The 57671-nt window shown below is 46.5% G+C and carries 37 protein-coding genes (1 of these 37 running past the window's edge); 9 read left to right on the forward strand and 28 right to left on the reverse strand.

What is annotated here, in order from left to right:
• The 3 genes from ACYVE4_RS29970 to ACYVE4_RS29980 form a co-directional block, all read right to left on the reverse strand.
• Nucleotides 1-3209 (reverse strand): hypothetical protein (locus ACYVE4_RS29970; protein ID WP_461044103.1); only part of this gene is annotated, 3209 nt, incomplete at its 3' end.
• Nucleotides 3210-3218: 9 nt separating this feature from the next.
• The gene (locus ACYVE4_RS29975) at nt 3219-4223 is read right to left on the reverse strand and encodes a hypothetical protein (RefSeq protein WP_461044104.1); all 1005 of its coding nucleotides are present in this window, start codon (nt 4221-4223) and stop codon (nt 3219-3221) included.
• A complete protein-coding gene (locus ACYVE4_RS29980) occupies nt 4144-6783 on the reverse strand; it encodes a hypothetical protein (protein ID WP_461044105.1) in 2640 nt (879 codons plus the stop codon). Before ACYVE4_RS29980 ends, ACYVE4_RS29975 begins: the two co-directional genes overlap by 80 nt.
• Before the next feature lie 604 nt (nt 6784-7387).
• Between ACYVE4_RS29980 and ACYVE4_RS29985 the strand changes: the two genes are divergently transcribed.
• From ACYVE4_RS29985 to ACYVE4_RS30000, 4 genes are all read left to right on the forward strand, one after another.
• Nucleotides 7388-10795, forward strand: coding sequence for a PA14 domain-containing protein (locus ACYVE4_RS29985; RefSeq protein ID WP_461044106.1), 3408 nt, complete (start codon nt 7388-7390; stop codon nt 10793-10795).
• A gap of 844 nt (nt 10796-11639) precedes the next feature.
• Nucleotides 11640-12467 (forward strand): DUF6973 domain-containing protein, encoded by an 828-nt coding sequence (locus tag ACYVE4_RS29990; protein ID WP_461044107.1) that lies wholly within the window; start codon nt 11640-11642, stop codon nt 12465-12467.
• A gap of 29 nt (nt 12468-12496) precedes the next feature.
• The gene (locus ACYVE4_RS29995; protein ID WP_461044108.1) at nt 12497-12961 is read left to right on the forward strand and encodes a hypothetical protein; all 465 of its coding nucleotides are present in this window, start codon (nt 12497-12499) and stop codon (nt 12959-12961) included.
• A 262-nt stretch (nt 12962-13223) separates the two neighbouring features.
• The gene (locus ACYVE4_RS30000; protein WP_461044109.1) at nt 13224-13778 is read left to right on the forward strand and encodes a hypothetical protein; all 555 of its coding nucleotides are present in this window, start codon (nt 13224-13226) and stop codon (nt 13776-13778) included.
• Nucleotides 13779-13818: 40 nt separating this feature from the next.
• On the opposite strand, the gene ACYVE4_RS30005 is transcribed toward ACYVE4_RS30000, so the two are convergent.
• Entirely contained in the window at nt 13819-14223 is a 405-nt protein-coding gene (locus ACYVE4_RS30005; protein WP_461044110.1) for a hypothetical protein, read from the reverse strand.
• A 381-nt stretch (nt 14224-14604) separates the two neighbouring features.
• On the opposite strand from ACYVE4_RS30005, the gene ACYVE4_RS30010 reads away from it, so the two are divergent.
• Nucleotides 14605-15174, forward strand: coding sequence for a hypothetical protein (locus ACYVE4_RS30010; RefSeq protein WP_461044111.1), 570 nt, complete (start codon nt 14605-14607; stop codon nt 15172-15174).
• Between the two features lie 41 nt (nt 15175-15215).
• On the opposite strand, the gene ACYVE4_RS30015 is transcribed toward ACYVE4_RS30010, so the two are convergent.
• The 21 genes from ACYVE4_RS30015 to ACYVE4_RS30115 all read right to left on the reverse strand — a co-directional run bounded on the left by ACYVE4_RS30015 (nt 15216) and on the right by ACYVE4_RS30115 (nt 50262).
• Entirely contained in the window at nt 15216-17594 is a 2379-nt protein-coding gene (locus tag ACYVE4_RS30015) for a M43 family zinc metalloprotease (protein WP_461044112.1), read from the reverse strand.
• A gap of 4 nt (nt 17595-17598) precedes the next feature.
• Nucleotides 17599-18093: a hypothetical protein gene (locus ACYVE4_RS30020; RefSeq protein WP_461044113.1), complete on the reverse strand. Its 495-nt coding sequence runs from the start codon at nt 18091-18093 to the stop codon at nt 17599-17601.
• A 39-nt stretch (nt 18094-18132) separates the two neighbouring features.
• A complete protein-coding gene (locus ACYVE4_RS30025) occupies nt 18133-18960 on the reverse strand; it encodes a hypothetical protein (RefSeq protein ID WP_461044114.1) in 828 nt (275 codons plus the stop codon).
• 22 nt (nt 18961-18982) lie between these two features.
• Nucleotides 18983-20329, reverse strand: coding sequence for a RagB/SusD family nutrient uptake outer membrane protein (locus ACYVE4_RS30030; RefSeq protein WP_461044115.1), 1347 nt, complete (start codon nt 20327-20329; stop codon nt 18983-18985).
• Between the two features lie 44 nt (nt 20330-20373).
• Complete coding sequence (locus tag ACYVE4_RS30035; protein WP_461044116.1) at nt 20374-23409, reverse strand: SusC/RagA family TonB-linked outer membrane protein; 3036 nt, start codon at nt 23407-23409, stop codon at nt 20374-20376.
• Between the two features lie 322 nt (nt 23410-23731).
• The gene (locus ACYVE4_RS30040; RefSeq protein ID WP_461044117.1) at nt 23732-25375 is read right to left on the reverse strand and encodes a RagB/SusD family nutrient uptake outer membrane protein; all 1644 of its coding nucleotides are present in this window, start codon (nt 25373-25375) and stop codon (nt 23732-23734) included.
• Nucleotides 25376-25440: 65 nt separating this feature from the next.
• Nucleotides 25441-28743, reverse strand: coding sequence for a SusC/RagA family TonB-linked outer membrane protein (locus ACYVE4_RS30045; protein WP_461044118.1), 3303 nt, complete (start codon nt 28741-28743; stop codon nt 25441-25443).
• A 574-nt stretch (nt 28744-29317) separates the two neighbouring features.
• Nucleotides 29318-31000 carry a RagB/SusD family nutrient uptake outer membrane protein gene (locus ACYVE4_RS30050; protein WP_461044119.1) on the reverse strand — a complete coding sequence of 561 codons (1683 nt, stop codon included), beginning with the start codon at nt 30998-31000 and terminating at the stop codon, nt 29318-29320.
• Nucleotides 31001-31019: 19 nt separating this feature from the next.
• Nucleotides 31020-34295, reverse strand: coding sequence for a SusC/RagA family TonB-linked outer membrane protein (locus ACYVE4_RS30055; RefSeq protein ID WP_461044120.1), 3276 nt, complete (start codon nt 34293-34295; stop codon nt 31020-31022).
• Nucleotides 34296-34731: 436 nt separating this feature from the next.
• On the reverse strand, nt 34732-35298 hold the full coding sequence (locus tag ACYVE4_RS30060; protein ID WP_461044121.1) for a hypothetical protein: 567 nt from the start codon (nt 35296-35298) through the stop codon (nt 34732-34734).
• Nucleotides 35299-35353: 55 nt separating this feature from the next.
• A complete protein-coding gene (locus ACYVE4_RS30065; protein WP_461044122.1) occupies nt 35354-37000 on the reverse strand; it encodes a SusD/RagB family nutrient-binding outer membrane lipoprotein in 1647 nt (548 codons plus the stop codon).
• A 73-nt stretch (nt 37001-37073) separates the two neighbouring features.
• On the reverse strand, nt 37074-40280 hold the full coding sequence (locus ACYVE4_RS30070) for a SusC/RagA family TonB-linked outer membrane protein (protein WP_461044123.1): 3207 nt from the start codon (nt 40278-40280) through the stop codon (nt 37074-37076).
• Nucleotides 40281-40625: 345 nt separating this feature from the next.
• Entirely contained in the window at nt 40626-41405 is a 780-nt protein-coding gene (locus tag ACYVE4_RS30075) for a patatin-like phospholipase family protein (protein ID WP_461044124.1), read from the reverse strand.
• 71 nt (nt 41406-41476) lie between these two features.
• Nucleotides 41477-42313, reverse strand: coding sequence for an MBL fold metallo-hydrolase (locus ACYVE4_RS30080; protein ID WP_461044125.1), 837 nt, complete (start codon nt 42311-42313; stop codon nt 41477-41479).
• Between the two features lie 57 nt (nt 42314-42370).
• On the reverse strand, nt 42371-43285 hold the full coding sequence (locus ACYVE4_RS30085; protein WP_461044126.1) for a YihY/virulence factor BrkB family protein: 915 nt from the start codon (nt 43283-43285) through the stop codon (nt 42371-42373).
• Nucleotides 43286-43382: 97 nt separating this feature from the next.
• Nucleotides 43383-44078, reverse strand: coding sequence for an START domain-containing protein (locus tag ACYVE4_RS30090; RefSeq protein ID WP_461044127.1), 696 nt, complete (start codon nt 44076-44078; stop codon nt 43383-43385).
• A 139-nt stretch (nt 44079-44217) separates the two neighbouring features.
• Entirely contained in the window at nt 44218-46653 is a 2436-nt protein-coding gene (locus ACYVE4_RS30095; protein ID WP_461044128.1) for a carboxypeptidase-like regulatory domain-containing protein, read from the reverse strand.
• Between the two features lie 37 nt (nt 46654-46690).
• Nucleotides 46691-47455, reverse strand: coding sequence for a hypothetical protein (locus tag ACYVE4_RS30100; RefSeq protein WP_461044129.1), 765 nt, complete (start codon nt 47453-47455; stop codon nt 46691-46693).
• A 156-nt stretch (nt 47456-47611) separates the two neighbouring features.
• On the reverse strand, nt 47612-48136 hold the full coding sequence (locus ACYVE4_RS30105; RefSeq protein ID WP_461044130.1) for a hypothetical protein: 525 nt from the start codon (nt 48134-48136) through the stop codon (nt 47612-47614).
• Nucleotides 48133-48369: a hypothetical protein gene (locus ACYVE4_RS30110; RefSeq protein WP_461044131.1), complete on the reverse strand. Its 237-nt coding sequence runs from the start codon at nt 48367-48369 to the stop codon at nt 48133-48135. The genes ACYVE4_RS30105 and ACYVE4_RS30110 overlap by 4 nt, the downstream gene beginning before the upstream one ends.
• A gap of 261 nt (nt 48370-48630) precedes the next feature.
• The gene (locus tag ACYVE4_RS30115; RefSeq protein WP_461044132.1) at nt 48631-50262 is read right to left on the reverse strand and encodes a 7TM diverse intracellular signaling domain-containing protein; all 1632 of its coding nucleotides are present in this window, start codon (nt 50260-50262) and stop codon (nt 48631-48633) included.
• A gap of 141 nt (nt 50263-50403) precedes the next feature.
• Here ACYVE4_RS30115 and ACYVE4_RS30120 point away from each other — a divergent pair, with 141 nt between their 5' ends.
• The 3 genes from ACYVE4_RS30120 to ACYVE4_RS30130 are packed head-to-tail and all read left to right on the forward strand — an operon-like array spanning nt 50404 to nt 52775.
• Complete coding sequence (locus tag ACYVE4_RS30120) at nt 50404-51174, forward strand: cytochrome b/b6 domain-containing protein (RefSeq protein WP_461044133.1); 771 nt, start codon at nt 50404-50406, stop codon at nt 51172-51174.
• Complete coding sequence (locus ACYVE4_RS30125) at nt 51171-52010, forward strand: molybdopterin-dependent oxidoreductase (RefSeq protein ID WP_461044134.1); 840 nt, start codon at nt 51171-51173, stop codon at nt 52008-52010. Before ACYVE4_RS30120 ends, ACYVE4_RS30125 begins: the two co-directional genes overlap by 4 nt.
• Before the next feature lie 27 nt (nt 52011-52037).
• Nucleotides 52038-52775 carry a DUF1223 domain-containing protein gene (locus ACYVE4_RS30130; protein WP_461044135.1) on the forward strand — a complete coding sequence of 246 codons (738 nt, stop codon included), beginning with the start codon at nt 52038-52040 and terminating at the stop codon, nt 52773-52775.
• Nucleotides 52776-52795: 20 nt separating this feature from the next.
• Here the strand turns inward: ACYVE4_RS30130 and ACYVE4_RS30135 are convergent, their stop codons facing one another.
• The 3 genes from ACYVE4_RS30135 to ACYVE4_RS30145 form a co-directional block, all read right to left on the reverse strand.
• Nucleotides 52796-53152, reverse strand: coding sequence for a hypothetical protein (locus ACYVE4_RS30135; protein ID WP_461044136.1), 357 nt, complete (start codon nt 53150-53152; stop codon nt 52796-52798).
• 104 nt (nt 53153-53256) lie between these two features.
• Nucleotides 53257-55659 (reverse strand): alpha-L-rhamnosidase-related protein, encoded by a 2403-nt coding sequence (locus tag ACYVE4_RS30140; protein WP_461044137.1) that lies wholly within the window; start codon nt 55657-55659, stop codon nt 53257-53259.
• Between the two features lie 275 nt (nt 55660-55934).
• Complete coding sequence (locus ACYVE4_RS30145; protein ID WP_461044138.1) at nt 55935-56303, reverse strand: ORF6N domain-containing protein; 369 nt, start codon at nt 56301-56303, stop codon at nt 55935-55937.
• Nucleotides 56304-56509: 206 nt separating this feature from the next.
• Here ACYVE4_RS30145 and ACYVE4_RS30150 point away from each other — a divergent pair, with 206 nt between their 5' ends.
• Nucleotides 56510-57671: the 5' portion of a xylulokinase gene (locus tag ACYVE4_RS30150; protein ID WP_461044139.1), read on the forward strand. It continues 317 nt past the right edge of the window; only the first 1162 of its 1479 coding nucleotides appear in the window; it begins with the start codon at nt 56510-56512; the stop codon falls past the right edge of the window.

Here is a 57671-nt window from a genome sequence, read left to right on the forward strand (position 1 = left end):
GTGACCGAGTCGCCGGAACAGAGCGAGGTTCGATTGGTACGAATGATAGGGGCTGGTGGCGCATTGAACGGGACGTTGAGCGTGGTCAATGCGCCCGCACAACCAGTACCAGCCTGGCAGTAGGCAGAGTAATTGCTGGTCTGGGTGAACGACGAAATGATCCAACTACTACCCGTGGCAGAGGTGTTGGCAGGGCCACTCCATCGGACGGTACTGCCAGCCGGACAGCCAGTGGCCGTCAGGGTCAGACTTTGGGCTGTCGATGTCCCCGCCAGTTGGGCCGACAGGCTCAGTGAAGTGGGCAATGACAGGATCTGCACATTCACCGTCGATATCGTTGAGCAACCATAGGCATCGCGGCCCGTCACGCTATAGGGTCCACTCGCGGAAGCACTGATGGTGGGGGTAGTCGCGCCAGTCGACCAGCCATAAGTGCTGGCTCCACTGGCTGTTAAAGAGGTTGATTGGCAGGCCGTTAGATTCCCCGCAATACTCACTACAGGGAGATTGAGAATGATTATATCCGCAATCTGAGCCGGACCGGTACAGCCATTTTGCTGACAGGCCAGACTATAGCGGTAGGTGCCAGCTGGGTAATAGCCTGGATGGCCAATGATAGCATCGGTACTGATGGAGCCTGCTCCGGGCACCGGCCCATTGACATACGTCCAGACGGGAGTCCCGCTGGGGCACTGACCCGTTAGGACTATGCCAGTGCCTGCACAGAACGTACTACTGGTACCCCCATTGAGCCGAATGGGGGAAGGAGCCGGTGGGCTGAAGATGACCACATCCACCACTTGGGCTGGGCCGGTACAACCTGCCTGTTGACAGGCCAGGCTATAGCGATACATACCGACTGGATACTGACCAGGATGGCCAATGCTGGCATTAGTACTGGTGGAACCGGCTCCGGGTACTGGCCCATTGATGTACGTCCACAAGGGGGTACCGCTGGGGCACTGACCCGTCAAGAGAACCCCTGTACCTGCACAGAAGGTGTTGCTGGCACCCCCATTGAGCCGAATGGGCGTGGGGGCTGAGGGTGCAGGTTTAAGCGTTACCTGCACCTGTGTGGAATTGACACAGCCAGCCGGATCAGTAACCATGCACGTATACGTACCACCCTGATTTACAGCGAGTATATCCACATTTCGATTATCCGGCGTGATAGTCCCATCAGGTAATTTCCACCGTTGTATATACCCTGCCGGTACAGGCCAATGGTCCAGACCAAACGCCATCGAGCTCCCCTGACAAACAGTAAATTGAGTACCAATAGTGAAGGGATTTCCATTGGCGATCACATACGTTTGTGGAGGAGCACTGCCCAGACTGGAACTGGCCTGCCCCGTTGAGCTGTTGCCCAGCGGAGCGCCCTGCATGTCGGTAATGACAACTGTATGAAGGCCTGTTTTGAACTGAGCCGGTACTAGCCACTCGTAACCGTACTGATCAAAACCAGTGGTGCGACCCAATACATACTGCCGGATATCGGGTCGGCTTTGATTCGTGGTGATGGTATCAATCACCACCCCATCCATCAGAATACGTACTTTGCTGGGTCGTTCCTGACAGGTGGCATTACTGAGCCAGCCCCTAACCTTAGTGCAGCTTACTTCATCCACCCGACCATTATAGCTGGCTGGAGTGACATTAACCAACACCCTACTGGTACCCACACAGCCGTTATTGTCAGTGACCTTGTAGGTATAATAGCCTCCCTGGGCCGATTTGATGGCCTTGATTTCCCAGTTTTTGTCGGTTATGCCCAAGTTCCCAGCCGGATCGAACCACTCCTGTTTATAGCCAGGAAAGTTTTCCAAAGGCCAATAGTGGAGACCGAAGGCAATATTATCCGCTTCACACAAGGTCTGGGTAGATGCGCTGGTAAACGTCTCATTGAGGATACGGGAGTAGGGGGTCGCGTCGGGCTGGTAGAGCATGCGTCCCTGCATATTATTGAGGGATTTGCCCTGCATATCGGTCAGCATCAGAGCATGAGGTCCCTTTCGGTAAATCATTGGTACGGTCCAGTTGAAACCATACTGGTCATAGCCGGTCGTCCGACCCAACACGATCTGGCGAACATCGGGACGGGATTGGTTGGCCCAAATGGTATCGACCACCACCCCATCGAGCAGCACACGTACCCGGCTGGATTGGTCCTGGCAATTGTAGTTCACCAGCCAACCCGTCACGTTGGTACAGGTGGCTTCCCCAAAAGTACCGTTGTAACTGGCCGGGGTGACTGTGACAGTCACCTGAGCCGAGTTGATACAGCCAGTCGGATCAGTGACGATATAAGTGTAAACACCTGACTGCTTGATGGCTTTAATCTCCACATTTCGATTATCTGGGGTAATAGTCCCATCAGGCAGTTTCCAGCGCATGATATAGCCCGGCACTTGCCAGTGGTCCATACCAAAGGCCATCGGACTATCCTGGCAGACGGTGAAGGCGGTACCAACGGTAAACGGATTTCCATTGGCGATCACATACGTTTTGGGCGTTGCCCCGCCCAGGCTGGTTGTGGGCTGTCCTGTCGAACTGTTGCCCAGGGGATTTCCCCGCATGTCAGTAACCGCGACAGTGTGCGTACCCTGCCGGTACTGAGCCGGCACCAGCCATTCATAACCATACTGGTCATAGCCACTGGTCCGACCCAGCACATACTGCCGGATGTCGGGTCGGCTTTGATTCGCCCAGATGGTATCGACCACCACCCCATCGATGAGAATTCGTACTTTACTGGATCGGTCCTGGCAGGAGCCATTGGCCAGCCAGCCCCGAACCTTGGTACAGCTTACTTCATCGACCCGTCCGTTGTAACTGGTTGGGGTGACATTGACCAGCACTTGAGCCGTACCTACACAACCATTGTTATCGGTGACTTTGTACGTATAATTGCCCGCCTGAGCCGGTTTAATGTTTTGGATATCCCAGTTGGCGTCTTTCTGACCCAGTTTGCCAGTCGGATCGAACCATTCCTGAGTATAACCCGAAGGAAGCGGCCAGTAATAAAGACCGAAGGCCAAATTGCCACCTTCACACAAAGTTTGGGTTGAGGCATTCTCAAAGGGTTTGTCTAGAATGCGGGAGTACGCTTTGGTGTCAGGCTGGTAGAGTAGCTTACCCTGGGTGTTGTTGAGGGGTTTGCCCTGCATGTCGGTCAGCATCAGGGCATGCGGTCCCTTGCGGTAGATCATTGGAACGGTCTAGTTGAAACCATATTGGTCATAGCCGGTCGTCCGACCCAACACGATCTGGCGAACATCGGGACGGGATTGGTTGGCCCAAATGGTATCGACCACCACCCCATCGAGCAGCACACGTACCCGACTGGACTGGTCCTGGCAGTTGTAATTGACCAGCCAACCCTTCACAGCCGTACAGGTAGCCTCCTCAAAAGTACCGTTGTAGCTGGCGGGGATAACGGAGACCTGCACCTGTGCTGAGCTGGCACAACCTCTCGGATCGGTGACCAGATAGGTGTAGGTACCCGACTGCTTAATGGCCTTAATCTCTAAATTTTTATTTTCCGGTGTGAGGGTGCCATCAGGTAGTTTCCAGCGCATAGAGTACCCAGGTACCTGCCAGTGATCCAGGCCAAAAGCCATGGGACTATCCTGACAGACGGTGAATTGCGACCCAATAGTAAATGGGTTCCCATTAGCGATGACGTAGGTCGCTGGTGTCCCCCCGCCTATGCTGGTAGAGGGTTGCCCGGTCGAACTGTTCCCCAGGGGATTGCCCTGCATGTCGGTGATCGTCACCCAATGAAAACCCTGTTTAAATAGGTCTGGTACAGTCCATTCATAGCCATATTGATCAAACCCGCTGGTGCGACCCAGCACATACTGCCGAATGTCGGGTCGAGGCTGGTTCGCCCAGATGGTGGCCACGAGCTGTCCATCGATGAGAATTCGTACTTTACTGGATCGTTCCTGGCAAGTGGTGTTGACCAGCCAGCCCCGAACCTTGATGCAGGTTACCTCATCGACGCGTCCGTTGTAGCTGGCAGGGGTGACATTGACCTGTACCTGAGCGGTTCCTACACAACCATTGGCATCGGTGACTTTATAGGTATACTTTCCGGCTTGAGCGGGCGTGATGTTGTCGATGTCCCAATTGGCGTCTTTCTTACCTAGATTCCCAGCCGGATCGAACCATTCCTGGATATAACCCGAAGGAAGCGGCCAGTAATAAAGACCGAAGGCCAAAGGCGATGTTGCCTCCCTCACACAAGGTCTGGCTGTCTACATTCTCAAAGGGTTTTTCCAGAATGCGGGTGTAAGGACCGGCATCGGGTTTAGGCCGGCAATCACAGGTATTGACTTCGACATCCACCCATTGCTCTGTAGCCGAATTGCAGGAGTTCGTATTGATTTGTCGTCGCTGTCTGGTACCGACCGTCGTTGGTGAGCAACGGTAGTCATTCGTCCATGCCCAGACTACATTCGTTGACCGACAGGCACAAGAGTTATTTTCGACAATATCTCCCCAACGATCTCCCAGGTTAGAGCATTCGTTAAAGTCGTGCTGTTTCCACTGCCGATTGCCATTGTTGCACTGTATTTCCGTATTGCGCCAGTCGGGGACAGTAGAGCGACAGGCGCAGGTATTGTATTCGACAACATCCCCCCAGCGATCCCCTAAACCAGAGCATTCGTTGTAGTCGTGCTGACGCCACTGACGGTTTCCATTATTACATTGAATTTCCGTGTTACGCCAGTCGGGAGCGGTTGACCGACACGTACACGTATTATACTCGACTATATCACCCCATCGATCGCCTTGATTGGAGCATTCGTTAAAGTCGTGCTGCTTCCACTGGCGATTCCCATTGTTACACTCAATCACCGTATTGCGCCAGTCAGGGGCCGTAGAACGACAAGCGCAGGTATTGTATTCCACAATATTTCCCCAGCGATCCCCCTGGTTAGAGCATTCATTGTAATCATGCTGTTTCCATTGTCGGTTACCATTGTTACACTCAATCACCGCATTACGCCAGTCGGGGGCGGTGGAGCGACAGGCACAAGTGTTGTATTCGACCACATCCCCCCATCGATCTCCCTGATTGGAGCACTCGTTGAAGTCGTGCTGTTTCCACTGCCGATTCCCGTTGTTACACTGTATTTCCGTATTGCGCCAGTCAGGCTGATTAGAACGACAGGCGCAGGTATTATACTCGACCACATCCCCCCACCGATCTCCCTGATTAGTACAGTCATTGTAATCGTGTTGCTTCCACTGACGATTTCCGTTATTACATTGAATTTCAGAGTTTTGCCAGTTTGGGGTTTGTTTGCAGACACAGTTGTTCGCGCTGAATGTTCGCCATTCGGTCCTATTATACGAATATGAGCATGGATTGTCATCTCGAACCAGAATTTGCACGTCAGCGCCGTTACAACGCCATTGGCCGGTATCATTCCATTGGGGATCGCGATTCTGCCCAGCGCAGGGATCGGCGCAGCCAGTGAAGGTGGCGACATTACTATAGTTAGTGGAGTTGGGGCAAAAGCTGGTGCCACAGGTAACGTAGTACGAGCCGGGTTGGTAAATAGTTACCGAAGTCCCACCACTGCCTTCGACACCATTCCCATGCCAGGCAATGTTATTGGTACACCCAGTGACGGTTAGGGTGATGGCAGACGCTGAGGTCCGTGCCTGTGAACCACCCGGTGCAGCGGTGGCATACTGATTACAAATGACACCAGATCCAGGATTTACGCCGATGTAGCCAGAGGGGCCGTTACAGGATGGCTCACTGCCGCCAGGCTGGACGCCTATTGCATTGGTGCCTGCCTGCTGACCACCCGTTGTAGCGATCGTATAGGCTAATTTTCGATAGCACGCTGGCTGACTGGATTCCCGTACAAATAAAAAACCTGATGTTTTGGTGACGCGCAGGACGTTGTTCGAGCTAAACGTGATGCTGTCTGCACTATAGCCATACGTGGGCGATGCATTCTGGATGAGTACAGTTAGGGAGGTAGCCCCTTTCACCGTTGGGCCAGTCAGTACTCTTATAGGTTTGGTCAGTAGCTGACACCCCGTATCTGTAGCAGCAACCAGCCTTGCTCCAACCAGACTGACAGGTTCCTCACGCACGGTTTCCAGTCGGAGTTCCTGTTTCTTTTCAAATAAGCTGGTAACTGATGCATCTTTGGGGCCACGAAGTAAGGTAAATTTGGCATTGGCCGCTGGCTGAACAAATCGACCTCGTAGATGGTAGGCAATCGACGTTATTCCGTCCTGGCGGAGTTCGGCGCCAATGTATTCATAATAATCTCCGCCCGTTTGTTCGAAACCTTCAGGTATCAGCAGTTTTACGCTAAACGAACGCTGGCTTTCAAAAAAGAAAAGCTGACTGGGTGTAATGGGTAATAGCTCGGCTGTAATTAACAGATCCACCTCTTCGCCTACCTTCAGATATGTTTTGCTAGCATGCAGGGTAAATCGGATCGGATCCGGTCCAAGAGGTTTTCGCCACGCTAATGAGAGTGGCTTTGGAAGAGGCAGTGGCGCAATAATCGACAAACTACGCGGGTCATCTACCCAATTCGGCTGTAGATTTTCGGTCTTACCCGACAGAATTGGTTTGCCTGAATGCAGCCGGGTATGCTTGAGAATAGCAGGAGGAGACGTAGCGTTTCGGGCTAAACCAAGCTTTTCCTTCACGTTTCCGGAAGGGTCATACGAGCCATTCGCGGACTTAGCGAATAATGAACAACAAACAAATCCAACCAGAAAAGCTAGTAAAAAAAATTTCATACAATGACTCTATCGCCGATACATCCCGACTATTCATTGTCGTGAATCGGCAAGATATGTGCCATTATATTCTTTTATAATTCTCTATAAATAATATATATTTTAAAAATTTATTACTTATATTATTTCAAATGATGATTAAGTTACTATTAATAACATATAAGAATATTCTCTTCTTCCCGTTGAAAATTTGAAAAATTAGCTAGCCGATTAAGTTATTGATTTAACAAATTCAGTAATACCCTCTTCTCTTGACTGGACCGATAAATTCAGTCAATCTTAGTTTAATGAACTAGTAGAATTCGGACCGTCAGGTCGGACAATCTATGCTTGGTATAGGATTTGTGAACGCTGATTTTGTTTTCGCATCTCAGCGTTCACCTATTGCTATCTTGAATCTTCGTACCTACCCATTTTTCAGACTACTTCTCATAAAGCAGTATATAATAAGTTTCAGCATATATCAGTAATAATTTGCCCATTTGGGTGTATTGCCGTTTTTATTAATATATTTAAAAGGCAATTTGATGACATTTTAATAAACAACGAATATCAATAAGACAACTAACTCATTAGTATTGCAGCCGCATTAAAGCTACAATTAATGAGAAAACAATTACATACACATGCTCAGAAAAGCCAATCCCCAAGTTGGCGATCACTAATTTCATTACTCCTTTTAGGCATCAGCCTTGTTTCCTTTACAGACGGTACGCATAAACCAGGCGAAGAGTCTCGAAAATCATCGACACCCCGACCAGTAAAAGAGCAACCTGTTCATTCATTTGATGCAGATCCAATCAAATTCCTCGTCCGAGCGGATAAACCAATAGTTTTAGTGGGCGAAGAAGTTACCATCACCTTAACAGCCCACTATCTGAATATCCATTCAGCCTTGTTATTTACAACGGCTGGTTCAACTGGTTTTCGGCTAAAAGCCATTCTACCGGAAGGATTTGTGCAAACGGGTGGAGATTATACCGACTATATCGGCACAGAATTATCAGCGGTTCAACCAACTGTAACCTATACGATAAAAGGCTATTTCAGCAAAGCGGGTAGTAAAAACGAATTTCGACTACTCCGTGGCTCCTACTATGCCGATGCCACCAGTCTGTTTGTCGAAAAAGCAAGATTGGTCGTACAAGTCAATTCAGCAGAGGCAGGTGCCAAACAACAGAAGAGCGCTCGCTCCGCCGGTGCTTTAGCATTTCAGATTGTAGGGTATGACTGTAACTCTGGACAATTACAGTATCAGTTTACAGGTGGCAACGGATCACCTATTGATGTAACACTGCCGGGCATAGTTGGCGGCACGATGAGCGCTGATGTAGTGGCGAATTACACCTTTCCGGGCGACGGTCGAGTAGGTAGAACAGTTACGGGATACGCTGTTCAATCGGGTAATCGGATCGACATCAATTTTACCAATGGTTGCAACCTAACAACAAATCCGAATCCGCCTTCGAACCCAAACCCGCCAACACAACCCAACAATCCGTCGAATGGCAATCTGGCTTTCCAGATTGTAAGCTATGACTGTAACTCAGGCCTACTCCAATACCAGATAACCGGTGGCAATGGCTCCCCCATTGATCTGGTTTTGCCGGGAATCTTTGCAGGCACAGTGAGCGCGAACACCGTAGCCACGCACACATTTCCCGGCGATGCCCGTACAGGTCGGACCGTAACAGGATCTGCTAATCAGTCCGGTAATCAAATTGCTATTAGCTTCACCACAGGGTGTAATCTAACGAGTAGTTCAAACCCACCTTCTAATCCAAATCCGCCAACACAACCTACTAACCCAACGGGCGGCTCTCTGGCTTTCCAAATAGTAAGCTATGATTGTAATTCTGGCGTACTTCAATATCAGATAACAGGTGGTGACGGCTCACCTATAAATTTGAGCTTACCCGGAATTTTCGCGGGTTCGGTGAACGCAAATATGGTATTTAGCTATACGTTCCCCGGTGATGCCCGAACGGGTAGAGCCATGACAGGTTCAATAAGCCAATCGGGCAATCAGATCTCGATTAGTTTTACCACAGGCTGTAATCTGGTAACCAATACACCAACTACAAGCACAGGTTCAGGAAATGTAGGCGGTGGTGTCGATAATCCAACCGGAGGCTGTGGCACAGGTAGTGGATTAACGGGTTTCTATAACAATAGCACTGATTTATCGAAAAATCTAGTAGCGATTCGAAATGATGCTCAAATTAATTTCAACTGGACCAGTTCCCCTATACCTGGCTTAGTTACCACCAATGGATTCTCTATTAGTTGGTACGGCCAAATAGAAGCGCCTGTTAGCGGAAATTATACGTTCAAAACTAACAATGATGATGGTACTCGCTTATGGATAAACGGGCAAATACTAATTGACGACTGGACAGGTCATGGTCCTACCTGGCAACAGGGAAGCATTTATCTAACAGCTGGGCAGCGATATGATATAGTCATAGATTTTGTAAACCTTGGAGGAGGAGCCCAATCACAACTTTACTGGGAGTATCCAGGTCAGAGCCTACAACTTGTTCCAGGATGTCGATTATATCCTACAGATAGGTCTAACCAATTCGACGCAAATAGAGGAAATGTGTGGGACTATCAACTCGGCAGTTTGACAATCAGGACCGATTTGATGGGGCAAGTTTACGCTAGTAACCTTAGAAGTTGGCCCTGGCCCAAGAACCCAACAAAATGCCCCAATTTAAATCCTAAACGACCTAAAGTTCCTAAGCAGCAAAAGCCTAAAACGCAAGAAGTTGAGGAAGATGAAGAAGAATGCGAAGAAGAAGGGAGTCCAACACCGGTAATCGTAATCACAATCTGGCCAATACCAACTGAAAATGAACCTTCTACTCCATTGACCGACAACCCGAGAGGAGGTGGAGGCAATCCAGAAACCAATCCTATTAATGATACAGAAATAACTTACACAAATCAACCTATTCCAACAATAGCCAACTTAGAGGGCATTGATTGTGACAAAATTAGCGGTTGGGCTTTTGCTAAAAATGGTGGTTATGCGTATTTGGACATTTACATTGCAGATGTCTACGGGCGATTTACCAAAGTTACCACAATAAAAGCGAACAAAGCCTCACGGCCCGACGTCCGAGCCGCCTTTAACAACAATCCTAATATTCCTCTCGATTGTGGCTTTGTATGGGCTATTCCCGACGCTTACAAAGATGGGCATCGTTTAACCGTCAAGGTCGTACCGGCTAACAACATATCACCTACGGGTAATATTCAGAACTCACCTATCACCTCTCCAAGTGACTGCAATAAGCCAACGACGACAAATCCAATTAGTCGGCCACCTTCCTGGAAAGATTTCCCTAATTTGAAGGATTTGAGTGACCAATATTTTTTGAATAACTATGTAGTAGTTGGACCTGAACGGCCAATAAATATTGCCGACAAACTCAATTGTTTCGGTACGGTCCCCGCTGACTCAAAGTACAAATACAGTGTCACATTGTATATTGATCAGCCAGTTAATGGAACAAGAGAAATTGCAAACTTTAATCCCAGTGCATCTTATAGAAGACCAGGCCATACTTACCTTGGGTTTGAGCGTTATGATTCAACGACCAATCAAGTAATAAGATTAGTAGCAGGATTTTATGTAAAAAATGAGTTGATTGCAGCAACCAGTGTATCTACTGATAGCGATTGGGGTGATGACGGTGGAACTCCCTACGATGTTTCCTTAAAAGTGAACCTGTCTGCTTCTCAATTCAAGGATGTTATTTATCAAATAAAAAATCTGGGAAGCCCCAAATACAACTTAGTAGACAACAACTGCACAACATTTGCATGCAAGGTTATTTCTCCCTACATCACCCTTCCTGACGGACAAGGTTATATTGGTCCCCTTGGAAAAGGATACAATCCGGCTGATTTAGGACAAGATTTACGCGAGAACAAGTCTGCATATGGAAACAAAATCACCGTTACTGACAACTCAGTTTCTCCTAAAAGTGTAAATTGTAATTGAGATCTGCAATGAAAAAGCTATCAAATAACTGTACTGTCCACAATTACTTTAGGCTTATAAAAGCTCTTATTATAATCATTATTCTGCTCTTTACTTGCATCACCTATAATGATTCGAAATTTAACTGGCCTATTATTATTTGGTCTACAGCGGCTTTACTAGCTGGGCCAATTTTTACAAAGCTTGCTTACTTACCAGTTGTAATCAGTTGGCTTTACCTATGGGCAGTCATTTTCAAATGGGGTCTTTATCGGCGCGTTGCACTATTAATGAGTATCGGTGTATTATGCTCAATCATAATACTTCAGGGATACGAATTATTTGTCGCTGAAAGCCCAGAATCCATTATTAGAAATTACTGGTTTATAGGTTCTGGAACAATATTTTTGTTCGGTTCGGTTTTCCTACTTTTTCAAATCCTTGATACTAAGAAATCAAAACAGTAGTATTCCGTTTTCCTACGAGCTATACTGCCAACTTAATTCAGATGCCGTTTTATTTCTGCGCAAAGCCAGTTGTCCACAAGGCGATTCAGGGTGTCGCCATAACAGCCTTCGAATTGCTATTGGGTATAATCTTAACCAAGCTGAGCAAGAACGCTTTGCGGCAAGTTTTGGAAAGATTTGGTATAACGTAGACTAAAAGCGATTTATAAACCAGTCAGGGCTAAGTCTTCTTGGTCCTGACTGGTTTATGGCTTTACGAATCATTTCTTAAACACTTGATCGACTATCCCAAAGAAGGCTTTAATGAAGTAATTCATTAAAACGAACATTACCTTATTACTCGATGTTTGTACTGCCGTTGGCAAAAATCCTAACGTCCCACTCGACTGTGGTTTTGTGTGGGGGCTATACCCGACGCTTACAAAGATGGGCATAAATTAACCGTCAAGGTCGTACCGGCTAACAATATATCGCCTACGGGTAATATTCAGAATTCGCCTATTACTTCCTCGAACGACTGTAATAAGCCGAATACTACTGATCCCAATGACCCAAACAACCAACCAACTGATTCTCCAAATCTGAATACGCCCGAGATTCGAGCTTTAATAAATTTTTATGCTGAAATACAGAACAAAGGCATTAGCTTCACCGATGACGAAAAAGCCGTTATTGCTAAATATCCCGATTTAATGAATAGAATCCGGGATTATGTGAATCAGACTGGGAATAAGCCGGACTTTGTTGTTTTACTTGACAAATATTTAGAAGATACTTATGCTTTCGTTACAAGTCCAGCAGAAAGGGCTATTCTAGCCGATAGGTCTTGGCAAGACCAAATCACCTTTCGTCTTAATGCAATCAACGCTTCTTTAGAGGCCGTAGTAAGATTCAACGTGACCAACTGTCAGGACAATGCTTGTAATGCCTATCGTCATGCCTTTTTCAATGCCTTAAATGCACAAAGTTTTACGGTCGCTGTTGCCAGGCAGTTGGGGCAAGCCAGAGAAGGCAATAGGATGATTGATCCCAATTCACTTCTCCCTACAAATTTTGTTTGTGATCCTGACAATGCTGAAATAGCTGCGGCTTATATGGATCTGTTTAATAATGAATGGGGATATCGGGCGTTTAATCAATTCCAATCGCAGGGAGGAAATCTCTCGGCCATTGTCTGGACAATGGCGAACAATGGTTCATTGAGAAACGCTCGCGGCTGTCCCTAATCTCTTTATTAATCCAAGCTTATACTCAGATGCCAAAATACGTAATGCTTATCCTGCTTAGCGGTATACTCTCTGGCTGCTTTTTAGATCACAAGCAGGTCGCCATCCAGGACGTTTCAAAGCCAACCTCGTGGACCTACCGGCTGATTCCAGGCGTACTGGTTGAACGCCAGTTCAGTGTCTTAATTGATGGCGAACTTGATACTATGGCGGCATTAGAGATGCAGACTAAGCTTGTAGGATTCCCCAATAAGGAGGGAACTATAGCTTCTACCTACATGAAATTACCAAAAGGTAAATTCAAATTATACTTAGACGCTGATGAATCTGGCGAGGAGCGGTTTATTTACCACCCATTCTTCGCCAAGAATGGGTGGATAAAAGTGCAGATGACTGCGGTCGTTTGGGATACCAAGGACTCCTCACGAACCTACATCTCTACAGTGCCCGGCCATGGTGGTATTAAGATTTTGCCTAAGTCCGAATTGTGGTAACATAGAAAATAAAAGGTTCCTGAAAGCCCCCTTTAGGAACCTTTTCAGACAAGTGCTGGATAATTAAGCTCAACTGAGATGATCAAATACTTCATCCTCATCCTGCTTTGCTGGAATTGCAATAGTACACTGGAGGATTTTTTTACCAGCACTATGGCTCAATGGCTGCTTGAAAAAATCCTCCAGTGTATTATTGCAATTCCACTAAGGGATTGATGCATTATAAAGGAGGCTTGAAACTCTAATCGCTTAATCCCAACCAATGAAAATTCAACTGCTAATCACCGCTTTACTTTTGCTAGTATGGGGCTGTAAACCCAGCCCTGTTACTACGGAATTAATGGGCTATTCCCTTCATTTTCCTATCAATCTTGCTGAGTTACAAAAGCAATACCCGAACGGACATACTGTCTACAGTAACCGATTTGTAGATTCCACTCAGGCGATTAAAGTGGAATGGTGGTTTAACGTTTGGGGTGATACAGGCAATAGTGACCCAAAAAATGAACCACATGGCGTGGTTATGTTCCTAAAGAATAAAGAAGCTTCATTCGATTCGGTTAAAACAGCCCTAGAGAAGCGCTACAAACAGACTTTGGAACCGCTTGTTTTTACCAAATCGAATGGAAACTTCTCCAAAGTGAAGCCCATTTATGTCTGTCATATCAGCGAAGATGCCTTATTGGTATTGACAAAAGCGGATAGTTACAGTCCTGAACGGAACAGTTTAGAGATCGCTATTGGCTATAACTTGACAAAAAAGCAGCTGGAAGCTTTTGCTTTACTAAGCGGTCCTATTTACGATGATAAACTATAAAGTAAACAGCGCCGGGTTGAAAGACTCGGCGCTGTTTACTTTATTTCTGCTCAACCAAAAGCATCTGATCGTCTTTTCGTTTAAGTAGGTAACCGCCCGACGTTTTTACAATAAAAAACTTCATTATCTCACGATCAATTAATTGTGTCTTTCCTCCTGCTTCAAATGAAATTGATCTAGGCTGTAACCACAGTGAATCTCCTGTAAATCGCCAACTAAGCGGACTGTCTTTAATGATAGTAGTTCCTCTTTTCGTTCGGAACGTAGCCCTAGCGTCTTTGTGAAAGAGCAATAAAAGCTGTAAATCATTTCCAGCCTTAGTGGTATCCCCTTCCAGCTCCATAATGAACGTCTTATTGGTCAAATCGATTACTTTTTGTCCCGAAGCCAGAAAGGGAGTAGAAAGTAGCAGAGTTAGAAGGCAAATAATTTGACAGACAACCATGGAACTGACTTGTTAGAAAAAATAACCCTACTCTAGGTCTGTAATTTGTAATTGATATCGACCGTAATATTAACTAAATATACCATTGTTGCATCAGAGAAATCGAACTCGTTATGATGATAAAGCATAACTCAGCTCTGTTTGATTTTACTACTTTATAACTTGCTTCCTAAACAACTCATCACTCATCTTGACCTTGCCAAAATATATACTGACATAGTGACCTATTCCCCTTTTTTACCTTCACAATCAGTCGTTTACATCTTTTTTTGGGCTATTTTTCTAATAAAAAAATTGACAATTCGGTGACTCCGTCAGGAATTGGTTATCTAAGGGATTTGCGCAACATCACAAACGTTTGCGTTTAATCCCTACTAACCCATGAAAAGAAGTATCGTACTATCTGTGCTGTGGATAGTATTCTGGAGTTGCAAACCCAAACCTGTCCAAACAGAACTAGCTGGGTATAAAATAAAATTTCCCATTACAATGGCCGAGTTGGGACAGAACCACCCATGTGGCTCTTTAGTTGGTCATCACAACTTTATCGATTCCAGCCAGTCTGCCAGGATAGAATGGCAGTTTGACGAATGGGCCGATGCCGGGAATCAAGAGCGAAGGAGTCAGCCTTATGGCGTCGTGATTTTTCTAAAAAATAAAGCGAATCAATTGGATTCACTAAAAACAATTTTAGAAAAACAATACAGGAAAAGCCTAAAGCCAATGACAATCTATAGCCCAAAAGGAGAATTCATGCATTTTGACCCGCAAATCTATAGGTGTGAGATTACAGAGGGGACGAGTCTGATACTCACTAAAGCGGCTCGCTATCGTGGAGATTCCTGGAGCCAGTATAATAGCCTACGAATTTCGATTGGCTACAACCTTAATAGACAAGAAGAGGAACTGTTTGCGGTAACAGGTAGAGGTATTCACGAAGAAATAGATTAAACCAAACGGAGCCGAGTTTTGCAACTCGGCTCTGTTTGGTTTTACTGCTTCACAATGCGTTTCCTAAATACCTCGTCGCCTATCCTGATCTCGACAAAGTAAACACCACCAGATACGGCTTTTAAATCAAGAGGTTGCTGGAAGGTGTCGGTCGTTTTTTGAAAGGTTTGTCGGGAAAGTTCAGCTCCGCTAATGGTACGAACACCCAGCGTTAAGACTCCTCGTAAGGGACTAGTAAACGATACAGTCATTGGTCCGTCACTAGGGTTGGGCGTTACCTGAAGGGCCTGCTCGGCTAAAGGCGGAGTAGCCGTAACCGTTCCTGTTCGGACGTTAATTGTTACAACGGCTGTGGTACTGCATAAATCAAGTCCTGAACCTGTGACTGTATAGGATGTCGTTTGATTAGGCGAAGCAACTACCTGCGCGCCCAACGTTGTATTTAGTCCTGAGCCTGTCCAGGTAAAAATGCTGGCTCCACGAGCGTTTAGGGTTACAGTCTGGCCGGGGTCGATGAATATAGCCGATGCCGCAATCTGTACAGATGGTTTCTGTCCGACTCGTGCAGCAATATTATGCGCGACGTTTAAACCCAGACTATCGGCATACCGAAGCCAGTTCCCCTGCTGATTCTGCCGCCAGGAAGTAGCTCCCAATGATTCGCCATTTTTAGTCGTTACTAAGGCGATTGTATCCCCTGCTGCATAAGGCACTAAGATACCAATATGAAAGGGCAATCCGCTCAATGGCAAGCTTCTGTCAAACGTAACCGATGTTGCGCGGTTATTTGCGACATCATCCAGAATAACACGCAAAGGCACATCTTTCTGTCCCAGAATAGCTCCAGGACCGCCCTGGAATCCTCGTCCGTTCCAGACCGTTACCGTTACGACTGACTCGGTTGCAGCCCCTTTAGCCGCTTTGGCTACACCGAATTTGAGCGATGCACCGGCCAGATTATTATACGCAAGTCGGTTCGCAAAAAATTCGGAAACCGCCTGGCTCTTATGGCTGTTCTGACCCGCTACGTAACCCGTTCCTCCCGTTTCGCGCAATACTGTTGTGGTACCGTTGAAGTTGGTTATATCCGAACAAAGACCAGCATTTAGTACTTCCACATATTCCGTTCGAACCAGTGGGTCCGACTGGCCAACGGCGTTCGAAGTCACCAGCGTTACCTTAAATTTACCGGGTTGGTTATACGTCACCGTCGGATTTTGTTCGGTTGAAGTAGAAGGTGTTCCTCCCTCAAACGTCCACAACCATTGGGTTGGGAAACCATCTGACAAGTCGGTAAATTTCACCTGCCCCCCCAGTAAAACCTGCTGATTATCAATCCGGAAGTTCGACGTTGGGCGTGTAGCGACCTGCGTACCGCATACGTTAGACGACAGCAAAGTAAGCCGGCGGGGGCTGATTGCCATTACTGCTCGAATCCGGTCTTTCTGATTGATGGTGAATATATTGGAGCAGGCATCATTCGAATAGTCCATGTAATTCTGCACCATGTTGGTTCCTCCGCAGCTAATCCGTCCCACCTGACAGCCACTGCTAGCTGAAGCCTGCGGAGGTGTATCTGCACAGAAGTCATCGCCACAAGTTGCATCACCCCAGATGTGCCGTAACCCCAGCCAGTGGCCCGTTTCATGGGTTAGTGTCCGGCCCAGATTGTAGGGCGACTGAAGTACTGGAAACGAACCTTTATCGGAGCTTCCGAAAGCCCTATAATAGACCACAACGCCATCTGTACTCGCAGGCGAATCAGTAGGGATACCGGGTAAATTAGACTGGCTTGGGAATTGAGCATACCCCAACAGTTGACCACTGACCGATGGCTCGTTCAAATCAACAACCCAGATATTATAATATTTATCCGGGTTCCAATAGGTACTTGGCTTCAAAACGCCTTCAATATTGTCTTTATTCCAGGTTGTTCTATTGCCGTTGTAGCGATCAATTCCTGGTTCGGCTAACGGCTGCCCCTGCGGATTAACAACTGCCGGACAAAATTCAATCTCAATGTCTGCTCCTAGTGGATTATCGTTAAATCCTCGTGTACCTGTTTTCCGTCGGTAATCTTCATTCAGAACGGCTAATTGCGACTGCACCTGTGCCTGACTGATGTTTCGCCCTACGCCAACGGCTTCTCCATTATGAACAACGTGAACAATAACCGGAATCGTAATCACGGTAGCCGCTGGAACCCGACCATTCGCTAGTTTGGCCTTCAGCTCAATCATTTTCTTCTGAAGCTCACGCTCAAAATCATCGAGCGACCCCAGTCCTGGATTCCTGGCCCGACGCGCGCTGTCCATAAACATCGTTAAGCATTTCTCGGCGGGTGCTTTTGTGGGTGCCTGAGCGTATGCCCCTAGCGTCAATAATACCAGTAAGGTTAGGTTGAGTACGAATCGAAACATATACCTATTTGGTCGTAACTGAATTGAATGTAAACTGGTAACTGGCATCGATATCCGGGAAGTAATACTGAACTGTAAGGGACGTAGCCGTCAGGTTTTTAATGACCCAGGGATATACACCGTTCAATACGGGTATGTAGAATTCAAGGGTTGCGTTCGCGTTAACGAGCGTCCAGGTATCAGTAACATAAATATCAGGATCTGACGGGCTACACTTGGTCGCTCCTTCGCTAGCTTCAAATTTTCGCTCCGAATTGGCGTAAAAGGTCAGTAAGTCGTCGTAAATACAGGGAGCAAGATTACTCTGTGCTACGGGTATTACACCCGACGCGTTCCCCTGATCGATGATCTGAAAAGATACCATCTTCCAGGTTTTTTTATCAGTACCGGTTAGCAGTTGTGAATAGGTAGGTGGTTTGGGTTCTATTTTCTCAGAACATCCTCCCAAGAGCCAGCCAACTACTCCCGGTATGATTAGGAAACGTATAATTTGTCGCATGGTCGAATCTCGTCAAATAATGATACAATAGCTGTTTCTTTACTGAGGTGTATAGGTTTGAACAAACGTTACGGTAGTATCTTTCCCCGTTGTGAGCCTAAGTGTCAGCATCAGGTTTAGCGTAATTACCTTGTTTCGGGGATTCCAGGCACCTGTACCTTTGATCGAATCATTAGCGCCTAACTCGGCATTGTTCTGTGTCGGAATCGTAATGGAATTGTCGCCATTATCAACAAACGTCAGCGTTGGGTGAATAGCATCAAAATTCAACAAGCCGATATTCCAGTTATCAAGTATGTAGTTCTTGCAATCCGTACTGGTTATAGAGGCATTGTTTGTATACGTCTGCGTTCCAATTTTCCCGGACCCACTATAAGAACCTCCAAACAGGCAGTCGTCCTGAATAAATAACGTAAACTGTTTTCCCATAACAATCTCATTGCCTGAACCAACACCAATCTGAAGTGTGCTTGGCTGAACGCTGGTTAGGGTGAACTTAAGCGAAGTTGTTTCCAGAATGTTGTTGGCATTGTTGATCAGTTGTACTGTAATGGCTCCACTACTCGACTTGGCCGGAATGGTAATCGTACCCTTAGTACCAATAATGTTGTACTCTTTCCCTTCACGAGCCGTACCACTCACCGTATAATTGATGGTAATCGGTTGATCTAATTGCGGACCAACATTATGGACTTTTATCGTAATCGGTTTCGAATAACTTTCCTTATAGGTCAGCGTTGTATCGTTGAAACGGACATAGTACGGCCCTTCAAAGATTCGGTCGATATCGCTTGTTTCGCAGGCAAATACGCTCATCGCGAGTACGATAACCATTCCGATTAATCCACGTAATTTATTGTCTTTCATGACACTTACGACTCTTTTCTAATTAATACCCTGGATTTTGAGCGCCCTGCAAGCCAGGGTTTCGTAAAATTTCACTCTGCGGAATTGGCCATAACTCATATCGGCTGTTCCAGTTCGGCGAGAAAGCAGACATGACAGCCTGCGCCCGACCAGTTCGTACTAAATCGTACCAGCGATGTCCTTCGAAAGCGAGTTCATACTGGCGCTCCCGCTCAACGGCCAGCAATATATCGGCCTGCGATGTCGCTGTTACGGCAATTCCTTTTGCGCGTGTTCGAAGCACACTCAAATCGGCCACAGCTCCGGTTGTACCCGTTAGTTTCCCCTGTTGCGCTCTGGCTTCTGCCCGAATCAAATACATTTCAGCCAGTCGGAACACAACAATGTTCGCATTATTTTCGATAGCGATGCCATATTTACGAACCGTCCAGCCATTGTCATTTCCTTGTTGCTGTGTAGCGTTGAAGGAAATCGTTGCGGACCGAGTACCAGACTCTGTTGAGTTGAGATTAATGACAACCTGATCGGATGGAATTACCTCGCGACGAGTGACAAATAAGGTATTCAGCGTAGCCGGATCATCATTTTGCGTATAGCCTACTTCAAAAATCGACTCCGCCGTAAAATTCTGAATAACAATGGTGTTGTAATCAGGCACGATCGTAAACTTACCCGACTCTATAACCTGCGACGCATAGGTTTCGGCCTGCGCCCAGTTTTTCTGATACAGGTAATAGCGAGCAAGTGCAGCCTGCACAACTCGTTTCGATAAATAGGCAGCCCCTGTCGATGAGTCATCAGGCAAATCAGCTAAAGCAACTTGATAATCAGCCAAAACAGCAGCCAGTACTGTTGCTTTGGCCGTTCGGCTAATGTTCCGATTCGTAGCTTGATCGGTGGTTGTTACTAGTGGAATGTCGCCAAAGGTATAGACACCATAAAAATTTGCCAGACCCCGAAAAAACTTAGCCTCCGCAGTTAGTTGTTTGCGAGCGTCGTCCGTTATACCTGTCACACTGGGCAATCGCTCCAGAATAAAATTGGCTACATAAATGCAACCATATATGCCGCCCCAGAATCCAGTGACATCGGAATTAGTAGCCGTAATCTGTTTCGTGCCAAATTCCTGATATGAAGCGAACGTACCGTTATGTTTAATATGGTCGGCGGTGAAATCACCGGCAATGACAATGGACGAGGTCATTGCCCGAAACGAACTATACAGGCCGATTCGAACCAGCGGCACATCAGCGGCCCGTTTTAAGGTCAATTCATCAATTTGCAAATCATACGGTGTGGGTTCCAGCACATCCTGGCAGGAACTCAATAGGACAATTGTCAGTATGAAACAAGTTATGTAAGACTTCATTGAGAACGTGTGCTACCTAAAATAATAAATGAGCCGTGAGCTACTTAAAATGTCACTGTTACGCCACCGGATAAGTTTTTCACCTGCGGAAGCGTGTTTAAGTCGATTCCCTGAGCAGTTGTCGATCCATCCAGTGTACTCAGTTCCGGATCCGACCCAGAGTACTTTGTATAGGTCCAGATGTTGGTAGCCGAAGCAAATACGCGTACGTTTGATAGTTTCACCTTACTAACCAGCGTTTTAGGAATATTATAGCCAATGGTTACGTTTTTCAGGCGCAGATAAGAACCATCTTCCAGGAATCGGCTACTGAGGTAATTATTGTAAGTATTCTCATATACATATCGTGGAACACTGGTAATATCACCTTCTTTCTGCCATCGTTTTAAGGCGTCGACACTTTGGTTAAACGCAATTGAATTGCCTGTATTAACAGACGTTTGTTTGGTCATATTCAACACCTGATTCCCATAGGAAAACTGGAAGAAAATATTCAGATCGAATCCTTTGTACGAGACCCGGTTGGTAAGACCGCCAAAAAACTTGGGTTGCGCATTACCAATTACCTGTCCATCGTCGGGTGTAATCCGGCCATCACCGTTTTTATCCTGATACAGTGCATCGCCCGTCCCTGGATCTACACCCAGAAATTTCAATCCCCAGAATGTTCCCAACGGTTGGCCGGGTAAAACAACGTTAGTAGCTGCTACGCCATTTCCCTGATAGCCAGCGAATAATGGTTCATCCGTTGCCAGTTCAACCACTTTATTTTGGTTGGTTGATATGTTCAGATCGGTGTTCCAACGCAAACCTTTCTTATCAATATTCACGGTACCAATGGTCAATTCCAGCCCTTTGTTACTGATTTTACCAATGTTTCCCTGTACGGCTCCAAAGCCTGAAGTCAGCGGAATCGGTTGGCTAAAGAGGAGCTTATCGGTCAGGTTACTGTAGGCATCAAACGTAACATTCAATCGACCGTTGAAGAACGAAGCATCCAGGCCTATATTTGCCTCGCGCGTACGCTCCCATTGCAGATCAGGATTGGCGAGTCCGGCAGGGCCCAAACCCGATGAACCACTATAAGTGGTTGCAGCCCAGGTTCCCAGATATAGAAAATTACCGATCTGCTCGTTCCCTGTGTAGCCAAAACTACCTCTTACTTTCAAATCACTCAGGAAATCAAATTTCTCCATGAATGACTCTTCGGAGATACGCCAGGCCAATGATCCAGATGGGAAGAAGCCAAATCGTCGGTTAGGACCGAATCGCGACGAACCATCATATCGGCCCGTTACGCTGGCTAAATATCTCTCTTTATAATCGTATTTGACTTCACCTAATCCTGAAAATAAACCACCATATACCAACGAAGAACTACCTTGGTCGGTGACCCCTGCAGAGGTGATATACGTAAAATCGTCGCTTGGGAAATATTTACCATTTACTGAACCGGCGCGGTTGGTTCGTTTGATAATTTCCAATCCACCCAGTGCGCTAATACGGTGTTTTTCATTAATCAACGTATTATAAGACAGGGTATTAGAGTTCGTAAACGTAGCCGCTAAAATTGTATTGTATTCGGCATAGCCCTGCTGTCCCAGGCTCTCGGTATACCCGCCTGTTGCCGTTGATCGGGGAAAGTATAGATTCTCGATAATGCTATTGTAATCGATACTAGCCTTGGATCGAAAGCGTAGATTTTGGAGAAATTGATACTCCACATACACACCACCCAGCATTTTAGTCGTCAGCACTTGCTGTCGGGGTAAAAGTGCTTCGCCAACTGGATTGAAGTTTGGAAAGCCTGGATAATTTGAATCGCCTGGGCCATACAGCTGCCCCTGCTCATTGTACGGAGAATAATAGGGTAAGCTCCGGGTTGCACCCGAATAAACGCCATCCAGAAAGTTGTCGCCAGCCACTCGATTGTTTACCGCTCTGGATACGGTCATATTACTCCCAAAGGATAGTTTATCGGTCGCATTATGATCAATGGTCATGGTACCACTCATTCGCGAGAATTTGTTGTTGATCAATACACCTTCTTCATCCCGGTAATTACCGCTCAAGTAAAAACGTGTACGCTCGTTGCCTCCCTGGGCCGACACCTGATATTGCTGATAGACACCTTTCCGCAACACCATATCCAACCAGTTCGTATTAATACCATCGGTCACTCCTTTAATTAAGCCCAGCTTATCGGGATCTTGCCCAGCATTAATGACAGCTTCGCGCTGTAAATCCAGCAGTTGCGACGAATTCATCAGATTAGGCCGCTTAATGATTTCGGTTAAACCTCGCTGTACATCGGCCGTGATCGTTGTTTTCTGATTTGCCTTCCCGCGTTTCGTCGTGATCAATACAACGCCATTTGCAGCCCGGGAGCCGTAAATTGCTTTGGCCGACGCATCTTTCAAAATTTGAAAGGATTCAATATCGTTGGGATTGAGCAGCGCCAGTGCATTGTCATTTTGCCCACCGTAGCCCGTCGTTAAGGCACCAGCCTGAATCTGCACACCATCGACAATAAACAACGGACGGTTCGATGCGGAGATGGAGGTGTTGCCCCGAACCCGAACAGAAAGCCCGCCACCAGGTGTACCAGACGACTGGGTTACCAACACACCCGCTGCCTGACCCTGTAGCGCCTGATCCAGACTATTGACGGGGATATCTTTAAACTTATCGGCGGTGATGGAAGCAATAGAACCTGTAATATCCTTCCGTTGAGTCGTATTATAACCAGTAACAACTACCTGAGTAAGCTCATTAATAGCCTCCTGCATGACAATGTTAACCACCGTACGATTGCCCACAGTTACTTCCTGTGAGTTCAGGCCAATCGAGGTAAGCAGCAGCACCGCATTCGGATTTGGAACCGTAATACTATAGTTACCATTCGCATCAGTCGTAGCCCCCGTCGTCGTTCCTTTCACAACGACATTCACGCCCGGCAAGGTCTGTCCATCCTGGGCTGATGTAACTCTACCTGTTATACGCTGAGACTGAGCCAGAAGATAGCCCGGCAACATGGCCAGTAAGACTGACCAGCCAATAACACTATAAAATTTTCTCATGTATAGGTTATACTCCAAGTAAATGCTTTTAGGGTTACAACTCGCTTAATCGGGAAAACAATATACTAAATGCCTGAGAAAGCTACCACACTTAAACGAAAATATCACTGTCATCGTATAAATATTTCGTTAGATAAGCCTGTGTTCTCCTATCTGTTTTCCAGTAGTTCAGCTGTCCAGAATTATACGTTCCCATCTCCTTATTTTTCGTCCTATACGCTGATTAAACCTGACCTGATGCACGTCCTTTGATTTATCTCTAAAAAATAGAGGCTCCCTATTCGTAAATAGAGAGCCTCAAGCGCAACTGGACCAAGACTGATTACTGCTTAGGATTTGAAGTTGGCGCACTATTCGCGGCCGGTGCATTGTATTTTAGCTCGTTATCGGGTACATCCCAATAATCGAGGAATCGATATTCAATTGTACCGTTCGTGCTGACTTTACCAGTTCTATCCAGAAGAACGGCTCCTTTCCGCCCACCACCGCTGGCAATTGGGTCGATAACGCCCCAGCGACGCGCATCGTAAAACGACAATCCACGGAAAGCCAGCCCCACCCGACGTTCACGGCGGAGTTCTTCTTTTGCCTGATCGGCGGTTAGGCTGGTGCCCGCTACGGCAGCTAATCCGGCACCCTGCGCTTTCCGAACCGCATCGATCGATTGCAGACCTTCTTCGATTTTACCCGTATTGATCAGAGCTTCGGCTTTCATGAGTTCGTTTTCTTCATAACTACCAGCCAGGTAAAGCTCTGTACCACCCGGCGTCCGATCGCTTATGGTAATGACGCCAGCCATTTTCTTGCCACCATCAACCAGCATCCAGCGTGTATTGAAGGAATTTCCCCGGCTATTTTCGCCAATCCAGGGAGAAGCGCGCTGGGTGAAGTTATTCGCCAACCGTTGATCGCCCGTTTTATAGTCCTGAATCAACCGCTCGCTGATTTTGTAGGTAGCCCCCGCCGACGGATCGCCCGTAGCTTTGGCGGCAACCGTACCCGTTTGCGGATTCAGGAAATCACCGTTTTGATTCGACCGACCCGTAAATATATTATCCGTAGCCAAAGTCCCGGCATTGGCCAGCGTCAGAATTTGCGCCCATTGTGCAGCTGTCATGGCTTTGGCTGGTGTATTGACCAGCAAATTCCGCGCTTTCAGGGTGCTGATGCTCCGTTTCCACATATCGGGTGTTGGAACGCCCCCCTTCCCTACCTGATTGAAGGTGGGAATCAACTGTGTCATAATAGCCGTATAATCGGTCGAAGCGGCTGGCAATGTAGAGGCTGCTTTGTCCAGATTGGCATTCGCTTCTTCGATCAGCTTTTCCTTAGTCACGTAGTTATTATTGGTTCCATTAGCCGCACTGTTGATAATACCGGCATAATAAATCGAACCAATCCGCGAATAAGCAAAACCCTTCCACCAATACGCCCAGGCCTGAATCGTCGCTTTTTTCGTAGCTGCATCACCCGTAAACGTTACCTGATCAATTAGAGCCAGTACCTTATTCATCTGGCTGTTCAGTGAGTACATATACCACCACTCGTGAAATAGCGGGTTAGAGCCCTGATTGGAGTTCACATTGACCTGACGAATCAGCGCATACTGTGTATTCGGCGCGTTCGGGTTCACTACTTTCGTTCCATCATCCAGAATTACATAATCGGGCGCGCCAATCTGATTACCAAACTGATTGGCTGCTTCTTCCCCAACAATGTCGCCCATCAGTTCGTGGAAACCCATTGCCCCAGACCAGAAATAGCCCGGAACACCATCGTATAAATCCGTCTTGATTTCCTTAGCGCCATTGATATAAGCAGCTCCCTGCGCCAGGTTGACGATACCCGATTCGGTATTGGCGCTGCTGACCGTTGGCTGGTTTGGGTTTTTTACATCCAGCTGCTCTTTACAGGATGTTGCTAATCCCAGAACCAGCGCAGCGACTAAAATATGTATCTTTTTCATTCGTAAGTCATTGAAAGTTAGCTAACAAGACGAGCGAAAGCATCGCTCATCTATCACCTGAAGAATTATAGCCCAATGTTGAGTGTAGCCTGATACGAACGCAGGTTCGGCATCGTATTGTGGTCGGTACCGCGATCCCAGGCCGAACTACCCGTTCCCGAGCTAACTTCTGGATCAAAACCGGTATACTTCGTGAATGTCAGTACGTTGCGACCTGACAATACCAATTGGGCACGACGCAGTACCGGCAGGTTTACGATTTTACTCAGATCGAAACCAACCTGCACATTACGTAAGCGAACAAATGACGCATCTTCGTAGAAGTAATCTTTGGTTCCGTTGGCCTGCCGTTGTGCATACACCCCTCGGTAGAAGGCCGTCCAGGCACCCGTTTGGCCATCGATCGTGATTGGATTAGCGTAATCAGCATGAATACCATCGCGATACATCCATTCTTTCGTCTGGTTGTAAATATGACTCCCCTGTACCCAGTCGAACTGGAAGCCGAACGTCAGGAAGTTTTTGAAGGTGAAATCGTTGATGAACGACATGTTGAATGTCGGGTTCGGATCACCGAAGCTATATTTGTTGGCCGAGAAAAACGGCTGTTTCGTCGTTTTGCTGACCACAATTCCGTTGCTGGCTACCGTGTACTGCGATTGCTGATCGGCCGGGATATACAGGTTTCCACTTGGATCTTTCTGATCCAGCGAATGAACCGTGATGTAGCCGTACAACTGACCAATTTTTTCGCCCGCTTTCAATACATAGTTTGAGCTACCCGCACTCGACAGAACCACGACTTCAGCATTGTTTTTCACCGCCGATATTTTCGAGGTTTGTCGGCCAAAATTGGTCGTCAGATTCCAGGTAAAGTCCTTCGTACGCAGAATCGTGGCATTCAAGGAAGCCTGAAAACCATTCGATGCCAGCGAGAACGCATTGTCTTTCACCGAGTTAATCCCGGCTGATGGAATGCCACTTACGTCATAAATCGCATTTTTGGTCGAGCGGTCCCAATAGGTTGCCGATAAGCGAAGGCTACTTAACCAGTTCGAACTTTTCGATGGCGTCAATGCTAAATCAGCACCAATTTCCAATTCCGACGATACTTCTACGTCCAGATCGGGATTAGGCTGGCTGGCTGGTATATAGAAGGCATTGTTTGATCCTAACGATACCGTGCTCAGCACCTGATAACGGTCGAACGGTCTTGGCTGAATACCGGCCTGGCCGTAAGCTGCCCGAAATTTCAATTCAGGGAAGAATCCAGCGATGGAGCTGTTTTCCCAGAATTTCAGTGCTGATAACCGGAAATAGGCATCACCACGTGGGAACGTAAAAGGCTCAGAACCCGCACCAAACGCTGATGAGTAATCTGTCCGGAAACCGCCCGATATACCTGCTAAATCCCCGTAATCAATTCGCTGATTGACAACATATCCGTACGTAATGAATGGCTCGGTATAATCACCACCACCCGGTAAACCAGCCCGACCTGCGGTGGGTGCTACAATACCCGGAACCCGGAATGTCGAAGATTGCGCTGCCGTAAACGGGTCGTAAGTTGGCAAGCCCAATGTATACGTATAGAACTGGTGGAAGTTCCGATTGCGGTAATCGAACGCCAACTGCGTCGTTGTCTTGATGGGCAGGCTGGATTTGAAATCGTTCTGAAAATCCGTATTGATAAACGCACTAGCCAGGAAATTCTGGTAGGTCGTGGTCATACTATTATTGTCAATTTCGCCCGATGGATCGTTGGCGAAATACCCCCGATATTGGTTATTGCTCGACGCGATGACGTTGCGGTTTTTTGTCTGATTCGGATAGGTCGTTACGATTTCCTGTTTCGAATAGTTGACACCGTATTTCGCGTCCAGCGTAATGAATTTGTTGATGTTGTAATTCAAATTAAAGTTCTGAATGACATCAACTTTGTTATCCTTATTGTTGGTGTACTTCTGCCAGAAACTGGGGTTGTTGTGGTTTACGCCCACCGCATCTCCATAATAAACGCCCGGATTTCCGTCAGGGTCCAAAGCCGAAAAGTCAGCAAACGGACGCGCATTATTCACAGCATACAGAATCAGACGGTCATTGGTTTTAATCGTGCTCCGAGTGTAAACCAGTTGAGTGGTTGTGCGAAAAGTAAGCCCTTTCGCCAATTGAATACCAATGTTTGACAGCAGATTACTGCGCTGATAATTTCCGTTGTTGATGACGTTACTTTCCTGTTGGTTGTTGGATACGGAGAATGCAAAATCCACTTTATCGGTACCGCCTGTTAGGGCAACGCTATTATTATACGTATTTGACGGACGGAAGAAATACGCATAGTGATCATAGTATTTCAGGTTCGCGGTATAGGGTTTATCAGCTGAATTCGTTACTGCGAGTGGATCGTAGAGCACATTCCCATTATACCGGAGCGTATTGGCATCAAATTGAAGTGGCGAATAAATAGGGTTTTTCGTGACGGGATCGGTACCCGATTGATACACGACATTGTTCTGACCATCTACCTGAAAGCCATGAAATTTCGCTTTGGAAACTCCACCCACATTTAAAAATTCACTGCGTGTAATGCTCGATGTTACATCGATATTCAACCGGCCTGACTTCCCTTTTTTCGTGAATACCTGAATAACGCCGTTGGCTCCCTGTGCACCGTAGAGTGTAGCCGCAGCGGCTCCCTGTACAATTTCAACCCGATCAATCGTATTCGGATCGATGCTGCTGAGCAGGCTGGTCGGATTGTTGTTCAGGTTACCGTTCGAGTCGTAATTCGTAGCATCCACCTGAACACCGTCGATCAGCAAAATGGGGGCTGTTCCGCGGTTGATGGTGTTAATCCCACGCAACACAATATTTACGGGTGCGCCCGGCGTACCATTACCACTGGAAATCTGCGCTCCAGCAATCTTACCCACCAACGCCTGATCGATGGAGGCCGTTGGGGTTTGCGGGAGGTTTTTCGATGAAACCGCTTCGACCGCAATACCTAGTTTCCGTTTGTCGGTTGCCACCCCGACCCCCGTTACGACCACTTCCGATAGCTGGCGATTATCAGAAACCATTTTTACATCTACCACTGACTGATTACCCACAGGCACCTCCTGAGTAGTAACCCCTACAAAACTAAATACCAGCGTTGCAGCGCCACTGCTGGGAATATCGATGCTATAGGCTCCGCCAGCATCCGTGTTAGCGCCTTTGGTTGTGCCTTTCAGCACGACAGAAACCCCTGGCAAGGGTAAGTTATCTTCCGCCGACGTTACCTTACCCGTAATGCGCCTGTCCTGCGCCCACGCAGTGGACCAGAGTGAGCATACCAGAAGTAAACTCACAGATAAAATTCGAATCATGTACGTTAGTTGTTAAGTAGAAAATACGTTTACTATCTACAAAACTAGCAGTAAAAAGAAACAACACAAATTTTTTATACAAATCACATTACCACCTAAATATTCGGCTATCACTTCACCATACGGAATATTATTTTAATAATTAATAAATATTTACCTTTTTTATCATTAACCAAATAGGATATATAAGTACACACGAAATAATATACTATAAACTACATTCTATACGCTTTTTACAAAAAACGGAATAGTACAATTCAAAAAAAGCAAGAGATAAAGACAGTAGATAGCCTTTTTATGTTGCATAAGCCCTATTCTTTTTCCATGAACGGTAAAAAACAAGGGTTGAGTTACACTTTACAATATTCAAAAATCTATATTTATTTATACTTAAAAAGGATTGAATATTGGTTAAACAAACTGTATAGTTGCCAATTCAACTTATTTTTTCATAAAAATAAAAAGTTCAAAACTTTCGGATTGTTACATAGTAAACCCTAACCGGCGTATCCATAAAACAAAAAGGACTGCTCAGGCAGTCCTTTTTCATAGATAGTAAATTTACTCAGTACGCTTAAAAATTCGGATTTTTGGTTGCTACACCTGATGTAGAGGGATTCAATACCGATTCATCAGCGGGTACATCCCAATAATCCATGAAATTATAGTTGATAACAACATTCTTGTTGATGGCACCCGCCGACGTTACAACCGTGTTTCCATAGCTTCCACCTCCATTAGCGATATCGTATGTCCAACCCCATCGGCGGCTATCGTAGAACGATAAACCTCGTCCAAAAAGCGATGTACGACGCTCTTTCGTCAGTTCCGTCAGCGCTTTAGCCAGGGTTAATCCAGTACCCGTCACTGCTGCAACGCCAGCTCCCTGATAGGTTCTCACGGCATCGATAAAAGCTAAACCAGCTTCGATATTATTCAGGCGAATATTGGCTTCAGCCTGCATAAGTGCGTTTTCTTCGTAGCTACCCGCAATATAGACTTCGTAAGCGCCTACGGCCTTTGTACCATACGTAGCGACCCCAGCTGCGCCAGCACCACCATCGGTTATGTTATACCGAGTCGTATAAATGTAATCGTTTTTGTAGGTGTTGGCCGTGTTGAAGTTATTCGTAAACCGTTTATCACCAGCGTTAAAATTCTGGATAAATCGTTCGCTGATTTTAAATGTCGTGCTGCTACTTACGCCGGTTGTTAAAGCAGCTACCGTTCCGCCACTGGCTGAAAAAAAGGAATTACTAGCGGTTGTCCGACCGGTAAACACAAAATCGTCTTTTTTGACACCATTCGTTGCCAGTGTTAACACACTGCTCCAGTCGGCGGCTGTCATGGCCGTTGTCGAGGATTTGGCGATGGTTGCGCTGGGATTACCGTTTACAAACGGAGCCAGTTTATTCACCAGAATATTCCGGGCCAGCATCGTGTTAATGTTCCGCTTCCACATATCGACCGTTAGAACGCCCCCATGCCCAACCTGATTGAATGAAGGAATTAATTTACTTAATACAGCCTGATAATCAGCGGCATTGGTGGCACTTCCTAACGCAGTAGTAGCCATGTTGAGGTAGGTATTCGATTGGTTGATGATTGCGTCATGGAGTTTATAATCACCATTCGTAACCCCCGCTTTATCTTCAATCAGCCCCGAATAATACATCGAACCGATCGACGCATAGGCATATCCTTTCCACCAATATGCCCAGGCCTGCATGGTCGCTTTTTTCGTGGCCGCATCGCCCGAGAATTTGATCGTTTCGACCAGATCCAGCATCTGATTGCAGGCATTATTCAGTGCGTACATATTCAGCCACTGGTAATAAATAGCGTTGTTACCAGCCCCGGTTGCAGCCCGGTTGTTGTACGACCGAATGATACCAATTTGGGGAGACGAGTTTGTTTGTTTCGACCCGTTGTCCAGAATAATATAATCCGGCTGGCCAATGGTTGTGATCTGATTGTTGGACGCATCAGCGCCCACCAGGTCAGCCATCAACTCCATATAGCCCCAGGGCAGCGAAAAGTAACTATCGCCCAGCCAGCCATCGCCATTGGCAAAACCATTGATATACACACCACCCTGAGCAAAATTGATAAGCCCGGCTTCGGTGTTCACGTTAGCGGCTACGGTAGGTGCATTTGGGTTACCAACGTCCAGCTGGTCTTTGCAGGAAACTGCCCCTAAAAGAATTACCGTCAGGCAAGCCTTGGAAAGAAATTTATATATTTTAATTCGTTTCATGTCTCGAAGGAGTTTAAGGTTAGAATCCGATATTCAGGCCAACCTGATACGACTTGATGTTTGGCAGTGTGCTATGATCGACGCCCCGGTCGAAGGAAGAGTTTGAGGCTCCTGAGCTGATTTCAGGATCATAGCCCGAGTATTTGGTAAAGGTTACCAGATTACGGCCCGTAAGCACTAATTGGCACTTATTGAGATAAGGCAATTTTACGAGTTTAGCCACATCAAAAGCCAGCGAAATGTTTCGCAATCGAACGAACGAAGCATCCTCAACGAAGAAGTCTTTGGTAGCGTTGTTTCCGGCACCACGAAGGCTACCCCACAGGTTATAATAAGCGCTAGACCAATAGGCCGTATAGGCTCCTGTTTTTCCGTCGATGGTAACGGGTTTCGTAAAATCTCCGCTGATGCCATCGCGATACATCCATTCTTTTGTCTGGTTATACAGATGACTGCCGTAAATCCAGTCGAATTGGAAATTCAGTGTGAGGAAATCTTTGAAACTGAATCCATTGATAAACGACGCGTTGAATTTCGGGTTGGGGTTCATCAGCGGATATTTCTCATCCGTAAACTGCATCTGATAGGTTGTTTTATCAACTACCCGCCCATCTACAATCGTGTAATTATTTCGGTTGGCATCCGATATGTACTTTGTCTTGCCATCCTGACGTGTGTAATCCAGGCTGGTCAGCGCTTTGTAACCATACACCTGACCGATAGGCTGACCGGATGTTAGCACCAACGCAGCATCGCCCGCACCTGAATTTAAAATAATGTCGGCCCCGCCCGAAATCGCATCGATCATCGAAATCTGATGACCAAAGTTGGTCGTGAAATCCCACTTCAAACCAGGAGAATTATAAACAGGCAGCGTTAACGAAAACTGCACCCCATTCGACGACATATCGATGGCGTTGGTCAATTGCCCGGTCGATCCAAGGGAAGGTGGAACGCTAACCGTGTAAATCACATTCTGGCTTTTGCGTTTCCAGTAGGTAAACGACCCAGAAACCGAGTTAAGCCACGAACGGCCTGCACTTCCGCCAATGGTGAAGTCCGTACCGATTTCCAATTCTTTCGAGACCTCTACCTGTAGATTGGGATTTTTGCTGGTAACAGGAACCGAATACACTAGTCCTGATCCCAGATTCCGTTGATCCAACACCGGATAGCGGTCAAAAGCGCCCGGCTGGATACCGGCTTCGCCATACGCAGCCCGTAGTTTGAAATACGGTAATGTGTTCGAGATGCCACTGCCTTTGAAGAATGACAACGGAGCAATGTGTCCGTCGAAGTGCGGGAAGGTAAACGGCGTGGAGCCACCGCCAAACGCCGACGACCAGTCGCTGCGGAAACCGGCGGTTACGCCACCGTAATCGCCAAAATCAACTTTCTGGTTGATCAGATACCCATAAGTGACGAATGGCTGCACATAATCGAAATAAACCGCCTGTGATCCGGTCGAGGAAATATTATAGGGCGGTGCCAGCCCCAATCCTACGCCGTACGTATCGTATTCCGTGTATTTATTCTTCCGATAGTCGAACGAAATTTGAGTGCTGGTCTGAATCGGTAGTTTGCTGTGAAAATCATTCTGGAAATCGGTGCGGATGAAAGCCGTACCGAGGAAGTTCTGGAAGGTAGTCGCGTACTGCCAGTTGTCGATTTCCCCGTTGGAATCAGGCGCAAAATTGCTCGCATACGTCCCTTCTGCTCCGTAATAAATGACACTGGCGTTCTGCGACTGGTTATAATACGTCCACCGTGCATTTTCATTCCGGTAGTTGATTCCGTATTTGGCATCCAGTTCCAGAAATTTATTGACTTTGTAATTCGCATCGAAGTTCTGAACAACGTCTATTTTGTTATCCAGTCCATCGGTATACTGCATGTTAAAAAATGGATTACTAGCGTTAACGCTTACAAAATCAGCGTAATTCTGATACGGAGCATTTCCATCAGCCGACATTTTCGCCGTCAAATCGAAGAAAGGTGATGTATTCAGAAAACCATACACACGAGTCAGGTTACCCAGTTTATTACCCAGGCCATAGTATTGACCTCCCCCAGCGCCCAGACCGGGTTTCAGGGTGTTTTTGGTATACACTAACTGCGTCGTCGAGCGAATAGTAAATCCTTTGAACAATTCCGTTCCCAGATTCGCCGATAGATTGCTCCGGTCGATATACCCGTTTTTCAGAACGGGGGTAACGTTGTGGTTATTGGCTACCGATATATTGAAATCGCTTTTCTCCGAAGCGCCCGAAATATTAATGGCATTATTTGAAGTAGTGCCCGTCTGGAAAATCTGCTTGAAGTGATCGTAGTATTTCAGATTGGCATTATAGGGTTTATCGGCTACGTTGCGAATGTCCTGAATAGCATAGCGGGTAGCACCCCCATACTGATACGAAATGCCGCGAAGCTGACCATTTGCATCAACGGCTAACACTTTGCCAGAAGGATCGATCAGATTATTGCTGCCATCGGTCAGGTAGGGATGCAAATCGGCTTTATGTACGTTACCCGTATTTAGAAACTCATTGGTCGAGAAACTAGTCGAGAAGTTAACCGCCACACGGCCTTTTTTCCCTTTTTTGGTGAATACCTGAATAACGCCGTTCGCGCCCTGAGCACCATAAATAGACGCCGACGCAGCGCCCTGAGCCACCTCAATCCGGTCTACATTGCTCAAATCAAGCGAGTTAATATCCGTAGCGGCTACCTGCACGCCATCGACCATGATGAGTGGTTTCGTGCCGCCCTGCACAGAGTTAATGCCCCTAAGCAGGATGTTGACTGGATCACCGGGATTACCACTGACAGAGGAAATCTGTGCTCCCGGAATTTTACCAACCAGGGCCTGATCGATAGAGGCTGTCGGCGTCTGTGGCAGGCTTTTCCCGGAAACGCTCTCGATTGCAATACCAAGTTTCGCTTTACTGGTTTCAACCCCGCTTCCCGTAACGACTACTTCGGTCAGGAGTTTTGAATCTGAAACCAGACTTACGTTTAACTCTGATTCGTTGCCAAGCTTGATTTCCTGGGTTGTTGTACCAACAAAACTGAAGACAAGCGTAGCGCCCTTCACGTTGGGAACTGTCAGATCGTAAAGCCCGGCCGCATCGGTACTGGTACCTTTTGATGAGCCTTTAATAACAACTGAAACACCGGGCAAAGGCGATCCATCTTCAGCCGATGTTACCTTTCCAATTATTCGTCGATCCTGCGCCCATGCATTGGACCAAAGCAAGCTCGCAAGAAGCAGGCTTACCCATAGACTTCCTCTCATAGTATCGATTCCTGTTAAGTTAAGAAATGAGTGTACTGAAACAAATCTATAACTTGACAAAAACCATTACAAACAATTGAATTTCAACATTAAAACAAATATATATTTTTTTAATATTGAAAATTTCAAAATATTATTCCGTTTAAAAAAAATAGTCTTTTTGTAGACTAATAGAATTATATTCATTTTATGCTTTTCACAGAACAATATATTCCCAGGTATTTTTACAGCCGGACTATCAACTTAAAATAATCCTACCCTGAACACTTATAAGTATATATACGAGCTACTCAAATAGGAGCGCATGATCAATTTTAATGTTAATTTAATGGTTACCAATCGCTTAAATTCCACCGATCGTCAACAAAAAAGGTTTGCTGGAGAGTAGCAGGCTATCTCTCCAGCAAACCTTTTTGCTATCTGAATACCTATTCCCTTAGTTCACTACATTCAGTCGGTAGATAAACGGAGTTGTATAAAACGGCCCACTCGTAACGTCAGTATAGGTATTTACTGCGGAATACGTTTTCCCATTGGTCAACTTGATCGTTCCCGTAATTTCGAAGCGATCCCCATTGGAAATATCGGCAAGAGCCAGCTTAGTAGCCGTTAAGGCCTCCATACCCGTTACGGATATGGTGGCTCTTGGATAACCGGTTGTGGCATCTTTCGTAAACGTGGAAGCGGCTAGTGATTTCAACGCAACATCGGTGGTTGTTTTCGTCCCATTCGCTGGCGTTGCATCGATAAATTTGATGACCAGATCATACGAAGCGAATAAATCCCCTTTATTAATCGTAACGGCTTCGGCCAGGAATTCCATCTTCGTACCGCTCATGTTCGCTTTGCTCACGCTGAATGTCGTATTGCTAACCGGATATGGCGAAACGGTACGCATATACGCACCGTTTTCCAACGCGGCTTCGTCAATTCGACTTACGATATCCGTCTTGCAGGCAAATGCCATCAGACTCAAAAACGCAAAAGTCAGGTAATTTTTCATCCTTGATTGGCTATTAATATTGTTCATTTTTCACTGAATATCAGATAGTACCGGATTATTTTAGAATACCGGCAGCGTTATTATCCCAGAATACGGGCGTTGTCAGATTGGCCTTCTGTTTCGCATTTGCATTCCGTGTAATGTAGGTAGCCGGATAATAGAACGAACGAGGGAAACTGCCTGGATTCGGATCAAGAGCAGGTTGCAGATTCGCTGGCTTGCCCGTCCGACGGTATAGATTATACGATTCAATACCGTTCCCATACAACGCCAGCCAATATTCAGTAGCGATAATATTCAGCTTAGCATCGGTCGTAGCAGCCGCATCGTAATCAGCCAGTACTTTATTGACATACTTCGTTACCTGATCGGCCCAGACAAAGTTATTGGCCGCTTCGAATGTAGAGATCTTACTGCTTTCAATCGTTCCAAGCGCAAACGTCCGTACATCCGCCATCGATTTTTCAATCGCCGATTTCAGCAGATCTTTGGCGACACCCGTTGTTTCCAATGTCAACGCTGACTCTGCCAGCATGAAATCAATGAACGACCGCATCATAATCGGATGAATACCAGCTCCGCCAGCACCAGTACCCAGTGAAACCGGAACGCCAGCATCATTATCGTACAGACCACCGGCTGGATAAAGCCCCCAGGCCGTACGCAATAATCCATCTGGTGGAATACCGCCATTGTTCAGGTGATCGCGGCCCCAATAGCCAACCGCGCTGGGAACACAAAAGAAATCAGCTTCTGAATAATGCGTTGGTTTTACGCTCGTTACGCAAGGAAGCGCATTTACGTCCGTTGAATTTCTGATTGTCTGCCGATAGAAATAAAACCGAATGCGAGGGTCCTGAAAGCCTTTGACGGAATACAGATTACCCATGTAGGAAGTCGACTGATAATCACCACCGCCCGTTGGGGAATATTGACCAGCGTATCGGTTGTGCCGCGTATCAGGGTTTGTCAGGTTCGAGCCGAATTTAAAGGTAAAATTCTGCGTAGCCGTTGAAATCAGCTTCCCTCCCGCAATCAAGGCATTAATGGCTGTTGCCGAGCCAGCTTTGTCAACCAACCGCCGACTTAAATACATCTTCAGTTTCAGCGAATTGGCTGCTCGCGTCCAGTTATCTACGTTACCGTTGTAAATCAGATCGTTCGGAGCACCCGCTTTTGACGTAGCGGCAAAATTGGCAATGGCTTTATCCAGTTCGGCCAAGGCGGTTGTATAAATCGCATCGCCTTTATCCAATCCGGGATTGAAATTGGCAGGATCGATTGCCTGCGTGTACGGAACATCGCCAAATACATCGACCAGATTGATCAGAACGGATGCCCGAAGTGTACGGGCAATACCGGCATGAACAAATAATTCGCCAGCTTCGGCCAACGGAATGATGGTTTTTACATCGGTCATCAAACCGGCGTACGACGTGGTCCACATGCCATCGAAGTTACCGGGTGCTACGGCGTTATCATATACAGCCGAGCCCTGGTTGATCATCCGGGTCAGACGCATTCCAGGGTCACTAACCTGGTTAAAGTGGTCCCGATAGCTCAGTTCGATTGAATTGAGCAGGTAGTTGATATCGGTGTTATTCGTCGTAACGGCGTTCGGATTATCCAGCAAATCCAGTTTGCAGGACGTAACGCCGAGCGCACACACCAGTAATAGACTTATACTTAATTTCTTGATCATCTTAAAAAACAGTTGATGTAAGACATGGAATTTCAGGCAGCCATTTAGTAGGCACACCCTTCGATCTTACTGTTTAGAAAGTTATTTTTAGTGTACCACCCAATCGGCGCGAGCTAGGCCCCGTCAGGAATTCAAAACCTAATCCATTGCCAACTCCCAGACCCAGATTGTCGGTATCGAAATTTAACCCTTTGGGGAAGTGGATAGCCCGATACCAAAGATTGGTTCCAGACAGCGATAGCGATGCCCCTTTGATCGATACTTTGCTCAGTAGTTTTTTCGGGAGTTGATAGGAAAGCGCAACCTCCTGCAAGCGAATCGTCGATCCATCATAAATACGTCCTTCGTCACCAAAGAAATAGTAGTTATCAAAGTAGAAATTAGGCGTTGCGATCTGAATATTATTCGGCGTTCCATCCGAGTTTTTCACCCCTGGAATAATCATGGTTTGAGCCCGGTCAAAACCACCTTCCAGGCTATTATCAATGGTCAATCCCCGTCCCAGCAGCGCACCAGCCGTCGTCGAGTACATAGCCCCGCCATGACGATAAGCGACCATCACATTCAACGATAAACCTTTATAATTAAAGGTATTGATCAGGCTCGATGTAAAGGCCGGGTTTGGATCGCCCAGTACAACCGGCGACTGAGTGGCCAGAAGAAACCCACGGGCATCAATCAGATATTGCCCCTGATCGTTCCGCCGGAAGCCCGTTCCTTTTATTACGTTAAAGGGTTGACCGACAATTGCGTAGTTACCCAGCGTTCCGCCAAAACCGGCAATCTGCACTTCCTGTAATGTCCCTCCCAGATCGAGCACTTTCGGTGTATTGCGCGAAAAAACGCCCGTTACGTCCCAGGAAAACCCTCCGCGTTTAACCGGAGTAGCCGAAACGCTTATTTCAATCCCTTCATTGCGGATTTTACCGATGTTGATCGTCGTTGCCGTGTAGCCGGTCGATGCATCCAGCGGAGTATTTGTGATCAGGTCACGGGTATTGCGCTGATAAGCTGTCACGTCGAACGTAAGCGCGTTATTGAACAATCGTCCTTCCAGACCAAACTCAATTTCGGTATGCAATTCAGGTTTCAGGTTCGGGTTACCCAGCGTATTATCCACCGAATGCGTTTGTACCGTTGCACCAGAAGATGTTAACCAACCTCGGGCACTTTGATTCAAAACGCTCCGGGTGCTATACGGGCTCGGGAAACCAGCCGACGTACCGATCCCTCCTCTCAGTTTCAGGAAATTAAGCACTTTACTGGCCTGTAACCCGCTAAAAGCCGATGTGGGAACGAATGAAAGACTGGCCGAGGGGTAGAAGATTTGGCGATTAGGTACTTCCACCGTTGAGGTCCAGTCGTTCCGACCAGCCAGGTTCAGGAACAGATAATCGTTAATATCAGCTGTCAATTCGCCGAAAACCCCAATCCGGGTTTGTTCAACTTCTGAGTTTGACGCTACGTTATCGATAAAGTTGCTGTGACGAAACAGATCACGGGCCAGTTGGTTCTGACTACCGATAAATGTTCCTCGGGTAATATCATTCCGCATATTACCGCCTACTCGTGCCGATAGGGTAAATTTCTCGGCAAGTGGCTTGGTGTAAGACATGATCACGCTATTATCCCAGATCGTGTTCCGAACATCATAAGTGTTGTAATATCCATTCACAAAGTCAACACCGCCTTTATTGAATTTGTATTCCTGGTTTTCCGTATAGGTATCCAGCCCAACTTTATACAACAACACCAGATCTTTCGCCAGATCAACTGTCAGGTTGGTCGTCGCGAAGAAGCGGTTGACAACGCCAGTGGTTTTGTAGTTTTTCAGAATCCAGCGCGGGTTAGGAATGTCGTTTCCTGATCGGAAATACACGGTGCTGAAATCGACAGGGCTTTCAAAAGGCCAGCCCATCAAATCGACCTGGCGGGGAGTAAACAGTACGTTGGCCAGTACAGAAGGGAATCCGCCTAATGTATTATTTCCCTGAGCGGCATTCAATGGGGGCGAAAATTGCTCGGTATTGGCAAAGTTGAACGAGGTATTAATGCTCATTTTTTTCGTCAACTGCGCCCGCAATCCTAAGCCTAAGTTCAGTTTGGTCAGGCCGTTATCCGGAATATACCCCTGTTCCTTATTATAACCTGCCGACACGTTATAGCCTACTTTTTCATTTCCTCCGGATATGTTCAGCGACGTATTGGAAATAACCCCAGTCCGGAAAAAATCCTTTACGTTGTTGGGGAAGATCTGCATTTTGTATGGCGTGACCGATGCAACATAGGGGGCCATAGCTGCCTTCAACGAGGCATTCGTTAGAAACGCATAGGGGTGATTGGTGAAAGCCGTATTCGTATTGAGCGATGGGTAATTGGCTATTTCATCCAGTGTCGGCCCCCAGTTACTGAAGAAATAACCCAGGTTCTGCACAAATCCACCTACGTAATCATTTTGATAGATGGGCAAATGGGCTGTGTTGTTAAATACCGATTGGGTTACGGTAAATTCGGTTGGGCGGGCTTTTTTGCTGCCACTTTTCGTTGTTACCAGAATAACCCCGTTTCGGCCCTGATCGCCATAGGTTACGGTTGCGGCCAAGCCTTTCAGGACGCTAATGTTCTCGATGTTATTCGGATCAAGATCCAGGAATCGGCTGGATGCCGACTGACCTCCCCCGGTGAATCCGCCCCGCGAATTAGTGCTGGAGTTGAACGGTACGCCATCCACAACGAACAACGGCTGCGTTGATCCCGTAATAGACGAATACCCCCGAATGGTGATGTTTGTACCCGTACCCGAAACCCCGGAAGTTGCGGTGATGTTAACCCCTGGAATTTTACCCTGTAAAATTCGACCAACATCCGACTGGGGCCGATCTTCAATAAGCTTGCTTTCCAGCGACGTAACTGAATAGCCCAGTGCCTTCCGTTCCCGAACGATACCCTGGGCCGTCACGACGACTTCCTGAAGGCTTTTCGCATCCGTTACCAGGCTAACGTTTACCTGTGAACGATTGCCAATTTCAACTTCCTGCGAACCGAAGCCCACAAAGCTAAACACAAGTGTACCCCCCGATGCGGGTACACCAATCGAATAATTCCCATCAGCATCGGTATTGGATCCTCTGGCAACGCCTTTCAAAACGATAGATACACCGGGTAAAGGCGTCCCATCTTCGGCGGCTATAACTTTACCTGTAATTGTTCGCTCCTGAGCCCACGCAGGTACCCAGAGTGAGTATGCCAGTAGCATCCCCACGAGTAAAAACCCCCTCATAAATTGATAGTTTGAGTTAAGAAAAAGTGCTTTAATCCAAATTAAATACAGATTAATTGCTTTTACAAAAATTTACAAAATTTTATATATGTAAATTATTATATCTATAAATACATTTTAATTAGAATAATATTCTGTATAGTAATTTTTCTATATTTAGTTATAAATACCTATATGTTAATTAATTTTCCTCTAAAATGGTTGACAAAAAAATGTATATACTCATGTCAGCGATTTTGAAGAAATTCCAGATTCTGATAAAGGAATACAGCGTTTTCTATACGTTGCCTACGAAAAACGCCAGACCGTATGGCCTGGCGTTCGTGCATAACAATTGGTAAAAATCTATATAACTTCGGCATTTGGATGGCTAAATGCTTTTTCGATATCGTCGGCCATTGAGCGGGTATACTGATAACCTATTCGGAATAAGTCCCGCGACTTGCTAATATCAGTCGTGGTATATTGGGCCAGTTGGGGAGCTTCAATCAGCACATTACATCGAGCAAACCGATCTTTGGTTTTGCTCTGTACGGCCAACACCAGACTTCGCTCGATAACCCCTCGCATAGATTGGATGGGCTTTCGTGGCCCTAATACGTTACAATGTGAGCCAATCAGGAAATCCACCTTGTGTTCAATCACATCGACCGGCAGATTATTCAATACTCCGCCATCCACAAATTGCCGCTTATTGATGAGCATGGGTTCGAAAATACCGGGCAAACAACAGGACGCTAACACGGGCCGAATAAGTTCGCCCTGATCAAAAACAACCTGCTCGCCAGCATTGAGGTCTACGGCAACAACATGCAACGGAATCTGTAATTCCTCAAACGTGTCGTGGGGAATGTACTTTTTATAAATATCTACGATTGTGTCGAGCCGTAACAGGCCCATGCGATTCCAGGCCGGTCGTATATGCCGCACAAAGGCTGACGATTCGATGATTTTCAGACTTTCGTCGGGCGAATATCCCTGTGCAATCAAAGCTCCGGTGATTGCGCCAGCGCTGGTGCCCGCTATCTGATCGAAACGAATACCCATTTCCTGCAAGGCTTTGATCACACCCAAATGGGCTATGCCGCGCGCTCCGCCCCCCGATAATACCAAACCAATTTTCATATCACCTACGTTATTGATTTGATAACGTCCCGTCTAGTTTGTTGGTTTATGAATTGGAGACATTATACGCACTAGAGCAGCTCTGTTAGCTTCCCTGTCTCCTTCAGTCGAACTCCCCTTTCCGTCATGTCAACGGTGGCCGCTTCTGTTACTGGATCGTGTTCAAAGAGCAATATCCAGTTTTCGTCAGCCGCTTTTTGTAAGACCGTTGTTTTCTCCTCCATTGTTAACAGGGGCCGCATATCGTAACTCATAATATAAGGCAATGGAATGTGCCCCGACGACGGAATCAAATCGGCCATGTAAGCAACGGTTCGACCATTGATAGTAAAAACAGGCAGCGTCATTTTTTCCGTATGACCATCTACATACAATAAGTCAATATCAGCAAACGGAAACGGTTTTTCCGTCAGAAACGACAATTGGCCACTTTCCTGCAAAGGCAAAATATTTTCGCGCAGAAACGACGCTTTCTCACGTGGATTCGGATGAATGGCCCATTCCCAATGGGCGGGGTGGACCCAGTATGTAGCATTCGAAAAAACGGGCGCCAGCGTTTCGTCAGTCCGTTTTACGGCGCCACCTACGTGATCAAAATGGAGGTGCGTGAGCAATACATCGGTTATATCGTTCTCGGAATAACCAGCTTTTCGAATCGAGCTTAGTAATGTCGCATCGCCGTGAAGATCGTAGTGGCCGAAAAATTTAGCATCCTGCTTATTGCCAATCCCTGTATCGACTAAAAGCAGCCGATTTCCGGATTCATAGAGCAAGCAACGCATCGCCCAGGTACACCGATTTTGTTCGTCGGCAGGATTCAGTCGTTGCCAGAGCGGTTTAGGTACAACGCCAAACATGGCACCGCCATCAAGTTTGAAAAATCCTGTATCAATCGTTTGAAGAGACATAGCCGAGTTTTTCGGCAAGTTAGGATTTTATAAGTAGTGCTAACATCTCACCCCAACTTACAACGATGAATCCTCGCCAACTTCAGTAATCTGATACGCTACGGCATGAGCGCCTGGCTTAGCCTCCAGATGAATCCACTCGGCGTAATAGCGGGTAAAACTAGCTCCGTAATAGAAAATCAGGGAAGCGTAAAAAACAAACAAAAGGACCAGTATGATACCACCTGAGGTACCATACAAGGTTCGAACGGGACTTTGAATCAATAGTTGGTCCAGTACTTGTTCACCAAGTTCAATCAATACGCTCGTGACCAGTGCACCAATCCAAACCGCCGACCAGTGAATCCGGATATCGGGCAAGTATTTAAAGACAATAGCAATCCACACAGTTAATGTCCCTATTGAAAATAGATGACTTCCCGGAGTACGTAGCCAGTCATACATAAGTGATTCGGGTAGCACCTGTTCATTGACACGGACTAATGCGTGGTGAATAGCTAAGGAAGTCAGAATTAAAATACCGGAAAAAAGAATGATGCTGAGGGCGATAACTCGATCGAGTAAACCGTACCACTTGTTTCGATTGGCCGCGTGTTTTACGCTCCAAAGCTGGTTAAGCGAATTTTTTATGATCGCAAATAAGGTAGTCGAAGCCAGGAACAGAATAAAGACGCTTAAAACCGTCGTTAACACGCTATCGGGTACCTGCTGAAGATTATGAGAAATATCCCGCAGCTCGCGGGCGCTCTGGTCGCCAAACAGATCGGCCAGTTTACGAAAAAGTTGCCAACTGACCCGCCGGTTACTCCCGTTTAGAAGCCCCCCAAATAATTGACTCAGAATAATTAAGATCGGTGGAATGGCAAAAAAAGAAAAGAACGCCGTTGCCGCAGCCATCCGGATGGGATCGTTTGCTTTCAGGTTATCGAATGCCTGAACCACTACTCGCAGAATGGGCGCCACTTTTCTCATAATGAAATGAGTAGTAAATAGATACATCCTGCTAACGGTCTGTTAAGCAACATAGTTTAGAGTTGCCTATAAAGCCTTGTTACAGGGTAAAGTGACTCTATTCGGTTGCTGGCAGGAAACCGAACGAACGCTTCTGATAACGTGGTAGTTGGATTTTCTCCCGTAAATTCAGGAATGACTGATAAGGGCCAATAGCCGCCGTCGCGTTGATCAACCAGGCAGGCAGTGTTCCGCCTGGATCAACCTGAAATGTATAGTCGATTTGCATTTTATTTCCGGCTACTGCGTGCACCTGCCAGACAGCCTGCCAAAAGGCTACCCGGACTAATCCTTCCTTCGGCGGCACCATATCCGTAACCGAATTCGTGTTGATTTGCAATACTTTAGAGGCCGGATCGTACGCAAATCGAAGGCGAAGAACTAAATCTCGATTCGTAGCTGGCCAGGGCATTTCACTCTCCGAATAATAGTAAAAATCTGTTTCGCTCACCCGACGGAGCAACTGGGCCGATTTATTTTTATAAACTACCTTACTGTATTGATCAACATCCGACAAAAACGCAACCAGTTGATTTATAGAGCCTGGTATTTCGCAATCCACCTTAATTTCCTTTAGCCGACTACCATCCAGATGCCGGGAATATACCCGAATCCCATTTTTATCTTTTTCCAGATGCCAGTCATTCTTCGCTTGACCCAAGGCATTCATACTCAGCAAAAAGACGGCTATAAACCATACGATGTAGACTTTGGATTTATCGAATACAGTTGTTCTATAAAAAATACGAGTCATTAACTAAGCTTATTATTTTGGCTGAAAAGAGTATCCTACAAAGGCAAAGAAACACCAAAGTTCGGCTTTGTGGCTATTCCCCAATAATTATTCGACCCAAAATGAGTGTAGATGGTTTCGAATGTTTTCAAGCTCTCACTCAAAAATTCACCCGATAATAGAACACAGGTAAAAAGCCGAGCTGATATTCCTGCTTGATAAATGTGCTATCGGACTGGGGAGCGTAGCTGAGTGTCAATTGGTTTTTGATACCCAATACATTGACCAAATCGACGGCGATGGTATGTGTTAGGTGTGTTCGATTGATTTTATAATCGATTTTCACATCGAACCGTCGATACGGAGCAAACTGGATTGTATTCCGCGAAGTGCTGGCAAACACAATTTCCTGATTCCGACGAGACGCTTCTTCATCAACAGGTCCATACCAGCGCCCGCCCGTTGCTGTGAATTTCGCTCCCAGACTCAGGCTCGATCGACGAAACGGTATCTCTTTGGCAAATAAGGCATTGAAGGCGTATTTTCCGTTGAAATCCGTATTTCGCCAGACATCGTCCGACCCTTTGTATTTGGCATCGAACAGCGAGGTCGTTATCAGAAAATAGTAGTTGTCACTGAAGAATTTTTCAAGCGTTAGCTCAACGCCATAATTACGCCCTACCCCCGTATTCATTAACGGCCCCGGAAAAATTCGCGTAAAAGCAGCCCCCGTGTTCAGCATCGAAAACGACGTCTTTCCCCGCTCGACCGGCACATTGAACAATTGCTGGTAATACGTTTCGAGTAACAACCGCATATTTTGCCCCAACAGTCGATTGTAGCTAGCCACATAATGCCAGCTTTTCGTTAGCCCAACGTTGAGATTCTCCTTTACTAACGGACTTGGGTACATCGACGAAGCCAGGTTGGGCGTTGCATAGAAATACGTGTATGTTGGCTGCATCTGGCTATGTAGCCCCGCAGCAACACTGATTTTTTGCTGGTTCGGCAACTCGTAACTAAGTCCAAGCCGGGGCTCGATCGGCGAAACGCTGTTTTTGTTTAGCGTCAGAATTAGTGCGTTCAATCCTGCTGTCAAGGTCAGGTTTGTCGTCAGACGAGTACGATAGCTGGCGTAGGGTTGTAGTAAGGCAAATACCTCATTGGCGTTCCAGCGACGTTGCCAGCGGGTAAATCGTGTTGAGTTTGGCGGATCGAACGTTCGTACACTATCGAAAGCGGTAAAGTGGATAACATCTGTATTCAGACCAATTTTTAGTGTACTACGTGGCCCGATTTTGTGGTTTATAAATGAAGAAAATGTGTAGCGAATTTCCTGAAATCGATAATCCAGAATCGGTCGGAGCGAATCGACAACAAATTTACCGTTTTGCACCAGCGGATTTCCAGCACCGTCTTTTCGGAGAAACAGGTAATCGTGGTTGGCATCCTGAACATTACCCGAAACCGCCAATGTCGATTTCCAGAAGGTTTGTTTGCTGATCGGTCGCGTATAGGTCAAACCTGCAACGCCCATACGCGACGTGTAATATTGATCACGATCATTCTGGCCGAAAATATTCCGATCGTCGGCTTTTTGCTGGCTGATTAAAATATCGACTGTACTGGTACCGCCTAACGCCCAAAGCGCAATCGATCCTCCATTTTTAGTCGGGAAATTCAGTCGAAAAAAACCGTCCTGATACGATGGAACCGCCTGCGTACCAATGTCTAATCCGATCTTGTTAAACAAACCCAGATTGGCGTAACGATACGATACCATATAGGAAGCTCCGGTTTTACGCGAAAGTGGCCCTTCAACCATCGCTTCGGTCCCGAGAAAACCAAATTGAATGGTCTTTTCATGCTTCTCATTATTTCCATTTCGCAATTTCAGGTCGAAAACGCCCGCGACCGTATTGCCAAACTCGGCAGGAAAAGCACCCGTAAAAAAGTCAGAATTCGCCAGATAGCGATTGTTGATGATACTCACCGGTCCGCCCGATGTACCGGCAATGGCAAAATGATTTGGATTCGGAATACTCACTCCTTCCAGTCGCCAGAGCACGCCCTGTGGGGAATTTCCCCGAATCACAATATCATTTCGGGAATCATCAGCGCCCTGTACTCCGGCAAAGTTCGACGCCATTCGAGCCGGTTCTCCGCGACTCCCAGCGTAACGATCCGCTTCATCGACCGAAAATTGCCGCGCCGATACAACAGCCATATCGTTACGCGCTTCGCCGGTACGCTGCGCCTTTACGGTTACCGTCGCCAATTGCTGAATATTTTCCTCCAGTTCAATATCCAGAATGGTTTCGCGCCCGGCATCAACAATAATGTTATTCAGTAATGCTTCTTTGTACCCTACCAACGTAACTCGAACCGTCCGCCGACCAACCGGAACAGCCGGAATTCGGTATATCCCTGCGGTATCAGTTAAACCTCCCAGCGATGCATCAACCACCTGAATAGTAGCCCCAAACAGCGGATATTTTGATTCTTTATCAACGACTCGCCCGCGAAGTGTTTGGGTAAGTTGGGCATGGCAATGTAAGGATAAGAGGAAACCAAGAAGAGGAAAAAGTGAGCGCATAGCGTTAAATCAACTGTTTACCGATCATTAAAACTACCTAATTAACCGGATTTCCTCTAAACTTAAACCCAAGTTGCAGCCCAATATTTGCATGCGTCAGCGATAGGTCAGTGCCTTTAAATCGAACAAGATACGATCCTACATTGCCGTACATTTCATATTGCTGCGTATCTACAGATGGTCCTACACGGACATCAAATTTAAGGGCCAGTAACAAACTCCGACGATTGACACACCGAAACTGACTGCTCAAATGCAAGGCAGGAACCATCTGACTCTGATGCGTTGGCTGCCTGATGCCCGACAATTCATAATCCTCAAATACCATACATGCAGGGCCCACACTGTTTACAAAGCGTCCGTTTTGTGAATACCAGGCCCACCGAAACGAAGCATACCAAATCTTACTTTTCAACGATAGCAACGCCCCACCGCCCGTTCGACCTGTAATTTCAGCTCCTTGAGGAACGCCTATTCCAACGAAAAAACCATGATTCGCATTTCTTCGAAAACCGAATTCTAAATCGAATGCGGTAGAACGTCGAAATTCGGGATAATTGGTTGGGCCATCACAAAAGATGAACCATGTGCAGCCGGCGGGTATCGATGCGCCCCAGCCTTTTTGCTCCATTTGGGTCTTAATGGCTGGAGTAGGCCCTCCAATTGGCCAGTTTGGTAGTGTAATTGCAATAGAAACTTTCCAGTCGAGAGGTTGTGTTCCCATCTGAGCAATTGGTTCGGGTAGTATGTTTTCCTGAGCAGCTACCGACAGTGGCAAACAGAGAAGTAATAGCGTTTTCATGGCTAAACTGTTAATTATTGGTAGCAATTGTTGTGTTCCATTGCAGGGTCTTATCCGGCTTCGTTTTGATTGATTGCTTTACCGGTTATAGTTGATTGAAGTTTTCTCAGTCCTCTTCAGCGGCTATAAATCGTACGTACATACTGGCTTACTTAATTACAAACTAATTCCCCCTTTGAAGAGATTGTCCATCGTTATTTTATACGTCACGATTGATATCGCAGCTGCTATAACCACGATTCGAACAAAATCCCCGCGTTTTTCAACTGCATAGAGCGCATTAGGAGCCCCTTTTTCCAACGGTCCGTAGGTTTTGGCTAAAGCGTTAGATCTCAGTACCTGAATCTGACCGACCCAAAATTGATTGCTGACACATTGAGTGTTTACCAGCGACTTATTCAGTGAATAGGCTAGCTGATGTTCTAGTTTAAATGGAGAGCTGGCCTGGGTATATTCGAACTGTTTTTCTTTGGTTTTCTTATGCTCAATAGCCTGTTGAATGGGAATATCAGCGATGGCTACGAACGTCTGAGGTTGGATTTCACTAAACGGGTTTCCATACGCTGTGTATCGATAAGGTTCTACGAACGTACCTTTATATACGTATTGAGTTTTATCAACGGATAACTTTGTAGGAGAAGGTAATTGGCTATATACTTTTTTCGCTCCATTACTGATCACAGAACTTTTGACCAGTCAATGTACAAGGGCTGATCGGTTTTGTTGAACACCAGAAAACGCATTCGCCCGCCTTCCTCCCAGAAGTTATACACTAGTTTCAGGTGCTCATTTTCAAAGACAAAGTCCTTGTCCACCAGATTGACCTGCTCCGATTCCAGCGTAGATACATGATAGAACGAATTCGTACAACTTGTCAACAACATAAGTGACAAGAGGGATAGCGGTATTTTCATGGCTACTAGTGTATAGAGTTATTGACTCATAGCTTCAGCTTAAAAGGTGTGGATAAAAGCGAAATTGGACGACTGAGTATCAATTGTTTTTGCGGTGCGGAAGTAGTTCAAAATTGTCTGGAGAATACCCAAAAAACCATCAGCAGTTGCGCAATGGAGGCAATGAGTTCAGCAACGGAAGATTTTTCTGGATTATTGGTCACGAAAAAATCCGGATATGACTGGGTCTGGCTATACGTAAAGGCTGATTTACCTATTAGGTTATTCTTCGCCCACTAATCGTTTCATCAGCTCGGGCTTCGAACGACGCGAAACGTCGATGGTATGTCCATTGTCCAGAACAACCTGACCACCTTCGCCACGCAGGTATTTTACAACATGGTTCAGGTTCACAATATGCGATTTATGGGTTCGAAAAAAGGGCTCTCCTTCTGCACACAGATGTTCGAACTCCACCAATCCACGTGAAGCCAACACGGTTTTCTGATTCGACAGATGAATATTGGTGTAGCTTCCGGCCGCTTCGAGCCGGGTAATATCGCTTACGGGAAACAGCAACATTCCATCGAGAGTAGGAATAGCAATCTTCCGAATCCGTTCCCGATCTTCTTTCATACTCAGCAGCAAGGTACGCATATCGTCGGGCAATGGTTCTTTTCGGTGCTCCTGTTGGAGTTTTGCCTCCAGTAGCTCATTATTCCGAGCTAATAGTTCTTCATTTTCACCCGCGCGCTTCAGAGCCAGTTGCTGGGCTGCCTGGTATTCAGCCTGATACGTTTGTAGCCGGTCAGCCAATGCCAGTGTCAGTAAAACGGCTTCGAAGGCAGCCCCAAACTGGTAGCCATACACAATCCAAAGATGCGTAAACGAAACAATATCAAGCAGCCCCAACACACTCGTCATAGCCCCGGCAATGTAAAAACTCCACGCCAGCAAATAATATCGCGCCGGCCGATATCCTTGTCGATACGTCCGAATTCCTAGTGTCATCAGCGACACAAACCCTAGCAGAGTGAATCCATAAAATACCCGCTCCAAACCCGGCACATCGAGCAAACGCAGAAGCGTAGTCAGACCGACGAGACTTAGCAGACCAATAAAATACCGATAGAATCCGGGTAGAAATTCACGGGTTCTCAGGAAATTCATCGAAAACCAGATGGCAGCCGCAAATGTCAGAGCCGAAATGAGCAGGTATAACCGTCCATTGTTAAGCGAGGGAATAGATCGCCAGAGCAGATCATAAAGCAAACCTTCGAACGACATGAACGTCATACAGGAAAGCGTTACATAGACGGCGTAGAGCAGATATACCCGATCACGAACGAGACCGTACACAAACAAATTGACAATAACCATCACCAGCATCAATCCCATAACGGCCCCATTGAACAGTGATTCTTTTTGAAGATGACTAACAATAGGTCGGACGGGTGCCAGCAGTACAGAGAAATGAAGAATATTATCGTCGCGAAGGGCAAGGAACACGGTGCAGGGACGCTGACCAAGGGGCAGTAGAACTGTGTTGGTCAAAAAATATCGGTTTTCGAACGGACGTAGTACACCCGACTGTTGTTTAGTTATGGCTCCGGTTTCGCTGATGACGTATTGATCAACATAGTCAGCATCCTGCGTCATAAAGAGCAGAAAAAGCGGCTCCAGAAGCGTATTATTGATGTGAAATTTTAACCAGATTCGCGAGTTTGTATGACCAAAATTAAGTTTTTGCTGCTGGCTGAGCCGGAAGGCCGAATCGGGCAAGGCAGCTACCTGATCAACTGTAAGCTGAAGTGTAGGATCGTCTAGAATGAGTGCTTTAGGCCCTAGCTCAACAAGCTGATCGGCAAAGGGATAGGCTACCGGCTGGGCCACAGCAAACCCACAACTGATCATCAGTAGAGATAATACCCACCTGCACCTCATTCTACATTGGATAAAGGTAATTGCCTGATTGTGAAATTATAACAAATTTTTCATGTTCAAACTTTTCTGTACGTGTAAGCGTATATTTCCTACCATAACCTTTTCGTGCTAATGAAGCGTATTGTTCACAAGCATCCGCTGGCCATTCGGTGGTTTCACTGGATCAACTTCCCGGTTCTGTTCGTTATGATCTGGAGTGGCCTGCTAATTTATTGGGCCTACGATCCATACAAAATTCAGATTGGCGACTATACTCTCGTATCATTCTTTCCTGACGGATTTTACAAAGCACTCGGCGTACCTCGCCGATTGGCCGAGGGAATGGCCTGGCATTTTGTCTTCCAATGGCTCTTCATCCTGAATGGTATTCTATACGTTGGTTATACGTTCGTTTCGGGTGAATGGCGGCATTTAGTCCCAAACCGACACTCGTTTCGGGAAGCTATTCAGGTAACCTTATACGATCTGAAACTCCGTAAAACCCAACCGCCGTTTATCAAATACAACGGTGCTCAGAAAATTGCCTATTTCTCAATAATGCTCATGGGTATCGGCTCAGTGTTAACTGGGTATGCTATTTATAAACCTACTCAGTTTTATTGGTTAACGGCATTGGTAGGTGGCTACAAAACAGCTCGATTAATACATTTTATTCTGACGTTAGGCTACGTAGCCTTCTTCGTGATTCACATCGCACAGGTTATTCGGGCAGGTTGGCAAAATTTTCAGTCGATGGTAACAGGCTTCGAGATTGTCAAACCAAATGACCCCGACCGCCCTGTTCTGAATAAACCAGTGAGCGACCATCCAATTCAACCCGATGAGCCAACGGATGAACCTGTAAAACCCACTGAACCCGTTATTAAACCCGCTTTATCATGAGTCAGTCAAAAACAAGCCCAACGCCCGAACCCAATCTACCAGAAGATGACATTCCCGAATCCGTTGCCCGTCGACGAATGATCAAATCGTTTGGCTGGTTTGCGCTGGCTTCGGCTGTGCCAGTTGGTGTATATGAATGGGTTAAAAACAGTGTCGGCGCACAGGGCATAAAGCGACCGCTACGGAACGTACTAAATGTCAATGAATCAATTGCCCGAGCGTATTTCAGCAATACACACTTAGTACCTACTTATCCTGTTTCAGAAGCCATAAAAAATGCACGGGTCAATGGCTTTGATGGCCTCAAAACACCCATTCCTGAAGACTGGAAGCTCCAGATCGACCAAAGCGATAAACGCAATCCGGACGGCCCCCTTGATTCGGCGTTGTTGCTCACAATTGATGATATAAAAGCCTTACCCAAACACGAGATGGTATATGAGTTTAAGTGTGTAGAAGGCTGGAGTCAAATTCAGCATTGGGGTGGAGCACGCTTGTCGGATTTTCTTGAAAAATACAAACTAGGCACTCGTAGCGGTGACGCCCCTAATCCTGAGAATCCCGGCGATCTATTCAAGTACATTGGGATGGAAACACCCGACAAAGGCTATTATGTAGGCATTGATATAGAGAGTGCTATGCATCCCCAAACCTTACTAGCTTATGAGTTGAACGGCGAACCTATTTCATCGGCACATGGCGCTCCTCTTCGGTTGATTATTCCAGTGAAATACGGAGTCAAAAATTTGAAGCGAATTGGCCGAATGTTTTTTTCCGACGAGCGCCCGCGCGATTTCTGGGCCGAACGAGGATATGATTATTATGTTGGCCTTTAGCGTTAACAGACTGAATCTAAAATTTTTATGAACCGTCTAATCCTTTTCTTCACGGCCTTAGGACTAGTGACAACCCTATCGTCTACCAAACCAGTAAAACCTGTTCCTCAACCTGTTGTCGTGCTGGAGTTATTTACCTCGCAGGGCTGCTCCAGTTGTCCGGCTGCCGATCAGGCTTTGCAGGACATTACAAAACAGGCTTCTCAAGCTGGAAAGGCCGTTTATGGGCTCTCGTTTCATGTCGATTATTGGGATCGACTGGGCTGGAAAGATCCGTTCAGCGCGAAAGAAAACACGGTCCGTCAACGACAATATGATCGAACGTTGAAAACCCAAACCTATACCCCACAACTCGTTGTCAACGGTCGGCAGGACATCGTTGGCGGTCAGCGCGGACGCATCGAGCAAGCCATTCAGACGATTCAAAAACAACCAGCTTCTGAGTTTATTGGCGTCGATGGCAGCCTGACTCGGCAGGCTAATCAGGTTATTGTTCAGTATACATTATCAACTACCGGCCCGTTTCGCGTCAATGTAGCGTTGGTGCAAAAGGAAGCCCGCACCGCTGTCAAAAATGGTGAAAATGGTGGCCGGTCGCTTGTCAATACAAACATCGTCCGGCAGTTTAAAACGATCGACAAATCGGATGCAACGGGTAGCACAACGCTTTCTATACCAACTGATTTATCTGTAAATCAGACGAATGTACTGGTATATGTTCAGCGTACGGATAACGGACAAATCATTGGCGCGAAGATGCTTTAATCGACTGGTTATCAAACGTTTTATTTCCCGTCAATTATATGCTTAATCCCGTCGCCTATCGCTTTTACCCGCTGATAAGATGCGTCTGAATTATCGCCTTTATCCAGTTTTATCCGCACCTCTCCCGGATATTCTTCCAGTTCAAAGCTCGTGTGATCGTCCAGCGTAGTAGAGATGTCGACATGATCGCCTTCAACCTTGTTACTGGGAGCCATTTTGTCGTTGATAAAATCCTGAATACGCTGACTTTTTTTCTTATCGTATTTGGCGTAAAATTCATAGATATCATCGGAGTCAGTAACGGCAATTTTCACATTACCATCCGAACAGGCTAACGTAGAGCCAAGTAGCAGTAGTCCAATCAATAGTTGTTTCATAGCATAAATGTTTTACAAGGAACTATGCAATATACAGTAGTGAAACAAAATTTATCCGGTCAAACTACATGAGTGGCGGTTTGACCGGATAAGTGTATTGATGCTTACAAACTTACCTGCTGCTGACCCGATTTCAACGGCAACGATTTGCCTTTCCAACGTAGCGTACCCGCTAGATTAGCTGGCAGGGTTACAGTACCCGTTAGTCCGCCCGATGGCGTTTTCTGAAACTGCACAGCAATCTCACCTAAGGGATGGGGCATTTTACCTTCGACACTAGTCAAATCGCCTAAAAACGGTTCGATACGTACGGCTTTAAAACCCGGTTCGCCCGGACGAATTCCGCAGGTAATTGATAAAAGTTCGTACAAAGGCGATGCACTCCAGGCATGGCAATCTGAGCGGGTTGGTTCTGGGTTTTCGGCAAAGGTGGTTAGGCCAATAGCCAGCATATCGCGCCAGGGTTTTAGCTGTGCAATGAATTGATCACCTAGTCCTGTTTTTTTAAGGGCTTCGAACAGATAGAATTTGAAATAAAATGTAGCCTGCGTCAACGAGGTATCGGTCATTGTTTTCTGCAACAAAGCCGCCTGTTGCTCAATCGGTACAGCATTGGTCAATACGGCCAAAATATTGGCGTGCTGACTGTAGCTATTCTTTCCTGGCTGACCAGCCGGTATAAGTGGTGCATCGGCGAAGGACCCTTTCGCAGCATCCCAGCATTGTGCATAGACCGTTTTATTCAATTTACGAGCCAGTTCACGGTAATACTCAGCGCGTTCATTCTGTCCATAATGTGCCAGCAAATCAGCCGCCCGAGTGTATGTATAGGCCTGCTGCAGCGATAGAATACTCGACCCTCCTTTCCGAGCCCCAGACGGAACTCCTCCAGAGATTTCGTCTTTCGCATTTTGCCACTTCGACCAATCCACAAAATTCCACCATTCCAGCGGCCCGTTCAGACCCGTTTTAGCGATACGTTGCTCATGCCAGTTCAATACGCTCAAAATGCCTGGCAACATCGACTTTACGAATTCATCATCCTGACGATGCATCCAATAATCGTGAATCATACACACCCAGAACAGCGAAAACGTTGGAATCACCTGAAAATCAGCCGACGGATAGCGGCTTTGTGTCAGGCCATCATTGAATCGACTATGGTCGTAATCCATAATCGCCTTTCGCATCAGCCGATCATCGCCCGATACATAAAGCGAAATCATCGACTGAATACGCGTATCGCCAGTATACTGCAATTGTTCGTAGTATGGGCAATCGAAATAGGTTTCACCCGCACACAATCGGGCCGTTCGCCAACCAACGTTCCATAGGTTTTTCAAGGTTGTATCGCTGGCGATAAACTTCGCTTTTTCCTGAAATGGATAGCCCGTAAACTGTCCATATAGATCATCTAAAACCAACGCGTCCTCTTTCGTCTCGACGGTTAGTTGCAGGTAGCGATAGGTACGAAACCAGAGTGGTCGGAATAATCGCTTATCACTTCCATCAGCCACAAATTGATCGTCAAATCCGCGCATTGTGCGATTCTCTACATCATTCCGATTTCCTTTTTTACCTTGTGCATCAATCAACGCTTCGGCATACGACATCGTAACAACAGCTCCTTTGCCCTTACTGACAATCAGTTCAGGATATGCGTTGGTCAGATGGCTCTGATCGAGCATGAAGACCGCTTTGGTGTTGGCCGGAATCGTAACCGGAGACTTGCCTTGCAGGAACGCTGCATCCATTTTAGCGTTTTCACTTCGTCGAACGCTGGCCAGTCGAACCAAACCTTCTTCCATCATCGGAATCGTACGCGGTACTAAGCCCCAATTTCCATCAGTGCCTAGGCTACGTGGCTTTGTTGGAAAACCGAATGTTTTGGCCGCTACCCAAGCCTTATCATCGAAGTTAGGCTGTTCCCATCCCCAAGGGTATTTTGCCGCATCGACCCGGTCGCCGTCGCCAGCCACGATATACGTACGAAGCTTTGGAATGTCGTTTTTGATGGGTGTATAGGCCAGATTATGAAGCACTTTCCAGCTCGCATCCGTATTGGCCATCTTTTCAGCATCGGTATCGCCCTGTACCAGAAACCCAACCTGATAACTCATCTGTGCGAATGGAGCCCCATCGCCCATATACCATACCTGTGCAGCCAGTACATTCCGACCCGCCTGTAGAAACGGAGCCAGATCAATGGTTTCATAATTCCAGTTTTGCAGATCACTACGAGCAGGCCCTAACGCGACCGATTTCCCATTGACGAACAGTCGATAGCGATTATCGGCCGATACATGCACGATAAAGCGAGCGGGTTTCTGCCCCAGATCGATAGCTTTGCGGAAGTGAAAAATACCGTACTGCCGAACCGGCGCCGTAGGATGAACAATCCAGCGGGCAGGCCAATATTGTAAAGTCCAATCGGGTTTGGTAGCTGGCGTTTGCGCGAAGCTTGTTATGGAAACAAGAACGAGTAGAATAAGAAAACGAACACGCATAGAAAAAGGGGTAGAAACAGCGCAAAATAACGACATCTTAAGCCTTTTTCTATACTACTCTCTCCTAGTCGGTATGGGATATGTCGAATCCAATTGGCTTACGATTTTTAAACTCAGGTTCCAGTAGTTCTTTTATGAGGTTATAAATCTGTGCGATGTGCTGATTCGCGCTTGCTTGTTCCGTTTCGAGGCCTTCAATCTTTTGCAGCAATTCAGCATAATTAACGACCCACTGCGCATCTTTACAAAGACCCGCATAATCTGGATATTTACCTCTATTGCTCGTTTACTGGTAGCACAGATGAAAGCATAGCAACGCCTTGCTCAGTAAAGACAAAGGGAGCGTATTTGGCATGTTGGCCTCGCTTTGAAGCCTTAGTCGACGGCTCTAAATTGCTATTAGGATCGTTTAAGATCACAAATTGTGACCTTAAAGATTGCCACTCTTCGCTGGATAGTTCAAACATAAAATCGATAGGAAATCGCTCAATATTACGCCGTACAGCTTGTTTTAAAACACGGACCTCTACACCATACAGTTCAGCAAGATCTACGTCGAGTAAGACTTTCCGTTCACGAATACGGTGGATTTTACGAAAAAGAGTTTCTTCAGGCAATAGGTTGGCAGTGGGTTTATCAGTCATTGAACGCATGTTTGGTGGGCACTAATCGAATATATTTTCTAAAGCAGGTCTTATTCCTCTCAGCAAAAAAGTATACTTTTACCAATAAATAAACTACTAAAAAACAAAGAGCGCATTAAGTCAACAATTGATGCCCATTATTATCTTGGTAAAGTATCCGGTTCCCGTTGTACTTTCGCAACGGATTCCTTAACGCCAGTAACCGCATGTATTTTCTTGGATTCGACCTCGGCAGCTCATCTGTCAAAGCTTGTTTAGTAGATGCCGATAGCGGCAATGTCATTGCTTCTGCGTTTTTTCCTCAACCCGAAATGGTCATCGAGGCCCCTCAACCGGGTTTCGCCGAACAACAACCTGAAATCTGGTGGCAAAATGCCTGTCTGGCTAGCAAAGCTGTGATGAAGCAGGCAGCCATCAAGCCTGAAGAAGTCAAAGCCATTGGTATTTCGTATCAGATGCACGGGCTGGTGGTTGTCGACAAAGATTTCAACGTACTGCGTCCATCCATTATCTGGTGCGATAGCCGGGCGGTCCCATACGGCAATGCAGCCTTTGATTCGCTTGGTCATGAACATACGCTGCACCACCTGCTAAATTCGCCCGGCAACTTTACGGCAGCCAAACTAGCCTGGGTGAAAGCGAATGAACCCGGCGTTTACGCACAGGTAGACAAGTTCATGCTCCCCGGCGATTATCTGGCCGCTCGTATGACTGGCGAGATCGTGACGACGGCCTCAGGACTGTCGGAAGGCGTATTCTGGGATTTTCAGGCGAATCAGCCCGCCCAGTTTCTACTGGATTATTTTGGTTTCAACTCGTCATTGATTGCGAACATAAAACCAACTTTTGCTCCTCAGGGTGAACTGATGGCCGCTGCGGCAGCTGAACTTGGTCTCGCAGCAGGAACACCAGTTACGTATCGTTCGGGCGATCAACCCAATAATGCCTTCTCGCTCAATGTATTGGAGCCAGGGCAGATTGCCACTACGGCTGGTACATCGGGGGTTGTTTATGGCGTAAGCGATCAGGCTAGTTACGATCCAAAATCTCGGGTCAATACATTCTTACATGTTAATCATACGGCCGATAAACCACGTTATGGGGTACTGATGTGTGTAAATGGCACTGGTATTTTAAACAGCTGGCTTCGGAATCAGATTCTACAACGATCCATTGGATATGACGAGATGAATGTATTGGCCCACGAATCCCCTGTTGGCGCAGATGGATTGGTCTGCCTACCGTTCGGAAATGGAGCTGAACGTATTCTCGAAAATGCAGATTTAGGAGCATCGTTTCATGGGCTGCAACTGACGCGTCACGGTTTGCCTCATTTCATTCGGGCCGCGCAGGAAGGAATCGTATTTG

It is taken from the genome of Spirosoma harenae (assembly GCF_054776975.1).

Coding starts and splice junctions, on each gene's coding strand:
- ACYVE4_RS30015 (WP_461044112.1), bottom strand. CDS start 17,594: ATGTTTCGATTCGTACTCAACCTAACCTTACTGGTATTATTGACGCTA.
- ACYVE4_RS29985 (WP_461044106.1), top strand. CDS start 7,388: ATGAGAAAACAATTACATACACATGCTCAGAAAAGCCAATCCCCAAGT.
- ACYVE4_RS30030 (WP_461044115.1), bottom strand. CDS start 20,329: ATGAAGTCTTACATAACTTGTTTCATACTGACAATTGTCCTATTGAGT.
- ACYVE4_RS30115 (WP_461044132.1), bottom strand. CDS start 50,262: ATGATCAGTTGTGGGTTTGCTGTGGCCCAGCCGGTAGCCTATCCCTTT.
- ACYVE4_RS30085 (WP_461044126.1), bottom strand. CDS start 43,285: ATGAGAAAAGTGGCGCCCATTCTGCGAGTAGTGGTTCAGGCATTCGAT.
- ACYVE4_RS29995 (WP_461044108.1), top strand. CDS start 12,497: ATGCCAAAATACGTAATGCTTATCCTGCTTAGCGGTATACTCTCTGGC.
- ACYVE4_RS30055 (WP_461044120.1), bottom strand. CDS start 34,295: ATGAGAGGAAGTCTATGGGTAAGCCTGCTTCTTGCGAGCTTGCTTTGG.
- ACYVE4_RS30070 (WP_461044123.1), bottom strand. CDS start 40,280: ATGAGGGGGTTTTTACTCGTGGGGATGCTACTGGCATACTCACTCTGG.
- ACYVE4_RS30010 (WP_461044111.1), top strand. CDS start 14,605: ATGAAAAGAAGTATCGTACTATCTGTGCTGTGGATAGTATTCTGGAGT.
- ACYVE4_RS30000 (WP_461044109.1), top strand. CDS start 13,224: ATGAAAATTCAACTGCTAATCACCGCTTTACTTTTGCTAGTATGGGGC.
- ACYVE4_RS30040 (WP_461044117.1), bottom strand. CDS start 25,375: ATGAAAAAGATACATATTTTAGTCGCTGCGCTGGTTCTGGGATTAGCA.
- ACYVE4_RS30135 (WP_461044136.1), bottom strand. CDS start 53,152: ATGAAACAACTATTGATTGGACTACTGCTACTTGGCTCTACGTTAGCC.
- ACYVE4_RS30080 (WP_461044125.1), bottom strand. CDS start 42,313: ATGTCTCTTCAAACGATTGATACAGGATTTTTCAAACTTGATGGCGGT.
- ACYVE4_RS30035 (WP_461044116.1), bottom strand. CDS start 23,409: ATGAGAAAATTTTATAGTGTTATTGGCTGGTCAGTCTTACTGGCCATG.
- ACYVE4_RS30060 (WP_461044121.1), bottom strand. CDS start 35,298: ATGAAAAATTACCTGACTTTTGCGTTTTTGAGTCTGATGGCATTTGCC.
- ACYVE4_RS30045 (WP_461044118.1), bottom strand. CDS start 28,743: ATGATTCGAATTTTATCTGTGAGTTTACTTCTGGTATGCTCACTCTGG.
- ACYVE4_RS30090 (WP_461044127.1), bottom strand. CDS start 44,078: ATGACTCGTATTTTTTATAGAACAACTGTATTCGATAAATCCAAAGTC.
- ACYVE4_RS30050 (WP_461044119.1), bottom strand. CDS start 31,000: ATGAAACGAATTAAAATATATAAATTTCTTTCCAAGGCTTGCCTGACG.
- ACYVE4_RS30140 (WP_461044137.1), bottom strand. CDS start 55,659: ATGCGTGTTCGTTTTCTTATTCTACTCGTTCTTGTTTCCATAACAAGC.
- ACYVE4_RS30025 (WP_461044114.1), bottom strand. CDS start 18,960: ATGAAAGACAATAAATTACGTGGATTAATCGGAATGGTTATCGTACTC.
- ACYVE4_RS30005 (WP_461044110.1), bottom strand. CDS start 14,223: ATGGTTGTCTGTCAAATTATTTGCCTTCTAACTCTGCTACTTTCTACT.
- ACYVE4_RS30020 (WP_461044113.1), bottom strand. CDS start 18,093: ATGCGACAAATTATACGTTTCCTAATCATACCGGGAGTAGTTGGCTGG.
- ACYVE4_RS30075 (WP_461044124.1), bottom strand. CDS start 41,405: ATGAAAATTGGTTTGGTATTATCGGGGGGCGGAGCGCGCGGCATAGCC.
- ACYVE4_RS30125 (WP_461044134.1), top strand. CDS start 51,171: ATGAGTCAGTCAAAAACAAGCCCAACGCCCGAACCCAATCTACCAGAA.
- ACYVE4_RS30095 (WP_461044128.1), bottom strand. CDS start 46,653: ATGCGCTCACTTTTTCCTCTTCTTGGTTTCCTCTTATCCTTACATTGC.
- ACYVE4_RS30120 (WP_461044133.1), top strand. CDS start 50,404: ATGAAGCGTATTGTTCACAAGCATCCGCTGGCCATTCGGTGGTTTCAC.
- ACYVE4_RS29980 (WP_461044105.1), bottom strand. CDS start 6,783: ATGAAATTTTTTTTACTAGCTTTTCTGGTTGGATTTGTTTGTTGTTCA.
- ACYVE4_RS30145 (WP_461044138.1), bottom strand. CDS start 56,303: ATGACTGATAAACCCACTGCCAACCTATTGCCTGAAGAAACTCTTTTT.
- ACYVE4_RS30110 (WP_461044131.1), bottom strand. CDS start 48,369: ATGAAAATACCGCTATCCCTCTTGTCACTTATGTTGTTGACAAGTTGT.
- ACYVE4_RS30100 (WP_461044129.1), bottom strand. CDS start 47,455: ATGAAAACGCTATTACTTCTCTGTTTGCCACTGTCGGTAGCTGCTCAG.
- ACYVE4_RS30065 (WP_461044122.1), bottom strand. CDS start 37,000: ATGATCAAGAAATTAAGTATAAGTCTATTACTGGTGTGTGCGCTCGGC.
- ACYVE4_RS30130 (WP_461044135.1), top strand. CDS start 52,038: ATGAACCGTCTAATCCTTTTCTTCACGGCCTTAGGACTAGTGACAACC.